At 71.7% G+C, this 55,508-nt stretch carries 52 protein-coding genes and 6 pseudogenes (1 of these 58 only partly in view); 29 read left to right on the top strand and 29 right to left on the bottom strand.

Annotation, left to right across the window (positions count from 1 at the left end; translation table 11 throughout):
• A protein-coding gene (locus tag IE263_RS40830; RefSeq protein ID WP_189943159.1) for an ROK family protein crosses the window boundary here: on the top strand, positions 1–1,088 show its 3' portion. It extends 157 nt beyond the left edge of the window; 1,088 of the gene's 1,245 nt are visible here — the last part of the coding sequence; its start codon lies off the left edge, out of view; its stop codon occupies positions 1,086–1,088.
• 38 nt (positions 1,089–1,126) lie between these two features.
• Here the strand turns inward: IE263_RS40830 and IE263_RS40825 are convergent, their stop codons facing one another.
• The 3 genes from IE263_RS40825 to IE263_RS40815 form a co-directional block, all read right to left on the bottom strand.
• Entirely contained in the window at positions 1,127–1,891 is a 765-nt protein-coding gene (locus IE263_RS40825; RefSeq protein ID WP_189943158.1) for an SDR family NAD(P)-dependent oxidoreductase, read from the bottom strand.
• A 73-nt stretch (positions 1,892–1,964) separates the two neighbouring features.
• Complete coding sequence (locus tag IE263_RS40820; protein WP_189943157.1) at positions 1,965–2,549, bottom strand: TetR/AcrR family transcriptional regulator; 585 nt, start codon at positions 2,547–2,549, stop codon at positions 1,965–1,967.
• 112 nt (positions 2,550–2,661) lie between these two features.
• Positions 2,662–3,618 carry a LysR family transcriptional regulator gene (locus IE263_RS40815; protein WP_189943156.1) on the bottom strand — a complete coding sequence of 319 codons (957 nt, stop codon included), beginning with the start codon at positions 3,616–3,618 and terminating at the stop codon, positions 2,662–2,664.
• 146 nt (positions 3,619–3,764) lie between these two features.
• Here IE263_RS40815 and IE263_RS40810 point away from each other — a divergent pair, with 146 nt between their 5' ends.
• The 3 genes and pseudogenes from IE263_RS40810 to IE263_RS40800 all read left to right on the top strand — a co-directional run bounded on the left by IE263_RS40810 (position 3,765) and on the right by IE263_RS40800 (position 5,665).
• Positions 3,765–4,295, top strand: coding sequence for an SRPBCC family protein (locus IE263_RS40810; RefSeq protein ID WP_189943155.1), 531 nt, complete (start codon positions 3,765–3,767; stop codon positions 4,293–4,295).
• A gap of 9 nt (positions 4,296–4,304) precedes the next feature.
• A complete protein-coding gene (locus IE263_RS40805; protein ID WP_189943154.1) occupies positions 4,305–5,189 on the top strand; it encodes an NAD(P)-dependent oxidoreductase in 885 nt (294 codons plus the stop codon).
• Between the two features lie 18 nt (positions 5,190–5,207).
• A pseudogene (locus IE263_RS40800) lies at positions 5,208–5,665 on the top strand (pyridoxamine 5'-phosphate oxidase family protein).
• 40 nt (positions 5,666–5,705) lie between these two features.
• Here the strand turns inward: IE263_RS40800 and IE263_RS40795 are convergent.
• The 4 genes from IE263_RS40795 to IE263_RS40780 all read right to left on the bottom strand — a co-directional run bounded on the left by IE263_RS40795 (position 5,706) and on the right by IE263_RS40780 (position 8,127).
• Positions 5,706–5,891 carry a DUF1272 domain-containing protein gene (locus IE263_RS40795; protein ID WP_189943153.1) on the bottom strand — a complete coding sequence of 62 codons (186 nt, stop codon included), beginning with the start codon at positions 5,889–5,891 and terminating at the stop codon, positions 5,706–5,708.
• 117 nt (positions 5,892–6,008) lie between these two features.
• Entirely contained in the window at positions 6,009–6,917 is a 909-nt protein-coding gene (locus IE263_RS40790) for a phosphotriesterase family protein (RefSeq protein WP_189943174.1), read from the bottom strand.
• Positions 6,914–7,507: a DUF4865 family protein gene (locus IE263_RS40785; protein ID WP_189943152.1), complete on the bottom strand. Its 594-nt coding sequence runs from the start codon at positions 7,505–7,507 to the stop codon at positions 6,914–6,916. Before IE263_RS40785 ends, IE263_RS40790 begins: the two co-directional genes overlap by 4 nt.
• Positions 7,483–8,127, bottom strand: a complete 645-nt coding sequence (locus tag IE263_RS40780; protein WP_189943151.1) for a TetR/AcrR family transcriptional regulator — start codon at positions 8,125–8,127, stop codon at positions 7,483–7,485. The genes IE263_RS40785 and IE263_RS40780 overlap by 25 nt, the downstream gene beginning before the upstream one ends.
• 173 nt (positions 8,128–8,300) lie before the next feature.
• On the opposite strand from IE263_RS40780, the gene IE263_RS40775 reads away from it, so the two are divergent.
• Positions 8,301–8,582 carry an SHOCT domain-containing protein gene (locus IE263_RS40775; protein WP_189943150.1) on the top strand — a complete coding sequence of 94 codons (282 nt, stop codon included), beginning with the start codon at positions 8,301–8,303 and terminating at the stop codon, positions 8,580–8,582.
• A 93-nt stretch (positions 8,583–8,675) separates the two neighbouring features.
• On the opposite strand, the gene IE263_RS40770 is transcribed toward IE263_RS40775, so the two are convergent.
• Positions 8,676–9,221: an ATP-binding protein gene (locus IE263_RS40770; protein ID WP_189943149.1), complete on the bottom strand. Its 546-nt coding sequence runs from the start codon at positions 9,219–9,221 to the stop codon at positions 8,676–8,678.
• A gap of 212 nt (positions 9,222–9,433) precedes the next feature.
• On the bottom strand, positions 9,434–9,757 hold the full coding sequence (locus IE263_RS40765) for a hypothetical protein (RefSeq protein WP_189943148.1): 324 nt from the start codon (positions 9,755–9,757) through the stop codon (positions 9,434–9,436).
• 342 nt (positions 9,758–10,099) lie between these two features.
• On the opposite strand from IE263_RS40765, the gene cds1 reads away from it, so the two are divergent.
• Entirely contained in the window at positions 10,100–11,224 is a 1,125-nt protein-coding gene (gene cds1, locus IE263_RS40760; protein WP_189943147.1) for an L-cysteine desulfhydrase Cds1, read from the top strand.
• Positions 11,225–11,504: 280 nt separating this feature from the next.
• On the opposite strand, the gene IE263_RS40755 is transcribed toward cds1, so the two are convergent.
• Both IE263_RS40755 and IE263_RS40750 read right to left on the bottom strand, forming a co-directional pair.
• The gene (locus tag IE263_RS40755) at positions 11,505–11,981 is read right to left on the bottom strand and encodes an SRPBCC family protein (RefSeq protein ID WP_189943146.1); all 477 of its coding nucleotides are present in this window, start codon (positions 11,979–11,981) and stop codon (positions 11,505–11,507) included.
• A 56-nt stretch (positions 11,982–12,037) separates the two neighbouring features.
• On the bottom strand, positions 12,038–12,868 hold the full coding sequence (locus IE263_RS40750; RefSeq protein WP_189943145.1) for a DeoR/GlpR family DNA-binding transcription regulator: 831 nt from the start codon (positions 12,866–12,868) through the stop codon (positions 12,038–12,040).
• Positions 12,869–13,171: 303 nt separating this feature from the next.
• On the opposite strand from IE263_RS40750, the gene IE263_RS40745 reads away from it, so the two are divergent.
• Entirely contained in the window at positions 13,172–15,574 is a 2,403-nt protein-coding gene (locus tag IE263_RS40745; RefSeq protein ID WP_373312263.1) for an alpha/beta hydrolase family protein, read from the top strand.
• Between the two features lie 50 nt (positions 15,575–15,624).
• Here the strand turns inward: IE263_RS40745 and IE263_RS40740 are convergent, their stop codons facing one another.
• The 4 genes from IE263_RS40740 to IE263_RS40725 form a co-directional block, all read right to left on the bottom strand.
• Positions 15,625–18,069: a right-handed parallel beta-helix repeat-containing protein gene (locus IE263_RS40740; RefSeq protein ID WP_189943144.1), complete on the bottom strand. Its 2,445-nt coding sequence runs from the start codon at positions 18,067–18,069 to the stop codon at positions 15,625–15,627.
• 108 nt (positions 18,070–18,177) lie between these two features.
• The gene (locus IE263_RS40735; RefSeq protein ID WP_189943143.1) at positions 18,178–18,783 is read right to left on the bottom strand and encodes an Rv1733c family protein; all 606 of its coding nucleotides are present in this window, start codon (positions 18,781–18,783) and stop codon (positions 18,178–18,180) included.
• 183 nt (positions 18,784–18,966) lie between these two features.
• Positions 18,967–19,791: an MOSC domain-containing protein gene (locus tag IE263_RS40730; RefSeq protein WP_189943142.1), complete on the bottom strand. Its 825-nt coding sequence runs from the start codon at positions 19,789–19,791 to the stop codon at positions 18,967–18,969.
• Between the two features lie 42 nt (positions 19,792–19,833).
• Positions 19,834–20,271, bottom strand: a complete 438-nt coding sequence (locus tag IE263_RS40725) for a DUF6643 family protein (protein ID WP_189943141.1) — start codon at positions 20,269–20,271, stop codon at positions 19,834–19,836.
• Between the two features lie 300 nt (positions 20,272–20,571).
• On the opposite strand from IE263_RS40725, the gene IE263_RS40720 reads away from it, so the two are divergent.
• Complete coding sequence (locus IE263_RS40720) at positions 20,572–21,855, top strand: TerD family protein (RefSeq protein WP_189943173.1); 1,284 nt, start codon at positions 20,572–20,574, stop codon at positions 21,853–21,855.
• Between the two features lie 16 nt (positions 21,856–21,871).
• Here IE263_RS40720 and IE263_RS40715 read toward each other — a convergent pair whose 3' ends face one another.
• Positions 21,872–23,065 carry a glycosyltransferase gene (locus IE263_RS40715; protein ID WP_189943140.1) on the bottom strand — a complete coding sequence of 398 codons (1,194 nt, stop codon included), beginning with the start codon at positions 23,063–23,065 and terminating at the stop codon, positions 21,872–21,874.
• Positions 23,066–23,104: 39 nt separating this feature from the next.
• Between IE263_RS40715 and IE263_RS40710 the strand changes: the two genes are divergently transcribed.
• Both IE263_RS40710 and IE263_RS40705 read left to right on the top strand, forming a co-directional pair.
• Positions 23,105–23,890 (top strand): glutamate racemase, encoded by a 786-nt coding sequence (locus IE263_RS40710; protein ID WP_189943139.1) that lies wholly within the window; start codon positions 23,105–23,107, stop codon positions 23,888–23,890.
• Positions 23,891–23,995: 105 nt separating this feature from the next.
• Positions 23,996–24,544 (top strand): hypothetical protein, encoded by a 549-nt coding sequence (locus IE263_RS40705; protein ID WP_189943138.1) that lies wholly within the window; start codon positions 23,996–23,998, stop codon positions 24,542–24,544.
• A 21-nt stretch (positions 24,545–24,565) separates the two neighbouring features.
• Here the strand turns inward: IE263_RS40705 and IE263_RS40700 are convergent, their stop codons facing one another.
• A complete protein-coding gene (locus IE263_RS40700) occupies positions 24,566–25,633 on the bottom strand; it encodes an O-antigen ligase family protein (RefSeq protein WP_189943137.1) in 1,068 nt (355 codons plus the stop codon).
• A 209-nt stretch (positions 25,634–25,842) separates the two neighbouring features.
• Here IE263_RS40700 and lnt point away from each other — a divergent pair, with 209 nt between their 5' ends.
• The 4 genes from lnt (at position 25,843) to IE263_RS40680 (ending at position 30,878) form a co-directional block, all read left to right on the top strand.
• Positions 25,843–27,450, top strand: a complete 1,608-nt coding sequence (gene lnt / locus IE263_RS40695) for an apolipoprotein N-acyltransferase (RefSeq protein WP_189943136.1) — start codon at positions 25,843–25,845, stop codon at positions 27,448–27,450.
• A 67-nt stretch (positions 27,451–27,517) separates the two neighbouring features.
• On the top strand, positions 27,518–27,997 hold the full coding sequence (locus tag IE263_RS40690; protein ID WP_189943135.1) for an NUDIX hydrolase: 480 nt from the start codon (positions 27,518–27,520) through the stop codon (positions 27,995–27,997).
• A gap of 54 nt (positions 27,998–28,051) precedes the next feature.
• The gene (locus IE263_RS40685) at positions 28,052–28,852 is read left to right on the top strand and encodes a 3-hydroxybutyrate dehydrogenase (protein ID WP_189943134.1); all 801 of its coding nucleotides are present in this window, start codon (positions 28,052–28,054) and stop codon (positions 28,850–28,852) included.
• Between the two features lie 76 nt (positions 28,853–28,928).
• A complete protein-coding gene (locus tag IE263_RS40680) occupies positions 28,929–30,878 on the top strand; it encodes a helix-turn-helix domain-containing protein (protein WP_189943133.1) in 1,950 nt (649 codons plus the stop codon).
• Between the two features lie 55 nt (positions 30,879–30,933).
• On the opposite strand, the gene IE263_RS40675 is transcribed toward IE263_RS40680, so the two are convergent.
• From IE263_RS40675 to IE263_RS40660, 4 genes are all read right to left on the bottom strand, one after another.
• Positions 30,934–32,328 carry an MFS transporter gene (locus IE263_RS40675; protein WP_189943132.1) on the bottom strand — a complete coding sequence of 465 codons (1,395 nt, stop codon included), beginning with the start codon at positions 32,326–32,328 and terminating at the stop codon, positions 30,934–30,936.
• Positions 32,329–32,822: 494 nt separating this feature from the next.
• A complete protein-coding gene (locus tag IE263_RS40670) occupies positions 32,823–33,443 on the bottom strand; it encodes a beta-galactosidase (protein ID WP_373312264.1) in 621 nt (206 codons plus the stop codon).
• A 257-nt stretch (positions 33,444–33,700) separates the two neighbouring features.
• A complete protein-coding gene (locus tag IE263_RS40665) occupies positions 33,701–34,519 on the bottom strand; it encodes an SCO6745 family protein (RefSeq protein ID WP_189943131.1) in 819 nt (272 codons plus the stop codon).
• A gap of 46 nt (positions 34,520–34,565) precedes the next feature.
• Complete coding sequence (locus IE263_RS40660; protein ID WP_308430813.1) at positions 34,566–35,405, bottom strand: alpha/beta fold hydrolase; 840 nt, start codon at positions 35,403–35,405, stop codon at positions 34,566–34,568.
• A 296-nt stretch (positions 35,406–35,701) separates the two neighbouring features.
• Here IE263_RS40660 and IE263_RS40655 point away from each other — a divergent pair, with 296 nt between their 5' ends.
• The 9 genes and pseudogenes from IE263_RS40655 to IE263_RS49105 all read left to right on the top strand — a co-directional run.
• Positions 35,702–36,901 (top strand): acetyl-CoA C-acyltransferase, encoded by a 1,200-nt coding sequence (locus IE263_RS40655; RefSeq protein ID WP_189943130.1) that lies wholly within the window; start codon positions 35,702–35,704, stop codon positions 36,899–36,901.
• Positions 36,902–36,924: 23 nt separating this feature from the next.
• On the top strand, positions 36,925–37,383 hold the full coding sequence (locus IE263_RS40650) for an HAD family hydrolase (RefSeq protein ID WP_229911440.1): 459 nt from the start codon (positions 36,925–36,927) through the stop codon (positions 37,381–37,383).
• 45 nt (positions 37,384–37,428) lie between these two features.
• Positions 37,429–37,551, top strand: coding sequence for a hypothetical protein (locus tag IE263_RS49640; RefSeq protein ID WP_268256121.1), 123 nt, complete (start codon positions 37,429–37,431; stop codon positions 37,549–37,551).
• 58 nt (positions 37,552–37,609) lie between these two features.
• A pseudogene (locus tag IE263_RS50215) lies at positions 37,610–37,723 on the top strand (hypothetical protein); the annotation flags it as partial.
• Between the two features lie 38 nt (positions 37,724–37,761).
• On the top strand, positions 37,762–38,289 hold the full coding sequence (locus IE263_RS50210) for an AMP-binding protein (protein WP_373312262.1): 528 nt from the start codon (positions 37,762–37,764) through the stop codon (positions 38,287–38,289).
• On the top strand, positions 38,286–38,672 hold the full coding sequence (locus IE263_RS49110) for an AMP-binding enzyme (RefSeq protein ID WP_229911438.1): 387 nt from the start codon (positions 38,286–38,288) through the stop codon (positions 38,670–38,672). The genes IE263_RS50210 and IE263_RS49110 overlap by 4 nt, the downstream gene beginning before the upstream one ends.
• On the top strand, positions 38,599–39,291 hold the full coding sequence (locus IE263_RS40640; protein ID WP_189943129.1) for a TetR/AcrR family transcriptional regulator: 693 nt from the start codon (positions 38,599–38,601) through the stop codon (positions 39,289–39,291). Before IE263_RS49110 ends, IE263_RS40640 begins: the two co-directional genes overlap by 74 nt.
• 58 nt (positions 39,292–39,349) lie before the next feature.
• Positions 39,350–39,640, top strand: a pseudogene (locus IE263_RS40635) (acyl-CoA dehydrogenase family protein); the annotation flags it as partial.
• Positions 39,641–39,749: 109 nt separating this feature from the next.
• Positions 39,750–39,959, top strand: a pseudogene (locus IE263_RS49105) (SDR family oxidoreductase); the annotation flags it as partial.
• Between the two features lie 297 nt (positions 39,960–40,256).
• On the opposite strand, the gene IE263_RS40625 reads toward IE263_RS49105, so the two are convergent.
• Together IE263_RS40625 and IE263_RS40620 are read right to left on the bottom strand one after the other, a co-directional pair.
• The gene (locus tag IE263_RS40625) at positions 40,257–40,922 is read right to left on the bottom strand and encodes a TetR/AcrR family transcriptional regulator (RefSeq protein WP_229911437.1); all 666 of its coding nucleotides are present in this window, start codon (positions 40,920–40,922) and stop codon (positions 40,257–40,259) included.
• Positions 40,919–42,214 carry a PucR family transcriptional regulator gene (locus IE263_RS40620; protein ID WP_189943128.1) on the bottom strand — a complete coding sequence of 432 codons (1,296 nt, stop codon included), beginning with the start codon at positions 42,212–42,214 and terminating at the stop codon, positions 40,919–40,921. Before IE263_RS40620 ends, IE263_RS40625 begins: the two co-directional genes overlap by 4 nt.
• 187 nt (positions 42,215–42,401) lie before the next feature.
• On the opposite strand from IE263_RS40620, the gene IE263_RS40615 reads away from it, so the two are divergent.
• The 6 genes from IE263_RS40615 (at position 42,402) to IE263_RS40590 (ending at position 50,063) form a co-directional block, all read left to right on the top strand.
• On the top strand, positions 42,402–43,160 hold the full coding sequence (locus IE263_RS40615; protein ID WP_189943127.1) for an ABC transporter ATP-binding protein: 759 nt from the start codon (positions 42,402–42,404) through the stop codon (positions 43,158–43,160).
• A complete protein-coding gene (locus IE263_RS40610) occupies positions 43,157–43,972 on the top strand; it encodes an ABC transporter ATP-binding protein (protein WP_189943126.1) in 816 nt (271 codons plus the stop codon). The genes IE263_RS40615 and IE263_RS40610 overlap by 4 nt, the downstream gene beginning before the upstream one ends.
• Entirely contained in the window at positions 43,969–44,859 is an 891-nt protein-coding gene (locus IE263_RS40605; protein WP_229911436.1) for a branched-chain amino acid ABC transporter permease, read from the top strand. Before IE263_RS40610 ends, IE263_RS40605 begins: the two co-directional genes overlap by 4 nt.
• Positions 44,856–45,965 (top strand): branched-chain amino acid ABC transporter permease, encoded by a 1,110-nt coding sequence (locus IE263_RS40600; protein WP_189943125.1) that lies wholly within the window; start codon positions 44,856–44,858, stop codon positions 45,963–45,965. The genes IE263_RS40605 and IE263_RS40600 overlap by 4 nt, the downstream gene beginning before the upstream one ends.
• 5 nt (positions 45,966–45,970) lie before the next feature.
• Positions 45,971–47,248 carry an ABC transporter substrate-binding protein gene (locus tag IE263_RS40595; protein ID WP_189943124.1) on the top strand — a complete coding sequence of 426 codons (1,278 nt, stop codon included), beginning with the start codon at positions 45,971–45,973 and terminating at the stop codon, positions 47,246–47,248.
• A gap of 394 nt (positions 47,249–47,642) precedes the next feature.
• Positions 47,643–50,063: a SpoIIE family protein phosphatase gene (locus tag IE263_RS40590; RefSeq protein ID WP_189943123.1), complete on the top strand. Its 2,421-nt coding sequence runs from the start codon at positions 47,643–47,645 to the stop codon at positions 50,061–50,063.
• Positions 50,064–50,125: 62 nt separating this feature from the next.
• On the opposite strand, the pseudogene IE263_RS40585 reads toward IE263_RS40590, so the two are convergent.
• The 6 genes and pseudogenes from IE263_RS40585 to IE263_RS40565 all read right to left on the bottom strand — a co-directional run bounded on the left by IE263_RS40585 (position 50,126) and on the right by IE263_RS40565 (position 55,302).
• Positions 50,126–51,741, bottom strand: a pseudogene (locus IE263_RS40585) (sodium/solute symporter).
• A complete protein-coding gene (locus IE263_RS40580) occupies positions 51,738–52,247 on the bottom strand; it encodes a DUF485 domain-containing protein (protein WP_189943122.1) in 510 nt (169 codons plus the stop codon). Before IE263_RS40580 ends, IE263_RS40585 begins: the two are co-directional and overlap by 4 nt.
• Before the next feature lie 346 nt (positions 52,248–52,593).
• A complete protein-coding gene (locus IE263_RS40575; RefSeq protein ID WP_189943121.1) occupies positions 52,594–52,926 on the bottom strand; it encodes a putative quinol monooxygenase in 333 nt (110 codons plus the stop codon).
• A gap of 288 nt (positions 52,927–53,214) precedes the next feature.
• Positions 53,215–53,574 carry a zinc-binding dehydrogenase gene (locus IE263_RS49100; RefSeq protein WP_229911435.1) on the bottom strand — a complete coding sequence of 120 codons (360 nt, stop codon included), beginning with the start codon at positions 53,572–53,574 and terminating at the stop codon, positions 53,215–53,217.
• 331 nt (positions 53,575–53,905) lie between these two features.
• A pseudogene (locus IE263_RS49095) lies at positions 53,906–54,268 on the bottom strand (alcohol dehydrogenase catalytic domain-containing protein); the annotation flags it as partial.
• Positions 54,269–54,294: 26 nt separating this feature from the next.
• Complete coding sequence (locus IE263_RS40565; protein WP_189943120.1) at positions 54,295–55,302, bottom strand: NADP-dependent oxidoreductase; 1,008 nt, start codon at positions 55,300–55,302, stop codon at positions 54,295–54,297.
• Positions 55,303–55,508 lie beyond the last annotated feature (206 nt).

Here is a 55,508-nt window from a genome sequence, read left to right as displayed (position 1 = left end):
GTGCCACGGCCGGCGCGGTCGCGGCCGAGCTGGAGGCACTCGGTCTGATCCGGGTCGACGCGCGCCCCGGCGCCGCCGCCGGCTCCCAGGGCCGCCCCTCCCACCGGCTCGAACTCGCCGAGGAAGGGCCCGTCGCCCTGGCCGCCCAGGTACACGCCGACGGGTTCCGGGCCGCCCTGGTCGGCCTGGGAGGGCGGATCGTCGCCACCACGCCCGGCTGCGAGACCGTGGACGCCGACCCGGCCAAGGTGCTCGCCACCGTCGTCGACGCCGGCGCCGAACTCCTGCGCGCCACCGGCCGTCGCTGCGTGGGCGCCGGACTCGCCGTGCCGTCCGCGGTCACGGAACCCGAGGGCCTGGCACTGAACCCCCTGCACATCGCCTGGCCGGTCGGGGCACCCGTCCAGAAGGTCTTCGCCGAGCGGGTCCGCGCCGCCGGCATCACCGGCCCCGCCTTCGCCGCCAACGACGTCAACCTCGCCGCCCTCGCCGAACACCGGCACGGCGCCGGGCGCGGCGCCCGCGACCTGCTGTGCGTGGCCACCGGGCACCGTGGGGTCGGCGGCGCGCTGGTGCTCGACGGGCGTCTGCACACCGGCAGTTCCGGCCTCGCCCTCGAAGTCGGCCACCTCACCGTCAACCCCGAGGGCCGCCCCTGCCACTGCGGCAGCCACGGCTGCCTCGACGTCGAGGCCGATCCGCTGGCCCTGCTCACCACCGCCGGCCGTGAGCCCGGTCCCGAGGGCTCCCTGCTCCAGCAGGCCAACGAGCTCGTCCGCGAGGAGTACGCCGACCCGGTCGTCCGCGCGGCCACCGAGGCCCTGATCGACCGGCTCGGCCTGGGCCTGGCCGGCCTGGTGAACATCCTCAACCCCGACCGCATCATCCTCGGCGGCCTGCACCGCACCCTCCTGGACACCGACCCCGACCGCCTCCGCGCGGTCGTCGCCGACCGCAGCCTCTGGGGCCGCAGCGGCGGCGTCCCCATCCTCGCCTGCACCCTCGACCACAACAGCCTGGTCGGCGCGGCCGAGCTGGCCTGGCAGCCGGTGCTCGACGATCCGCTGGGGGCGCTCAGCAGGGTCTGAGGACACCAGGGTCGTGCGCTGCAGGGCGGGTGCGGGTGCTACAGGGCGGACCCGCCGTCGACGACCAGATCCGCGCCGACCACGGACGCCGCGTCGTCCGACGCCAGGTACAGCACCGCCCGGGCCACCTCCTCCGTCGACGCCACCCGCCCGAGCGGCGACTCCTCCTTCATCCGTACGGCGCGCTCCGCCTCGCTCTCCCCGGGCCGCAGCGACATGGGCGTGTCGGACGCGCCGGGGCTGACCGCGTTGATCCGGACGCCGTCGCCGATGTGGTCGAGCGCGGCCCCGCGGGTGAGGGCGGTGACGGCGGCCTTGCTCGCTGCGTACGCGGTCGCGCCCGGTACCTGCTTGTGCGCACCGAGGTTGGACGACACGTTGACGATCGCGCCGCCGCCCGGCTGGGTGCGCATCTGCCGGACCTCGGCCCGCAGGGCGAGGAAGACACCGGTGACGTTGGTGTCGAGCAGTGTCCGCCAGTCCTCCTCGCCGAGGTCGGCGACCGGACCGCCCCGGAAGACGCCCGCGTTGTTGACGGCGACGTCGAGCGAGCCGAAGCGTTCCACGGTCGCCCGTACGAGCCCGTCCACGTCGGCGGGACGCGACACGTCGGCCACCTGCGCCACCGCGGTCCCGCCGGCCCGCCCGACAAGGGCGACCGTCTCGTCGAGCGGGGCCCGGCTGCGCCCGGCCACGACGACCCGGGCGCCTTCGGCGGCGAACGCGAGGGCGAGGGTCCGTCCGATGCCGGAGCCGCCGCCCGTGACGAGGGCGGTGCGACCGGAGAAACGGTTCCGAGACATGCCAGTCCTTTCCAGACCGATCATTCCAGTATGAGGGTGGAGAAAGAGCGGCCCGAAGGCCGCCCGGTGTCAACTAGTCCAACAGCGCCAGCGCCTGCTCCGCCGCGTCCCGCACCCGTGCCGGATCCGAGGACGCCTTGCCGACCACCCGCAGTCCCTGGAGCAGTACGAGGAGCAGGCGGGCCAGCGCCAACGGGTCGCGCCCCGCAGGCAGTTCACCCTGCGCCTGTGCGCGCACGAGCGCCGAGTGCAGCAGCGTTTCCAGGTGTTCCCAGCCCATCTCGACACGGAGGGTCGCGGCCGGGTCGTGCGGGGCCAGTTCCGCGGCCGTGTTCGTGACGAAGCACCCGCGTGCCCGGCGTGTCTCGTCCATGGCCTCCGCCGCGAACCGCCGCACCACCGCGCGCACCGCTGGCAGCGCCGGCCCCGGCGGGGACAACTCGCGCACGAGCTGCGGCTGCTGCGCCTCCCCGTACCGGTCCAGCGCCTTGAGGTACAGGTCCCGCTTGTTGCCGAAGGTCGCGTAGAGGCTGGCGCGCCCGATGCCGAGGTGCTCGACGAGGTCCGCCATCGACGTGGCCTCGTAGCCGCGCCGCCAGAACAGCTCCAGCGCCGACTGCAGGACCGCGTCCGGATCGAACTCCTTGCTTCTGGCCATGAGTTGACGCTAGATCAATCAGGAACGATCGGTCAAGAAAGGGTGTCGATGGGGCTGCACGGCGCCACCATCACTGTTCCGGCCCTCGGTGGACATGTCCGTGGCCGGCCCCTCACCACGCGGACGCGGCGAGCCTCAGCCGGTCGCGGACCCGCAGGACGTCCGGATTGGCGTCGGCGCCCGGCCGCTGGACGAGGAAGAGCGTGTTGAGCGGGGGCTCCTCGGGGGTGTGGAGCTGGGCCAGGCGGCCCGCGTCCAGGTACTCCTGGCACAGGGAGTGCGGCAGGACGCTGTAGCCGGCGCCCGCGTTGACCGCCGACAGCACCGCATACAGGTTCGGCACCGTGACCGCGGCCCGGGCGGTGAGCTGCTTGCCGAAGACGGTCCGCCAGTAGCGGCGGGCGATGGGCAGATCCTCGGCGTAGGTGACCAGCGGGACGTCCCGCAGTGCGGCGCACAGGTCACCGGCCTCCGGGTGCGCGGCGACCTGGCGTGCCCAGACGGGGGAGGCGACCAGCACGTACTCCTCGTCGGCGAGCGGTACCGAGTCCAGGGCCCGCCCGCGCGGTCGACGTGTGGCGATCACCAGGTCGTGCCGGCCGGCCCGCATCTCCTCCAGGAGCGGCTCCGTCAGCCCCTGGGTGACCCGCAGCTGCAGCCCGTCGGCGACGAGCGGCGCCAGCGCGGGCAGCACCCGCACGCACAGCAGCTCCGACGGCCCCGCCAGACGCACGGGCGCCGTCTGCCCGGCCAGTGGACCACCGCCCTCCAGCGCGGCGAGCGCGTCGAGCGGAGCCGCGACCTGGCGCGCCAGCTCGTGCGCCGGCGGCGTCGGCTCCACCCCGCGCGGCAGCCGCGTGAACAGCTCCCGGCCCGTCTGGTGCTCCAGCGTGCGGATCTGAGCGGTCACGGTGGGCTGCGAGAGCCCCAGCAGCGGGGCGGCCGCCGTGAACGAGCCGGAGCGGTACACCGCGAGGAAGGTCCGCAGCAGGTTCAGATCGGCATGCGACGGGAGCTGCCGGGCGCTCGATCCCGTGGCCTCGCCGATGTCGAGGGTCCGGTTCTTCATGCAGGCCAGCCTAATGCGCGTACGCATCGGGAAGCCGATGGTAGGTGTCGGGGCCTCTATTGGTTTCCCGATGGGTGGCGAACCTATCGTCGAGAACGTCCGAGCCCGTCACCACGTGGCGGCACCCGATCGCCAGGAGGACCCCCATGACCACGCAGCAGACGACCACGCAGAACGCGATCAACTGGCCCGAGAAGTACCTGCCCGGCACCGGCGACAACTTCGTCTCCAACGAGGTGATCGTCCAGGGCCTGACGGCGGCCGCGGTGTGGCACTACCTGATCGACACCTCCGAGTGGGAGGGCTACTACGACAACGTCGCCGACATCTCCTTCCCGCAGGGCGGCGGCCCCGAGCTCACGGACGACCTGGTCTTCAGCTTCGGCACCTTCGGCTTCCCGCCCCTGGACGCGCACGTCCTTGAGTTCCAGGCCCCGTCCGCGGGCGTTCCCGGCCGGCTGTCGTGGACGGCGAAGCAGGACGGCAAGCCGGAGGAGCAGCTGGACGTGCTGCACGCCTGGCTGGTGGAGGACCTGCCCGGCGGCCGGGTCCGCATCCTCACCCAGGAGACCCAGATCGGGCAGCCCGCCGCCGCGCTCGCCCAGGAGCGGCCGAACCCGATGCTCAACGGTCACCAGGCCTGGCTCGACGGTCTCGTCCGCGCCGCCTCGAAGTAGGTTGTCGTCATGACCGACAAGCCCACAGTGAGTGTCCTGGGCACCGGCATCATGGGTGCCGCGATGGCCCGCAACCTCGCCCGCGCCGGACACGCCGTCCGCGCCTGGAACCGTACCCGCGCCAAGGCCGAACCGCTGACCGCCGACGGGATCACGGTCACCGACACCCCCGCCGAGGCCGTACGGGACGCCGACGTCGTCCTGACCATGCTCTACGACGGACCCGCCGCCCTGGCGGTCATGCGAGAGGCCGCTCCGGCCCTGCGCGCGGGTGCCTCCTGGGTGCAGTCGACCACCGCCGGGATCGAGGCGATCGGAGACCTGGCGGCCTTCGCCCGCGAGCACGACCTCGTGTTCTTCGACGCGCCGGTGCTGGGCACGCGTCAGCCCGCCGAGGCCGGACAGCTGACGGTGCTGGCGGCGGGGCCGGCGGCCGGCCGGGACGCGGTGACACCCGTCTTCGAAGCGGTCGGCGCCCGCACGGTGTGGACCGGCGAGGACGGCGGCGCGGGCAGCGCCACCCGGCTCAAGCTGGTGGCCAACAGCTGGGTGATCGCGGCCACCGCCGCCGCCGGTGAGGTGCTGGCCCTGTCGCAGTCCCTGGACGTCGACCCGAACGCCTTCTTCGCGCTGATCGAGGGCGGCCCGCTGGACATGGGCTACCTGCGAGCGAAGGCCGGCCTGGTGATCAACGACCAGCTGCTGCCCGCGCAGTTCGCGGTGGCGACCGCGGCGAAGGACGCCCGTCTGATCGTCGAGGCGGGGCAGAAGCACGGCGTCCGGCTGGATGTGGCGGCCGCGAGCGCCGACCGCCTGGAGCGGGCCGCCGCGCAGGGCCACGCCGACGAGGACATGGCCGCCGCCTACTTCGCCAGCTTCGACAAGAACGCCTGATCCCCGAGGAGGATCCCCGTGTCCAAGCCGCCGCTGCCGCCCGAGGCCGTCGAGTTGCTGCGCCGCCCGAACCCCTGCGTGATGGCGGCCCTGCGCTCCGACGGAATCCCCGTCTCCACCCCCACCCGGTACCTGTGGGACAACGGCCGGGCCCTGATCAGCCTGGACGAGGGCCGGATCCGGCTGCGGCACCTGCGCCGCGACCCGAGGGTCACCCTCACCGTCCTGGACGGCGAGGACTGGTACACGCATGTGACCCTCATCGGCCGCGTGGTCGAGACGTACGAGGACGAGGGCCTCGCCGACATCGACCGCATCGCCACGCTCCCCCAGCCTCGGCTTCGCTCGGCCGGTGGGATGCCACCACCGGCAAGCCCTACCCGGACCGGGTCCGCGCCCGCGTCAGCGCGTGGATCGAGGCCGAGCGCTGGCACGGCTGGGGCTCGATGAAGGACAGCGACCAGGCCTCCACCTGAGATCGGCCAGGCCTCCACCCGAGGCTGCGCCGCCAGGCCGTCACGCCGGGACGGCGCGGCGCGGCCGGGGCACCAACTCGCCCCCGCAGTTGGGGCAGACGTCCCGCATGGCCTCGCTGCACGGCACGCAGAAGGTGCACTCGTAGGAGCAGATCCGGGCCGGCGCGTCGTGCGGCAGGGCGGCTGTCGTACAGCGCTCGCAGTGGTCGCGCATCTCCAGGGCCATGGTGCTCCTCGTCGGCGGGGGTGACGTGTCGTGGCCCCATCCTCGGCGCGTCCGTCACCGGCGGCAGCGGCGCGGCGGGTCAGAGATCAACACGATCGGGCCACTCCTCGCCCGGCCTCACCGCCACTCCACACCGAAGGCCCGCCCGGGATTCTCCGTCAGGATCCGCGTCACGAGTGCCTCGCCCACGGCGAGCGCCAGCCGCGGCCGCACCCGGCGCAGCAGATACGGCATCCCGGGCCCGCCGTCGACCGAGCGGGCCGCGGCGGTCGTGGTGTCGCCGCCCAGCAGCAGCCGGTCGCCGAACCCGGCCTCGGCGAGGGCGCGTACGGCGTCCGGCATCCGCCAATCGGTGGCGTGGTTCGCCCGCGACGGACCGTCGAACGCCAGATAGCACCCCGACTCGGCCGCCTGCCGGTGCACCACGCCGTCGGGGGAGCGGTTGAGATGCCCGAGGATCACCCGGTGCGGCGGCACGCCCAACTCCCCGCACAGCAGGTCGAGCACGTCCAGCGCGCCGGTTCCGAGCTCCAGGTGGACGGCGATGGGCGCACCCGTCGCACGGTGGGCCTCGGCCGCGGCGGTCATCGTCCGGCGGGCGTGTGCGTCGAGGGCGTGGAACCCGCCCGCGACCTTGACGAACCCGGCCCGCACGCCCGACGTGCCGATGCCCTCGGTCAGTTCGGTCACGAACACCTCGGCCAGCCGCCCGCGCAGCCCGTCGAGCGTCGCGTCGTCGTAGTGCACGTCCTGGTGCAGTCCCGTCGCTGCCACGATGTGCACCCCGGCCTCCCGGGACAGCGGTGGCAGATCGGCCGCCCGCCGCCCGAGCCCGTACGGCGTCCACTGGACCACCGCACCCCCGCCCTGCGCCCGGAACGCGGCCAGTTCGGCCCGCGCCGCCGACGCGCTCCGCAACTCCTGGCCGGGCAGGCGCGGGCTGCCGAAGAAGAGGTGGTCATGCGCGTCGCAGACGCCGAGTTGCTCCGGCGGTACGTCCCCGAGCACCGTCCGGACGGCGTTCACCACTGGCGGCCCCCCGGCAGGGCGGACCGCCCCGGCGCCGACACATGCAGCACCTGGAACAGTTCGCCGCCGTCCTTCGCCGCGTCGGGATCCCCGTGCTCCCACAGCGAGAAGTGCACGGTCTCCCACCGGCTCGTGTCCACAGCCGCCGCCGCGAGCACCGCCCCCTCCTCCCGCGCGAGTCTCCGGGCCTCGTCCACCGCCTCCTGTGCGGCCTCGGCGTGCACCACCCCGTCCGGCACCGGCCGCCGCTGCCGTAGGGCGAACCGGGCGGGGGAGTCGGCGGCCACGCCCTGCTCGTACGACAGGCCCGTCCACTGCCGCACCGCCGGGCGCCCGAAATCGTCGCTCAGCCCCTGGAAGGCTCCTCCCCAGAGGAAGGCGTTCATGCCCTCCACGGTGTTCCACAGGTAGAACGGCGCGTACAGGTTGACCGGCGAACCGTGCACCCCGCGCTCGCGCAGCAGGTACGTCTTCAGGCCGAGGCCGGGCCAGTCGTCGAGCTTGTGCCCGACGCGGGACACCCGCGCGCGGATGATGCCGGTGTCGTAATCGGCGGGCAGCGTCAGTTCGTACTGCATGGCGTGCATCGGGACTCCTCCTCAGGCGGCGGGGTGGACGTGCGGGAACTCCTGTCGCGGCCGGGGGACAGCAGGGCGAGCAGCCCCTGGACGCCGGCGTCGAAGGCGGCCGGGGAGCCGGAGGCGCGGGCGAGCACGTAACCGCCCTGCACAGTGGCGAGTACGGCCGAAGCGATCTCCTCGCCGTCCAGCTCGTCCCCGAACTCGCCCTGTGTCCTGCCCTCTTCGACGATCCCCGCGAGCCGCCCGCGCAGCCAGCCGATCGTCTCGTCGACCGGGGCGCGCAACTCCTCGCTCGCGATGACGTCCGGGTCCATCGTCAGCCGCCCGATCGGACACCCGCGCAGCACGTCACGCTCGCGCAGCAGATAGGCCTTGATCCGCTCGTACGGTGTACCCGGCCCGCCCAGTACCCCCTCCGCGACGGCCCGCATCTCCTCGGCCGTCCGCCGGATCGCCGCCAGGGCGAGGTCGGGCTTGCCGCGGAAGTGGTGGTACATGCTGCCCTGCCCGGCATCGGCCCGTTCCAGGATCGCCTTGGGACTGGTGCCCACGTAACCGCGCTCCCAGAGCAGCTCCCGGGTGGACTCGATCAGTCGCTCCGAAGTGCTCACGCACTCACTGTACATACTAGTAGTTACAGAGGTCGACCGCCCGGCCGTGCACCCAGCCGAGCACTCGAGGCCACCCGTGTACTCCCCGGGAGGTACCCGCACCGCCGCTCCCCGTACGACGACCCGACCCCCTCCCCGGAGCCAGTCTCGAGGCATCACCGGAAGACCGATCTGGGAGATGAACCGAGATGCAGACCCTGGCGAACTGGGACGGCGGACCCGGCCCGTGGATCCTTTTCTTCCCGCTGATCTGGGCGGCCGTGGTGATCGGCGTCGTGACCTTTCTGCGCCGCACGATGTGGCGCGGCCGCGGCCGGCCCTGGCGGGCGACGTACGACCGCCCCGCCGGCGACTCGCCCCTCGCCGTCCTCGGCCGCCGCTTCGCCTCCGGCGAGATCGACGAGGACGAGTACTGGCGCCGGCTGTCCGTCCTGGACGAGCAGTTCGGCCGCAAGGGCGGTGCGGTATGAGCACGACCGCTCCCCGGCCCCCACTGCGGGCCACGGCCCGCCGGGAGTCGGGGAAACGTGACCCCTGCGCAGGGGGAAGGGGTCACCGCCCGGTCAGCCCATGACGGCCGACCGGGCGGGAGCGTGTGCCGGGCTGCGGTCGTCGACCGCCGCGACCTCCGGGAACAGGCGGGCGGCCTGGTCTCCCGCCACACGGCGAGGCGGTCGCGCCGCCCGCTCGCGCACCGAGCCGATCGCCGGAAGCGTGAACCACACGACCTTGCCGGAGTCGCCGTCGGGCCGCGCCCCCCAGCTCTCGCTGACCGCGGCCACCATCGCGAGCCCGCGCCCGCACGTGGCGAGGCCGTCGGCGTCGGCATCGGCGATGTCTCCCACCACCGGAAGCCGCGGGTCGTGGTCGCGCACCGAGACGGTGAGCCGGCCGAGCAGCAACTCCATCTCCACGGTGCACGTCTTGTCGGGCTGGGCATGCCGGTGGACGTTGGTCAACAGCTCGGTCACACCGAGCGCGGCCCGGTCGATCAGGGCATCCAGATGCCAGTAGCGCAACTGCGCCGATACGATTCTGCGGACCTGGCCGATCCGCGACGGCAGGGCTTGAAGCTCCACCGTGCAGTGCCTGCTTGGGTTGCTGATCACGGCTGCGACTCCCCGACGTGAGGTCCGGAAGAACACGGAGTTCGGATCGATCGGAGCAGTGCGTCTGCGCGAGGCGGCCGCCTGCTGTCGTGGCCGGCGGGCTGGTTCGCAGCGTTGTCGCCGGTACACCCAGAGTGACGTGAGACCAGCGTGACGCAAGGGGTGGGGGACCGCAACTCGCCGTCAGGGTCCGCCACCCTCCGTGGCGGCACTCAGCCCTCGCGCCCCGCCGCCCTGCGTACGGCCTCGATGAACCGGCGTGCCGCGGGCGGCCCCGGCTCGCCCGGCGCGGGGTCGTGGTCACCGAGGGTCAGCAGGTACCGGTTGCCGTTGAGGTCGGCCAGCGCCCGGTCCTCCGGGGCGAACCAGGGCCGGGAGGCACGGACCGCCTGCACCGGCGCACTGTCTATCTCGCTGCCGTAGCTGGTGAGCAACTCCAGCCTGCCGTCGCTGATCCGGACCTGCCCGGCCCGGGTGAGCGAGCGCAGCCGCTTCCCGATCCGCACGCCCGTCGCCGTGAACTCCGGCTCCGCCATGCCCGCCCCCTTGCCCGTGGCTGTGCCGGCCCCCGGCTTCCGTACGGGCCGGAACCAGCTCGTGTCGTGATCCAGTGTGCGCCCCCGTCCGGGACCTCGGCCCCGCCGGGTGCAGTCTGCCCGCGCACGGCGTCGAGCACCAGTACGCACGATGCGCGGTCCGGGAGCTCCCGGAGCACTCACGCGAATGCGCCCCCACCCGGTGCGCCCTGTGCCCCCAGGACTGCCTTTGAGCCCCCCAAAGATGCGTTTATGCAGGTGAGAAGCGGTGCGGCAGATGCATATGATCGAGGCGTCGGCCGCGTGAGGCGCCGTCGGCGTGAAGCACGAAGGAGCCCCGCCGTGACCACCCCCCAGCAGACCCTGACCGGCGCCACCCTCGACGTCGACCGCAGCGACACCGCCTACCGCACCTGGCTGAAAGAAGCCGTCCGCAAGGTCCAGGCCGACGCCAACCGCTCGGCCGACACGCACCTGCTGCGCTTCCCGCTGCCCGAGCGGTGGGGCATCGACCTGTACCTCAAGGACGAGTCGACCCACCCCACCGGCAGCCTCAAGCACCGCCTCGCCCGCTCCCTCTTCCTCTACGGCCTGTGCAACGGCTGGATCCGGCCGGGCCGCCCGGTGATCGAGGCGTCCAGTGGCTCGACGGCCGTCTCCGAGGCGTACTTCGCCAAGCTGATCGGCGTGCCCTTCATCGCCGTCATGCCGCGCACGACGAGCGCCGAGAAGATCCGCCTGATCGAGTTCCACGGCGGCCGGTGCCACTTCGTGGACGACTCACGGAAGATGTACGAGGAGTCCGCCCGCCTCGCGGTGGAGACCGGCGGTCACTACATGGACCAGTTCACCTACGCCGAACGGGCCACGGACTGGCGCGGCAACAACAACATCGCCGAATCCATCTTCCGCCAGTTGGAGTTGGAGCGGTTCCCGGAGCCCACGTGGATCGTCGCCACGGCCGGCACCGGCGGCACCTCCGCGACCATCGCGCGCTACGTCCACTACATGCAGTACGACACGCGCGTGTGCGTCGCCGATCCGGAGAACTCCTGTTTCTTCGAGGGCTGGACCACCGGCGATCCGGACGTCACCTGCGACCGCGGCTCCCGCATCGAGGGCATCGGCCGGCCCCGTGTCGAACCGAGCTTCGTGCCTGGCGCCGTCGACCGGATGATGAAGGTCCCCGACGCCGCCAGCGTCGCCGCCGTCCGCGCCCTGGAGCGGGCCATCGGCCGCAAGGCGGGCGGCTCGACCGGCACCGGCCTGTGGAGCGCGCTGAAGATCGCCGCCGAGATGGTGGCCGAGGGACGCCAGGGCAGCGTGGTCACCCTGCTCTGCGACCCGGGCGACCGCTACCTCGACAAGTACTACTCCGACACCTGGCTCACCGAACAGGGCCTGGACATCGCCCCGTACACGGCGGCGATCGACACACTGCTGACGACGGGCGTCTGGCCGGACTGACGGAGCCGGCGGGGGCGGGCGTGCGGCGGGCTTGATGTGTCCGGTGTGGCGGCGCGCGACTGGACTGATGGAGCCGACGGGGGCGGGGGTGCGGCCGGACTGACGGAGCGGCGGGGCGGGCGTGCTGCTGGGCGGACGGAATCGGTGCGGCGGGCGTGTGGCCGGACCGTCGAAGCCGGTGGGTAGCGGGCGCGGCCGCACTGACGCAGCCGGCGGGGGCGGGCTGCGGCCGGAACGGCCGAGCGCCCGGCCACGGCCGTGTCGCGCCGGGCCCCGGGAGTCACGACGGTGTCGTGAGCCTCCGCTCCAGCAGTGTCATCGCGTCCCGGAAGGACCGCCCCATCCCCGTCCGGGCCAGCCGCAGGAACCCCCGGAACGCCGCGGTCCCGTCCGCCGCGAACGTCCACTGCAGCCGCGTCCCCGCCCCGGCCGGCGCGAGCCGCCACTCCTCGACCAGCGCCCGCACGCCGGGCGCGTTGGTGACGTCGACGCGGTAGGCGTACATCTCCGGTTCCTTCGCCGCCAGGACCGTCTCCCGCATGCGGAGGCCGCCCTTGAGGCGGACGTCGCGGCCGGCGCCGCCGTCGACCGGCCGCGCGGACGTCACCGCGGGGAACCACACGGCCCAGCCGGGCACGTCCTCGGCGAGCATGCGGAAGACCTGTTCCGGGGGAGCGGAGACCTCCCGCGCGAAGACCAGCCGTACGGGCGCGGTCGCGACGAAGTCGAGCCCTTCGGGCCGCAGCCGGTGAGCCATGCGCGCAACCTCCTCAGCACCGAGGAAACGGGTGCGTCACCCTAGCTGAGGTCCCGTCAGCTGTCTGCACCCTCGTCGGGCTCGCCCGCGACCACCAGCCGCCGCAGATGCTCGGAGATCTCCGCGCGCGCCGCGGCCGGCAGACCGGAGTCCGTCACCAGCGTGTCGACCTGCTCCAGCGCCGCGAAGGAACTGAGCCCCACCACGCCCCATTTGGTGTGGTCGGCGACCACCACGACCCGGCGCGCCGACTGCACCAGACGCCGGTTCGTCTCGGCCTCCGCCAGGTTCGGCGTCGACAGCCCGGCCTCGGCCGATATCCCGTGCACGCCGAGGAACAGCACATCGAAGTGGAGCGCGGCGATGGCCTGGTCGGCCACCGGACCCACCAGCGAGTCGGATGGTGTGCGCACCCCACCGGTCAGCACCACCGTGGCCGCGCCCTGCCGGGGGCCCGTGGCGCGCTGCGCCACATGGAAGACGTCGGCCACCCGCACCGAGTTGGTCACCACCGTCAGATCCGGCACGTCGACCAGCTGATGCGCCAGCGCGTACGTCGTCGTACCGCCCGACAGCGCGATCGCGCTGCCCGGAGCGACCAGCTCCGCCGCGGCCCGCGCGATGTCCTCCTTGGCGGTCAGCTCCAGGCCCGACTTGGCCTCGAAGCCCGGCTCGTGCGTGCTCGCCTCCACGATCGGCACCGCGCCGCCGTGCACCTTCTCCAGAACGCCTTGGCGGGCCAGCGCGTCGAGGTCGCGGCGCACCGTCATGTCCGACACGCCGAGCTTGCGGGTCAGCTCGTTGACGCGGACGCCGCCGCGGCGCCGGACCTCGTCCAGGATCAGGGCGCGGCGCTGCTCCGCGAGGAGGTTCTGATTCTCACTCACGTACGCTCCGGTCCTCTCGCCTCAAGCCGATCCACTCCGTCCGACACGCCCGCACACCTGCCACGACGAGGTCATTCTGCCCGGTCGGCGGGGGTGCGGCGTCCCATCCTCGCATGGGCCCCCGCCCGTCGCGCCACCCCCACCCGACGCGCGCATGCCACGCTCACGACACCCGTCGGTCCCGTTCGTCACACGGATCGGGGGAGATTCGGTGACAAGGGGTGCACAGGGGCCGCTCAGCGGACATCCTGGTTCCCGCACGCACACATGTCGACAGCGCGTCACGGGGGAAGTGCGAGAACAGTGGAACGTGCGCAGGAACATGCCGTCACCGGCCCGGCGGCCGGAGCCGCCCTGGAACTCCTGGTCCACGGCGTGGGCGGGGCCAGGCCCGAGAAGATGCTCAACGATCCGCGCACGGTGCGGATCACCGGCGACGACACGGCCGCCGTGTTCCGGCGCGCCGACGACGCGGACGCCGATCGTCCCGACCAAGTGGCCACCGCGACCGGCGGTCCCCGGGACCGGCCGGTTCCCGAGGCCTACGTCTGGTGCAACCTGACCTCCGGCAACGGCACGCGCGCCCTGTGGCTCCTGCTGCTGCCGTTCATGGTCGTCAACCTCGCGCACTGGATGCGCCCGGCGGCACGGGAACGCACCCGCGCGGTCCGCCTCTACGGGCTGCTGGTGCGGCTCGCGGGCCTGACCCTGACGGTGCTGCTCGTCGCCGCGGCCTGCGAGGTCGCCCTCGACCTCACGGCCTGGCAGTGCGCGGGCACGCGCGCGTGCGCCGAGCGGCACTCCTGGCTGGGGTTCCTGTCGCCCGCGGTCTCGGTCGGCGGTTGGTGGACCCTGCCCGGCCGCCGCCTCGCCCTGGCGGCCCTCGTCCCGACCGCCCTCACCGGCCTCCTGTGGTACCTCTCCCACCGCACCTGGCGGGCCTACGAGTCCCAGGAGCCCCCGAACGGCAAGCCCGAGCCCGAGGACGCGCTCGGCCACACCGCCCTGGGCCGGCCCGGCTTCTGGTACGGGCGCCGCCTGGTGGCCCGGCTGCGCGCCGCCCACACTGCGGCGGGCCTGCTCACGGTGGCCGCCGCGGTCGGCACGGCCGCCGCCCGCCAGGACCGCAGGCCGGGCGGCCCCGCCCTCCTCGACATCCTCGGCTGGCTTGTGGAGGGGGCCCTGGCCGCCGGCGGGCTCGCCACGGTCTGGGTGGTCTGCCGCCGGGGCCGCAGCGAACACCGCCTCGACCGCGCACTCGACGCCCACCTCGTACGACGCCTGCCCCTGGCCACCCTCGTCCTGCTCGCCCTCACCCTCGTGTACGCCGGCTGGGAACGCCCCGGGTGGCAGTCGGCCGGACGCCTCCCGGGCGACGTGACCTTCGGCGGGATCGCCCTGATCCAGGGCGCCCTGGTGATCGCCCTGGCCGTCGTCGCCTCCGTCCTGTACCGCCGTTCCGGCCGTGACCCGGAAGGGCGTGCCGCGCTGCGGGGCCTGGAGGGGCCCGCCGTCGCGATGCTGGCCTGTGCGCTGGGCGGCGTGATGTCCGGCGGTGTGTCCCAGCGGGTCTCCGACTGGCTGGACGGCACCGGCACCTTCCTCGCCGGACCGCCGGTCCTGCTGACCTGGCAGGCGTCGGTGATCCCCGTCCTGCTGATCGTGCTGCTCGCCCTGTGCGTGCTGCTCGGCCGCGGCGCCCTGCGACAGGCCCGGGCCGAGCGCGCGGCGGTGAGCCGCGACTACGACGTCGATCCCGGTGATCCGGCCCGCACCCGGCGCATCGCCCGCGCCCGCGCCATGGCCACCCTCACCGACCGCGCCCCGCTCCTCGTCGCCGTCACCTCAACCACGACCCTGCTCATGGGCGCGGGGGCCCTGGTCGGCGCCTTCGCCACGGGAAAGACCCCCGACCGGGCCACCGAGGGCACCCACCCCTTCCTCCACGGAGCCGCCCAGACCGGGCAGGCGCTCGGCTCCTGGCTGATCGGGCTCGGCTTCATACTCTTCGTCACCTGGGGCAGGCGCGCCTACAAGGACGCCTCCGCGCGGCGCACCATCGGCATCCTCTGGGACGTCGGCACCTTCTGGCCGCGCGCCGCCCACCCCTTCTCCCCGCCCTGCTACGCCGAGCGCGCGGTGCCCGACCTGACCTGGCGCATGGCCACCTGGACCCGCGCCACCGGAGGCCGCCTCGTGATCTCCGGCCACTCCCAGGGCAGCGTGCTCGCCGCCGCCGCGGCCTGGCAGCTGAGCCCCGCCGACCGCAAACGGGTCGCACTGCTCACCTACGGCTCCCCGATCGAGCGCCTCTACGGCCGCTGGTTCCCGGCCCACTTCGGCCCGGCCGCGCTGAACGCCCTCCACGACGACGTCGACTGCTGGCGCAACCTCTACCGCCTCACCGACCCCATCGGCGGCCCGGTCCGCCTCTCCGGCGACGACTGCGGCCCCGAGGTGGACCGCGCCCCCCTCGCGGACCCGCTCGCGTACGGCCGCACCGAGGACCACCCCCTGCCCTCGCCCATCCTGGGGCACTCCGACTACCAGGCGGACCCGGCGTTCGCGGAGGAACGCGAACGGCTCCTGGCCCGGCTGCGCCCGGAAGTGCCGGAGCAGCGCGGGCGGCAGGCGCAGCCGACGGACACGGACAGCCCACAGGAAGGCGGCGCCGAGGCCCGGCCCGACAAGAGCGGGGTGGGCTAGGAGGTTTCGTTCGGATCAGCCCGGGACTGAGGCTGATCCGAACCAAACCCCTAGGGAAGCTCCGGCAGGTCCTCCGCGAACAGCAGCGTCAGATCGTCCGTGCTCGGCTCCGCCACCTGAGCGACCCGGCTCGCGTGCCGCTCCACCATCGCCTCGAACGTCTGCCGCGCGGTGCGGCCGTTGCCGAAGGCGGGGCCCTTCGGGATCTCCGTGAAGTACTTCAGCAGCGCCTCCGAGGCGCCCGGCCCGAGCCGGTACTCGTGCTCCTCGGCCTGCTGCTCCACGATCCGCAGCAGTTCCTCGGGGCCGTAGTCGCCGAAGGTGATCGTCCGCGAGAAACGGGACGCCACGCCCGGGTTGACCGAGAGGAACCGCTCCATCTCGGCGGTGTACCCCGCGACGATCACCACCACGGCGTCGCGGTGGTCCTCCATCAGCTTCACGAGCGTGTCGATGGCCTCCTTGCCGAAGTCACGCCCCGCGTCCTCCGGTGACAGGGCGTACGCCTCGTCGATGAAGAGCACGCCGCCGCGGGCCCGTTCGAAAGCCTCCTGGGTGCGGATCGCGGTGGAGCCGATGTGCTCGCCTACCAGGTCGACGCGGGACACCTCGACGAGATGGCCCTTCTCCAGGACGTTCAGCGCGGCGAGGATCTCGCCGTAGAGGCGCGCGACCGTCGTCTTGCCGGTGCCGGGGGAGCCGGTGAAGACCAGGTGGCGTTTGACGGAGGCCGCCTTCAGGCCCGCCTGCTGCCGGCGCCGGCCCACCTCGATCATGTCGGTCAGCGCCCGCACCTCGCGCTTGACGCTCTCCAGGCCGACCAGCGCATCGAGTTCGCCGAGCACGTCCTTGGAGGTCCGCACCGGCTTCTGCGGCTCGGCGGCGGCCGGCTGCGCTTCCGGCGCGGTGAGCCGTTGCTCGGGGAGCGCGCCGAGAAGTCCCGGCGACTGGGGCGTCGGCTGCACGGCCGTCTCCCGTGCCGTACCCGTCGGCGTGCGCAGGCCCGCGCTTTCGTCGCTGGTGCAGTCCTCCACCACGGGACCCGCACCGGGCATCGCGTCCGCGCCACCATCCGCGAACTCGTAACCACCGCGCGCACAGCGCTCGGTCCGGCACTTGCGCAGTGTCGTACGGCAACCGTCTATCACGTGGAAGCCGTAGCCGCCGCTGTTCGTCACGCGGCAGTTGAGGAAGCTGCCGCGGCCGCCCGCCGACACATAGAAGCCGGCCTCGGCGGGGGAGTCGACCGTGCAGCGCTCGACGACGGGATCGGCGCCCTTGGTGACGATCACGCCGGTCTGGGTGGCGTCCACGGTGCAGTTGTTGAGGGTGCCGCCGCTGCCGTGGTCGCGGAACCAGGCGCCGGTGGCGGCGTCCCGGATCCGGCAGTCGTCGAGCTGGGCGGTCGCGCCGTCGCTCACCGACACAGCCGTGTTGCGCACCTGCGACAGGTCGCTGTCGACGACGTCCGCGCGTGAACCGCGGTCGAGGACGAACAGCGCGTCCGGCACGTCGTGCACCCGGCAGGAGTCGAGCACCACGGTGGCGCCGTCACTGACCCAGACGGCCGGGTAGTCGCCCGTGCTGTCGAAGATCTCGCACTGGTTGGCGTCCACCCGTGTGCCCGGATCCCACACCGACAGCCCGTTGCGCCCGAACTGACGCACCGTCGTCCGTGTGAGCGTCAGAACGGAGCGCGACCGCAGGTCGACCGCGTTCTCCGGGATGTCGTGGATACGGCAGTCGGCCAGGGTGAGCACGGCGTCGGTGTCGAGCGTGACGCCGTCGGCGGTGGTGCGGTGCACATCGCAGTCGGTGAGGTGGGCGGTGGCCCGGCTGGTGATCTGGACGCCGCTGCCCCGGACCTCGTAGACCTCGCAACCCACCGCCTCCAGCGCGGAGTTCTCGCCCGTCGCGCTCAGGCCGATGCCCGAGGTGTGGTGCACCCGGCAGCGCTCCAGGCGCGGATGGGCGCCGCCGCGCACCGCGACGCCCGCCTGCCCGGCCGCGACCACCTCGCACTCCTCGAAGACACCGCCGCCGCCGTCGACCACGGCGATGCCGATGCCGGCCGGGTTGTCGACGGTGCACCGCCGGACGGTCGGCCGCCCACCGCCGCGCACCTCGATGCCGGCCGCGGACCGCGTGACGATCCGTACGTCCAGCAGGTCCGGCGCGCCGTCCTCGACGAGTACCGCGGGCGCCGCCGCGTCCTGGCCCTCCACATGCAGGTCCTGCACCACGGCCGAGGCGCGCACGGTGAGCGGCACCCCGTCCACGGGCGCGATCCGCACGGAGCCGGGCGAACCCTCCGGCCCGCGCAGGGTCACGGCCCGCTGCACGACGAGGTTCTCCCGGTAGGTACCGGGAGCGATGGTGAGGACGTCACCGTCGGCCGCGGCCTCCAGGGCGGCGGCGAGCGATGTGTACTCACCCGTGCGGCGCCGCCACCGCGATGTGCCGGTGTGCGTCACCTGGACCGTGCCCTGTGCCATGGCGTTGCTGTGCCCCCACCTCGTGATACGCGGGTTTGATGCCGAATGCTTCGGCCGGTCCACCGTAGCGTGCGCGCGGGCGGTGGGTTGACCAGAGACGAAACGCCGTCAGCTGCCGGTGCCCGTGCGGCCCCAGTCCGGGCCCGCGCGGTCCCAGGCCTGGTCCCAACGGGCGTACCGGCGGCGGACCATGCGCCAGAGGATCACTCGTCGGCTGCCCTCGACGAGGCCGGCGGTGAGCAGGGCCGCCCCGAATCCGGCGAGGACGGCGTGTGTCGTCGCCGTGGCGGGGTCCAGCGGGCGGGCCACCGGACGGCCGTGCGTGTCCGTCCATATCGCGAAGTGGTCGCCCCGCTGCGGGGTGTCGAGGTCGGCCACCACCGCGCCGTGGTGCGCGGTGCCGTCCGGGGCGGTCCAGTCGGCCGTCACCCGGATGCGGGCGTCCCGCCCGGAAGCGCTCTCGGGGTCCGCCTCCAGCAGTGAACCCTCCAGCTTCCGCACCACGGTGGCCGTGACCTGGTGGCGGGACGCGCGCTGGTCGCGGACCGACTGCTGCAACGCGTCCTGGGCGACGGCGCCGACGAGAGCGCCCACGACGGGCGCGACGAGGAGGATCAGGAGCAGCGCCGACAGGGCGACCCAGGCCTCGATCAGATCCGTCGTACGGCGCAGCGGGTTGTGCCGCCAGCGCCAGAGTCCACCGATCGCTCGCACCGTCCCGCACCCCCTTCCCGCTCCGTGATAACCCCCCGTGGAGCCGTTCATGTGCGGGCCCGGTCGAAGAGAGAGCGAAATCACCTGCGACCGGGACCTCTCATGAACTTCTCACCCAAGCACAACGGTCCAGGGGCGGGCGGAGGTTCCCACAGCCGTGGGATCAGGGGATCGCGGCCGGACTCACTCGACGATGTCGACCGGATCGCCGACCCGGATCGTGCCGCGGGACAGCGGCACCAGGTTCTGTCCGAAGACCAGCTTGCCGCCGAGGCGGCGATGCCGGCCCAGGGTGTACAGGGGTTCCTTGCCGCGGCCCGCGGTGGCCTGGTCGGTCGTCGTCACGACGCACCGCCCGCAGTTCTTGGCGACACGGAAGGCGACCTCGCCGATGGTGAGGCGCGACCAGCCGTCCTCGGCCCACGGCTCGGTACCTGTCACGACCACGTTGGGCCGGAAGCGGTTCATCGGCAGCGGACCCTCGGCGGCGTGCTCACCTTGCGCGATGAGGGAGTTCAGGGCGTCGAGGGACGCGGTGGTGGTGAGCAGCAGCGGATAGCCGTCCGCGAACGAGACGGTTTCCCCGGGCAGCGCGTACTCGGGGTCGACGGGTCGGCGTGTCGCGGGATCGTCCATGTGCACCAGGCGCACATCGGCGCCGAGATACGCGCTGCACCAGGCGTGCGCGGCCTCGTCCGCGAGAATCCCCTCCACCTTGTCGCGGAACATCTCCAGCGAGACCGTCCCCACCGGCTCCGGCACGGAGACGACCAGCGGCTCCAGGCCGGGAGCGGACAGGCGAAGGCCGCCGCCGGGCAGGAGTTCGGCAGCGGCCAGCGCGAGGCGCGGTTGCTGGCGTTGCGTGACGACCTTTCCCCCGTCGTCGATCAGCGCCCAGCGTCGGTCTCCGGCCGGCCCCCAGGGCTCCACGACGGCCTCCCTGGGCGACTGGCCCCGGAACGCCTTGACCGGATGAAGGTGAATCGACAGCAGTTCCGCATTCCCCATGGAGTCATCCTGCCAGGTGGCACGGACAACTCCCGGGTCGGCTCAGTAGCCGCGGTACTGCTGGTTGTTGTACGGGTCCTGGTACTGCTGAGAGGCGGGCCGGGGAGCCGCAGGGCGCATGGCCTCGTAGCCCATGCCGGGCGCGGCGGGGCGTTGCGGCTGCTGCTGGGCCTGCGGGCCGGGGTAGCCGCGCGGCGCGGTGGCCTGCGGCGGGATGTAGGCCGCCGGCGCCTGCTGCAGCGGAGCGGGCTGCTGCGCCTGCGGATAGCCGTAGGCGGGCTGGGAGGGGGCCGCCGGGAGGGCGGGCAGCGCCGACGGCAACGCGGGCAGGCTGCTGCCGCCCGTGTCGTAGGCGGCGGGGACCCGGATCGGGGCGATCTGCGGGGTACCCCGCTCGGCCACGAGCGAGTCGTAGATCGGAGTGTCCGGGAAGGAGGCGGAGTAGTAGCCGCCACCATAGGTGGAGCGGGGGGAGGTCATGGCACATAAGTTAAGCCCACGATGTGCTGGTTGGGGAGACCGATAAGAGGGTTGTTTTCCGTGTCGGCGGTGACGCTGGCTCCCCAATGCGAGCGAACTCGGGAAAAAGGGGCGGCAATCTCGGTGCGCATCATGTAAAGGCCGAGTTCCGGGCGGGTTACCCGCCAGTCGGCGATTCGTGTTCCTGTGCTGCGGATGGGAGTTCGTTGTCCGGACGAATAGGTTGAAGGGGTAGACAATCCGAGGGGTGCCGGGGCGCGGGGCCTGGCCCGCAGACAGGTGATGGGGGCGGACATGTCAATGTCGAAGGGGTCCAACGCTCCGGTGCCGACGACGGCGCTCAGGGTCGAGGTGGGCTGGCGTTCCGGGCCGGGTGTGCCCGACGCGGACGCCTCCGCGCTGCTCCTGGTCGGCGGAAAGGTCCGTTCCGACGCCGACTTCGTCTTCTACAACCAGGCGGAGCACGCCTCCGGAGCGGTCCGCCACGAGGGCAAGCGGGACGCGGGTGGCCGGGTCACCGACACCCTCCTCGTCGACCTCGCGCGCGTGGAGCCCGCGATCGAGACCGTCGTCCTGGCCGCCTCGGCCGACGGTGGCGCGTTCGGGCAGGTGCCGGACCTCTGCGTGGAGGTGCGGGACGTGGCGCAGAACACCGTGGTGGCCCGGTTCGACAGCACCGGTGCGACCGTCGAGACGGCGTTCGTGCTGGGGGAGTTCTACCGCCGCCAGGGTGCCTGGAAGTTCCGCGCCGTCGGCCAGGGCTACGACAGCGGTCTGGAGGGCCTGGCCACGGACTTCGGCATCACCGTGGACGAACCACAGCACACGGCGCCCCCGGTGACCGCCGCCACCGCATCACCGCCGCCCCCTCCGACGAGGCCCGCCACCGTGCCCCCGCCCGTCCACCACACCCCGCCCCCGCCGTCGGCCCCGCCCGCCGCACCCGTCCGCCTGACCAAGGTGACGCTCACCAAGGCCGCCCCGTCGGTGTCGCTGACCAAGCAGGGCGGCACCGCGGGCACGATGCGAGTGAACCTCAACTGGGAGGTGCGCAAGCAGTTCTCGGGCTGGGGCAGCAAGCGCGGACGCGCGGTGGCACTGCACAACGACCTCGACCTCGACCTGTGCGCCCTGTTCGAACTGGCCGACGGCCGCAAGGGAGTCGTCCAGTCCCTCGGCAACGCCTACGGCGCCCTGCACCAGCCGCCGTACATCCACCTCGACGGCGACGACCGCACCGGCGCTGCGGCCAGTGGTGAGAACCTCACCATCAACCTCGACCACAAGGACGACTTCCGGCGCATCCTCGTCTTCGTGACCATCTACGAAGGCGCCCGCTCCTTCGCCGACCTGCACGCCACGGTCACGCTGCAGCCCCAGCACGGTGCCCCCGTCGACTTCTCCCTGGACGAGTGCACGGTCCCCTCGACCGTGTGCGCGCTGGCGCTGATCACCAACACCGGCGGCGACCTCGTCGTCCAGCGCGAGGCCCGCTACCTCGTGCCCGAACGCGGCGTCAGCCCCCAGCGCACCGTCGACCACGCCTACGGCTGGGGCATGAACTGGACGCCCGGCCGCAAATAGGTCTTCTGGGCAGGGCTCAGCCCTCGTCGGCCACCGCGTCCGGACGTGCGTAGGTGCGGCCCTTCCAGGCCGCGCCACGCCCCCGGTAGTGCTGCACCGCCGAATCCACCGTCATCAGCAGATAGAGGAACGCGGTGAACGGCAGCAGCGGAGCGAGCCACGGCGGCCGTCGGTAGTAACGGAGCATGGGGACGTACGTTCCCGTCATCACCAGCCACGCGAGGCCGCCGAGCGCCGCCGCGGTCACATCGCCCAGGAGGAGCCCGGCGAGGAGGGCGAAGGGCGGCACCAGGTACACCAGGGCGAGGCCCAGCACCGTGCCGACCAGCACCAGCGGACTGTGCCGCAGCTGGGCGTAGGCGCTGCGCGAGACCATCCGCCACAGGTCGTGCAGCCTGGGGTACGGGCGCACACTGTCCACCCGGTCGGCCAGCCCGAGCCAGATGCGCCCGCCGCTTTTCTTCACCGCGCGCGCGAGTGCCACGTCGTCGATGACGGCGTGCCGGACGGCGTCCGGGATCCGGGCCCGCTCGGCCGCATCCGTGCGCAGCAGCACACAGCCTCCCGCCGCAGCCGCCGTCCGCGCCCCCGGTCGGCCGATCCGGCGGAACGGGTACAGCTGCGCGAAGAAATAGACGAAGGCCGGCACGATCAGCCGCTCCCACAGGCTCTCCGCCCGCAGCCGCGCCATCTGGGAGACCACGTCGAAGCCGCCGGTGCGCGCAGCCGCCACCAGCTGCCGCAGGCTGTCCGGGGCGTGCGCGATGTCGGCGTCCGTCAGGAGGAGGTACTCGGGGGCGCGCGCGCGTGCCAGGCCGATGCCGTGCCGCACCGCCCACAGCTTCCCCGTCCAGCCCGCCGGCGGCTCGCCCGGCGAGCCCACGGTCAACGGCAGTCCGCCGTGCCGCCGCGCCAGCTCACGGGCCAGCTCCCCGGTGCCGTCGGAGCTGCCGTCGTCGACGAGGAACACCTCCGCCCGCCCCGGATAGTCCTGCGCGAGCAGCGACGGCAGGCTCGCGGGCAGCACCGAGGCCTCGTCGCGCGCGGGGACGACGACACAGACCGACGGCCACTCCCCGGGTTCGCGGCGCGGCGGCAGCCGGACGTCCGTGCGCCAGAAGAAGCCCTGACAGAGCAACAGCCACAGCCAGGCGGCGAGGGATACGGCGGCGGTCCACACGATGGCGCTCACGCGCGCAGTCTGCCCCACCCGGCCGGGCCGCAAGAGCGCATCGTCTATCGTGGCCGGGTGAAGATCGCGCTCATGGACTCCGGAATCGGGCTGCTGGCGGCCACCGCCGCGGTACGGCGCCTGCGCCCCGACGCCGATCTCGTGCTGTCCCTGGACCCCGACGGCATGCCCTGGGGACCGCGCACTCCGGAGGACCTCACCACGCGTGCGGTGGCCGTCGCGGAGGCCGCCGCCGCCCACCGCCCGGACGCTCTCATCGTCGGCTGCAACACGGCCACCGTGCACGCTTTGTCGACCCTGCGCGCCCGCCTCGAACCGGACATCCCGGTGATCGGCACCGTCCCCGCTATCAAGCCGGCCGCGGCCGGCGGCGGCCCCGTCGCGATCTGGGCCACGCCCGCCACCACCGGCAGCCCCTACCAGCGGGGACTCATCGAGGACTTCGCCGACGGCGTCACCGTTGCCGAGGTGCCCTGCTGGGGCCTGGCCGAGGCCGTGGAGCATGCCGACGAGGCGGCGATCGACGCCGCCGTCGCCGCGGCCGCCGCGTTGACCCCCGAGGATGTGACGACCGTCGTCCTGGGCTGCACTCACTACGAGCTCGTCGCCGAACGCATCCGCGCCGCCGTGCAGCGCCCCGGTCGCCCGCCGCTCGTCCTGCACGGCTCGGCCGGTGCGGTGGCCGCGCAGGCCCTGCGCCGCATCGGAGCCCGGCCCGAGCCCGAGGCCTCGGACCCCGGCACAGTGACAGTTCTGCTCAGCGGCCGGGAGGGCGTGCTTCCGGCGCCCGCCCTCGCCTACGCGGAAGGCCGGCTCCTCCAGGCGGTCAGCCCCGCCCCGTGACCGCCGGCCGACGACCGGGCACCCCCGTGCGCCTGTCGGCCGGCCGGCGCAGTCACCCTCCGCGACCCGGTACCGGCGGAGCGAAACCTGAGTAACCTCATCAATATGAGGGACCACCACCCCCGCGACGAGAACGCCCCGTATCCCGACGTCTGGCACGGACGCGCCACCAACCGCTTCCAGTGGCTGCTCGCGCTCATCGGTGCCGCCTGCATGGCGCTCGGCATCGAACTGGCGGTCGACTCCGCGTGGACGTCCGGTGTCGCGCCGCTGGTCATGTCCGTCGTCGGCTGCATCGCCGCCGGACTGCTGGTCCTCTTCGGCACCCTGGCCTTCGTCCACGTCGACCTGAAGCTCGACAAGGAGTGCGTGGAAATCCGCTGCGGCCACATCGGCCTGCCGCGCCGTCGTATCCCGCTGTCCCATGTCGCCGGTGCCGACTTCGAGCCGCATGTCACCCCGCGCCACTGGGGCGGCTGGGGCTACCGCTGGCGACCCGAGAAGGGCACCGCCGTCGTGGTACGGCGCGGCGAGGGCCTGGTGCTGCGGCTCTGGGACGGACACACGTTCACGATCACCGTGGACGACGCCGAGGCCGCCGTACGGGTCATCAGGGACCGGCTGCGGCAGGGCACGCCCGGCGCGGCGCACTGACCTCGGGCGGCCGGGCGGCCGTCAGGCGGGCGCACGTCCCCCCTCGAACCTCGTCGGCGTCTCGGCCGCCACCGGCTCCAGGGCAAGCGGGCGGGCCGTGGCCAGACCTGCCAGCAGGCCCGTGCCGACCGACACCGTGGTGAAGCTCAGCGCGTTGCCGACCGCGGCGACGGCGGCCAGCCCGGTGAGCGCGGCACCCGCCGTGAGCACGACCGGCGTCGGCCGCGGGGCACACCACAGGGCGAACAGCACCCAGCAGAAGGCCGCGGTGAGGAGCAGCACACCGACGACGCCCTGTTCCGCCGCCATCTGCAGCGGGGCGGAGTGCGGCTTGCCGTCGGACAGGGTGGACTGCGCGGCCGTGGCGCTGAGCTCTCCGAAACGCCCCGGGCCCACGCCCAGGCCGGGGGCGTCGTGCGCCAGGTTCAGAGCGTCGCGCCACAGACCGACCCGGCGGGGTGTCAGCTGGTCCTCCAGCGACGCGGCAAGTCCGCCGGGCAGCGCGTTTCCGGCGACCGCCCAGGTCAGGCCCGTCGTGACGGCCGCCGCCAGGCCCAGTCCCACGAGGCCCGGCCCCCGGTGGCGCACACGGCCGGCGGCCAGGGAGCACAGCAGTACGGCGCAGCAGGTGACCACGGCCGTGGTCGAGCCCACGGCGGCCCCGGCCACCGCTGTGCCACCGGCCAGCCCGTGCAGCGCGAGCCGCAGGACGGGCACCGGAGTGGCCCAGGCGGCGCAGCACGCGGCACCGGCCGACAGGGTCAGCACGGCGGCGGTGGCACCCGCGTGGCCGAGAGGTGCGGCGATCTCGGGCCCCGGACCGAAACGGGGCAGGGCGACCGTCAGGGTGAGCCCGGCCAGCGCCGCCGCACAGGGCGCGGCGACGGGCAGCAGCACTCCGCAGATCCGTCCGGCCGCGTATCCGGCGGCCACGGCCAGCACCGCGAGCAGGACGCCCTCGGGGCGTCCGCCGTGCGCGGTCGCGGTGATCAGGGACCAGGTGGCGCAGGCCCCGAGCACGACCACGCCGGTCGCGTCAGAAACGATTCGTCTTTCCCCGTCCGCGTCCTGACCGGCCGCGGACGTCATCCCCGTGGAGCCCACCCCGTCCCCCCGAATCCGGTCGCCCCCCGACCGTGACATGCTCCGGCCACCCCACGCGACAGGAGCTCTGGCACACCGTAACGGCTGATGGGCGGTTTGTGGATGAGTCGTACCGGGTTGCGCAGGCCACAGGCAGCGGACCGCCCTGCGGACCGTGCTGTCGGCCAAAAGGACACCCGCCGTACACTCCCGGAGTGACCGTCACCGCAACTTCCGTGGACCGGCAGGACCAGCAGCAGCCCTCGACCGCGCCGCCGCGCGGCGCGCGCCTCCTGCGTCTCGTCCCGGCCGCCGCAGCGGCACTCTCCGGAGTCCTGCTCTACGTCAGCTTCCCGCCGCGCACCCTGTGGTGGCTGGCCCTGCCGGCCTTCGCCGTCTTCGGCTGGGTGCTGCGCGGTCGCGGCTGGAAGGCGGCCCTCGGTCTCGGCTACCTCTTCGGCCTGGGTTTCCTGCTGCCGCTGCTGGTGTGGACGGGTGTCGAGGTGGGCCCTGGTCCCTGGCTCGCCCTGGTGGTCATCGAGGCGGTCTTCGTCGCGCTGGTCGGCGTCGGCGTCGCCGCGGTGTCGAAGCTGCCGGCCTGGCCGGTGTGGGCGGCAGCGGTCTGGATCGCCGGAGAGGCGGCACGCGCGCGTGTGCCCTTCCGTGGGTTCCCCTGGGGCAAGATCGCCTTCGGCCAGGCGGACGGCGTCTTCCTGCCCCTCGCCGCGGTGGGCGGCACCCCCGTCCTCGGCTTCGCGGTCGTCCTTTGCGGTTTCGGCCTGTACGAGGTCGTCCGTGTGGGTCTGGACTGGCGGCGCACGCGTGAGGTGCGGCGGTCGGCCGCCGCCGTGGCCCTGCTCAGCCTGGCCGTCCCGGTCGTGGCGGCCGTGGCCGCACGCCCGCTGGTGAGCGACAAGGCGGAGAACGGCACCGCGACGGTCGCCGTCATCCAGGGCAACGTCCCCCGCCTCGGCCTGGACTTCAACTCCCAGCGCCGGGCCGTCCTCGACTACCACGCGCGCGAGACGCAGCGACTGGCCGCCGAGATCAAGGCGGGCAAGGTGCCCCGGCCCGACTTCGTGCTGTGGCCCGAGAACTCCTCCGACATCGACCCCTTCGCCAACCCGGACGCGGCCGCCGTCATCGAGCAGGCGGCCGAGGCGGTCGGCGCGCCCATCTCCGTCGGCGGGGTCGTCGAGCGCGACGGCAAGCTCTACAACGAGCAGATCCTGTGGGACCCGGACAAGGGCGCCACCCAGACGTACGACAAGCGTCAGGTCCAGCCGTTCGGCGAGTACCTCCCGTTGCGCTCGCTCATCGGCGCCATCAACGAGAACTGGACCTCGATGGTCCGCCAGGACTTCAGCCGGGGCAGCAAGCCGGGCGTGTTCGACATCGACGGCACCGAGGTCGGCCTCGCCACCTGCTACGAGGCGGCCTTCGACTGGGCCGTGCGCGACACCGTCACCCACGGCGCCCAGCTGATCTCCGTGCCCAGCAACAACGCCACCTTCGACCGCAGCGAGATGACCTACCAGCAGCTCGCCATGTCGCGCGTCCGCGCCGTCGAGCACAGCCGGACCGTCACGGTGCCCGTGACCAGCGGGGTCAGCGCGATCATCATGCCGGACGGGAAGATCACCCAGAAGACCGGCATGTTCGTGGCGGACTCCCTGGTCCAGAAGGTGCCGCTGCGCTCCTCGGAGACGCCCGCCACGCGGCTGGGAATCCTCCCCGAGATCGCCCTGCTGCTCGTCGCCGCGGGCGGTGTGGGCTGGGCGATCGGCGTGGGGGTGCGCGGGCGGCGCGCCGGTGGCGTGTAGCGGTACGCCCGTCGGCCGCCCCCTGAACTCGCCCGGCGTCACAGGACCGGCCCGTTAGGGTCGGTCCATGGCTACTCCTGACTTCATCCGTACGCTCCGGGCATCTGCCGGCAACCAACTCCTGTGGCTGCCCGGTGTCACCGCCGTCGTGTTCGACGACGACGGCCGCCTGCTGCTGGGCCGCCGCACCGACACCCGCAAGTGGGCGGTGATCGGAGGCATCCCCGACCCGGGGGAGCAGCCGGCGGTCTGTGCCGTGCGGGAGGTCTACGAGGAGACCGCGGTCCGCTGCGTGGTCGAGCGGGTCGTCCTCGTCCAGGCATTGGACCCGGTCACGTACGGCAACGGTGACGTCTGCCAGTACATGGATGTCACCTTCCGCTGCCGGGCCGTGGGCGGTGAGGCGCGCGTCAACGACGACGAGTCGCTGGACGTGGGGTGGTTCGAGGTCGACGCCCTGCCGGAGCTGAACGAGTTCGCGCTCTTCCGGATCAAGCAGGCACTGTCGGACCAGCCCACATGGTTCGACACCACGAGTACCGGCTGAAGTATGGGGTGGGACCATATGGGGCGGGGATTGGACGCTGCCTAGGGTCGGAACATGACCACGCCCCCCGCCGCCCCTGGTCCCCACGCCCCCTCGCTCGACCTCGGCGGTCGCACCGCCCTCGTCACCGGCGCCGCCGGCGGCATCGGCCGCGCCTGCGCGCTGCGGCTGGCGGTCGCCGGGGCCAAGGTCCGGGCGGTCGACCGGGACGCCACGGGCCTGGAGGCGCTCGCCGAGAGCGCCGCCGGCCTGCCGGGTGCCGTCGAGCCGCACGTCCTGGACCTCACGGACCTGGACGCCGCCGAACTCGCCGCCGCCGGAACCGACGTCCTCGTCAACAACGCCGGACTGCAACTCGTACGGCCCCTGGAGGAGTTCCCGCCCGACGTCTTCCACACGGTGCTCACCGTGATGCTGGAGGCGCCGTTCCGGCTCATCCGAGGCGCCCTGCCGCACATGTACGGGCAGGGGTGGGGCCGTATCGTCAACGTCTCCTCGGTCCACGGCCTGCGCGCCTCGCCCTACAAGTCGGCGTACGTGGCCGCCAAGCACGGCCTGGAGGGCCTGTCCAAGACCGCCGCCCTCGAAGGCGCGTCCCACGGCGTCACGTCGAACTGCGTGAACCCCGCCTACGTGCGCACCCCCTTGGTGGAGAAACAGCTCACCGACCAGGCACGGGCGCACGGCCTGCCCGAGGAGCGTGTGCTGGCCGAGGTGCTCCTGCGGGACAGCGCCGTCAAGCGGCTCATCGAACCGGAGGAGGTCGCCGAAGCCGTCGCGTACCTGTGCGGCCCGCAGGCGTCCTTCGTCACCGGCACCTCGCTCGTCCTCGACGGCGGCTGGACGGCGCACTGAGCGGCCCGGCGGCCGGCGGATCCGGAGTTTTCCACAGGCCTGACGGGCCGGCCCGGGCATGAGGAATCCTGTGAGCATGTCCCGCGATCACGTGGAGCCGATCGAGCGCTCCGTCAGCGATGTCGAGACGCCCGCGGGCGCTCCGGAGAGCGCCGAGGCGCCGTTCCTCGACCTGCTCGCCCGTGGCGCCGCGGCCGAGGCGTACGAGCGGCCGGTGCTGCTCGCGCGCGCCGAGGGACGGCCCGCCGAGCGGATCGCGGCGCTCGAACACGCCAAGCTGCTCGCGCTCAGGGTGCGCGCGGAGCTGGAGGGCCGCCGTCGGCGGGAGGCCGAGCTGTCGGCGCTGTTCGAGACCGCCCACGACCTGGCGGGCCTGCGCGACGTGGACGCCGTCCTGCAGGCGATCGTGCAGCGGGCCCGCTCGCTGCTCTCCACGGACGTCGCCTACCTCAGCCTCAACGACCCGGTCAGGGGCGACACCTACATGCGGGTCACCGAGGGCTCGGTCGCCGCCCGCTTCCAGCAACTGCGCCTCGGGATGGGGGAGGGGCTCGGCGGCCTGGTCGCGCAGACGGCCCGCCCGTACGTCACCGACGACTACTTCCGCGACGACCGCTTCCGGCACACGGCGGCCATCGACGCGGGCGTGCGCGACGAGGGCCTGGTGGCAATCCTCGGGGTGCCCCTGACGCTGGGGGCGAACGTCATCGGGGTGCTGTTCGCCGCCGACCGCCGCGCGCGGGTCTTCGAGCGGGAGCAGATCGCGCTGCTCGGCTCCTTCGCCGCGCTGGCCGCGGCCGCCATCGACACCGCCAACCTGCTCACCGAGACCCGCTCGGCCCTGGCCGGCCTGGAACGCGCCAACGAGATCATCCGGGACCGCAGCGCGGTCATCGAACGGGCCTCCGACGTCCACGACCGGCTCGCCGAGCTGGTCCTGCGTGGCGGCGGGGTGCAGGACGTGGCCGCCGCCGTGTCCCAAGTCCTCGACGGCACCGTGGAGTTCACCGAGGCCGCACCCGGCAGCGCCCTGGAGGCCTCCCGCGCCGAAGGACACGCCGTACAGCACGAGGACGAGTGGATCGCCGCCGTCGCCGCCGGCGGTGAACTGCTCGGTGCACTCGTCCTGCGCGGCCACCCCGGCCTCGACCCCGTCGACCAACGCACCCTGGAACGCGCCGCGATGGTCACCTCGCTGCTGCTCCTCGCCCGGCGCTCCGCCGCCGAGGCCGAACAGCGCGTCCGCGGCGAGCTGTTGGACGACCTCCTCGACGCCCGTGACCGCGACCCGCGCCTGCTGCGCGAGCGCGCCTCCCGGCTGCACGCCGACCTCGACGCCACCCATGTCGTCCTCGCCGCGCGCCTGGACGCCGCCGCTGCCGACGCCGACCAGGAAGCGGCGGCCCGCCGGCGCCTGTGGTCCGCCGCCTCCCACCTCGCCGCCACCCGGCACGGCCTGGCCGCCGCCCGCGACGGCGGCACCGTCCTGCTGCTGCCCCTCGCACCCGGCGACACCGCGACCGAGCTGGCCCGCCGCACCGCCCGCCACCTCGGCACCGCCGTCCACGAGGCGGTCACCGTCGGCGCCTCCGCACCGGTCCGCGACCTCACCGCCCGACCGGACGCGGTCGTCGCCGGATACGAGGAGGGCCGCCGCTGCCTGGACGCCCTCAGACTGCTGGGCCGCTCCGGCGACGGAGCCGCCGCCGAGGACTTCGGCTTCCTGGGACTGCTGCTCGCCGGCGACCGGGACGTCGCGGGGTTCGTGGACCGCACCATCGGTCAGGTCGTCGCCTACGACGAACGGCGCGGCACCGATCTGGTACGCACCCTCGACGCGTACTTCGCCTGCGGTATGAGCCCGGCCCGCACCAAGGACGAACTCCACGTCCACGTCAACACGGTGGCCCAGCGCCTCGAGCGCGTCGGCCGCCTCCTGGGCGAGGACTGGCACAGCCCCGCTCGTGCCCTCGAAATCCAACTGGCCCTGAGACTGCACAAGTTGTCGGCGCCCCTGGCGCACTGACCCCGCGTACGCCGGGAGGGCGTACGCGGGGTCGACGCGCTCCGGCAGGAGCGGATCAGACGACGCGCGCGTCCGCAGCCGCGGCCTTCGTGGGCTCCGCGTCGGCCGTGGCGTCGATCCCGGCCAGGTCGCGGTGGCGGGTCTCCTTGGCCACGCCCACGGCGACGACCGTCAGCAGGGCCGCGGCGATCACGTACAGGGCGATCGGGGTGGAACTGTCGTAGTCGGCCAGCAGCGCGGTGGCGATGAGCGGCGCCGGTGCGCCCGCTGCGACCGAGGCGAACTGAGCGCCGATGGAGGCCCCGGAGTAGCGCATCCGGGTCGCGAACATCTCGGAGAAGAAGGCCGCCTGGGGCGCGTACATCGCCCCGTGCAGCACCAGGCCGACGGTCACGGCGAGGACCAGGCTGCCGAAGCCGCCCGTGTCGACGAGCGAGAAGAAGGGGAACATCCACAGGCCGACGCCCACCGCGCCCAACAGGTACACGGGACGCCGTCCGATCCGGTCGGACAGCGCGCCCCAGGCCGGGATCACCGCGAAGTGCACGGCCGAGGCGATGAGGACGGCGTTGAGGGCGGTCTGCTTGGAGACACCGGCCGAGGTCGTCGCGTACACGAGGATGAACGCGGTGATGACGTAGTAGGAGATGTTCTCCGCCATGCGCGCCCCCATCGCGACCAGCACGTCCCGCCAGTGGTGGCGCAGCACGGCCACGAGCGGCAGCTTCTCGGCGTCGGCCGCCTGCGTCGCCCTGCGGGCCGCGGCCTGTGCCAACGCCTGCCGGAACACGGGTGATTCATCGACAGACAGACGAATCCACAAACCGACGATCACCAGCACACCGGAGAGCAGGAACGGGATCCGCCAGCCCCAGCTGCCGAAAGCGGCGTCCGACAGCACGGCGGTGAGCAGCGACAGCACACCGGTCGCGAGCAACTGCCCCGCCGGCGCCCCGGTCTGCGGCCACGAGGCCCAGAACCCACGCCGCCGGGCATCCCCGTGCTCGGACACCAGCAGCACGGCCCCGCCCCACTCACCACCGAGCGCGAAACCCTGCACCAGACGCAGCAGCGTCAACAGCACCGGCGCGGCGGTCCCGATGGTCGCGTGCGTGGGCAGCAACCCGATCGCGAAGGTCGCCCCACCCATCAGCAGCAGACTCAGCACCAGCAGCTTCTTGCGCCCGAGCCGGTCCCCGTAGTGCCCGAAGACCAACGCCCCGAGCGGCCGCGCGGCGAACCCGACGGCGTACGTCAGAAAGGACAGCAGCGTGCCGACGAGCGGGTCGGAATCCGGAAAGAACAGCTTGTTGAAGATGAGGGCGGCGGCGGAGCCGTAGAGGAAGAAGTCGTACCACTCGATGGTGGTGCCGATGAGGCTGGCGGTGACGATGCGCTTGAGGCTGGCGGGAGTTGCCGGCGTCGGGGGAGCGGATGCTGCGGAGGCCATGTGCGCCACTTCCTCGTGTGCGGTGGGGACGGGTAGGTGTCGGAACACCGTAGGAATCCCCAGGTCAGGCGCACATGTGGTGGGACAACATAGTTCAGGGCCGGAGTGTAAGCGTGGCCTCCACGTCTGCTTCCTGAAACCCGTACCAGGCCGCGCCTACTCCTACCGCGCCGACGGTCGCCTGATCTCGGTCGCGGACCGGCTGTCGGGCCGCGTGCCGGGTGTCCACACCCACCGCTCGGCAGTGGCAGGCCTGCTCTCACCGCCGCCGGTTGGGCGAAATCGGAGCGGAAGACGATCCTGAGGGCCGGCTGGACGGCGGTCTTGTCATGAACGCGCGGCCCCTTGGCGCCGTCGCCCAAGGACTACTTGTTTGCGGCACATACTCTGACCGCGACGCCCTTGGCCACCGCCCAAGTCAGAGCGCGGACCTGGGCGGTTCCGGTGCCGTGCCAGCGGCGGCCCCGGTCTTGTACCGCCCGGGGCGACCACATTCAGCGCGTCTCCCGCACCACGGCAACGCCCCTGGCGGGCACGGTGACCGATCCGTGGACGGACTTGCCGGTGAGGAGTTCCACGCCGTGGGCCGGGAGCTCGCCGCCGGCTCCGGAGTGGTCGATCAGGAACAGGTAGTCCGCGTCGGTCCCGCTGCGGCGAACGGCCTCGATGCCGTCCGGTGCGGTGGCGAGAACGGGACGGACTCCGGCCTCGTCGCGGATACGGGCCAACAGCACTCCCAGCGTGGCCGGATCGGGGCGGGTGGCCAGGTACCAGGCGGTGCCGGTGCCGTGGGCGTTCCTCGTCACGGCCGGCACGCCGGCCAGTGGTCCGTCGGCGTAGGACGCGATGGCCTCGGCGCTCGTGAGCCGGATGCGTTCGGACCACAGGGTGGCGGTGGCGTCCTGGGGGACCTGGCCCGTGAGCTGCCGGGTCTCGCCGGGGAGCAGGGGGAACAGCTCGTCCGTCCGCACACCGAGGGTCTCCCGGAAGCCCCCGGGGTAACCGCCGAGCCGGACGTGGCAGTTGTCGTCCACCGCGCCGCTGTGGAAGCCGACCGCCAGCGTGCCGCCGCACTCGGCGAAGGACGTGAGGTTCGCGGCGCCCGCGTCGTCGATCAGATAGAGGCTGGGGGCGAGGACCAGGCGGTAGGGGGACAGTCACCTGGATGTTGGACGGCAAGGTGGCCGAGATCGCGGTGGCGCTCTGCTGGAACTGGTGGCCATGCCCTGCGGGATGGCCGTGTCCGCGACAGCGGACCTACCATGACAAGGACGGACCCGGCACGCCCGCCGGGATCGTGTACCGCACGGCCGTACCGCTCATCCACGCCAGGGGCTCGAAGCGGCCTCGGTCAGCTCGTGGGGGAGCATCTTCATGTAGTTGGCCAGCACGAAGGCGCTGCCCGCGTGCGGCAGCATCGCCGAGTGCCACTGCTCGGCACCTGCCTTCGCGGCCCTCCACTGCGGAAGGCGTACTCCTGCGCCGGCACATCGAGGACCGCACCGACCGTCTGGCCCTTCTCGCCTACGCCACCCTGGGTGACGCAGATCCTGCCGCCCCGCGCCACGGGCGCCGCCCCCAACCCGCCGCGCCGGGCATTCCGGCCACCACCAACTTCATGGTGAACTTCAGCATCGACCTCACCGGTCGCGGCGTGCAGAACCAGGGCCTCCAAGCCCCCGACGCCCTCGCTCAGCAGGCACGCGACATGGCCGTCTCCACGGAACTCCCGGAGCAGTGTCTGGGCATGCCACAGCTGCAGTACCGGCTCCTCCGGCCAAGGCAGTGCGGCATGAGCGGCGAACAGCGGGCGGCCCTGCGCATGTTCGCAAGCCGCCTCGGCGGCCCGGCGGGTCAGCGCCAGGACTTCGTGCAAGGTGGGCAACTCGTGGATTCCCGCCCGCCGCAGGGCTTCGCACGCCGCGGCGTACCGCGCGTCCAACACCTGCTGCGGCGTCGTTGCGTCCCAGGCTCCGTCGACCGCCTGTCGTACGACATCGGGGTTGAAGTTGTAGAAGGTCGAGATGACCAGCTCGGCGGATGCTCGGCCGAACGCGGCGCTCCGGGACGTGAAGTACCCGGCGCGTCCGCTCAGGCCGAGGTCTGCGTACCGTCGCCTTGCCTCGGGGACGAAGTAGATCATGCCGTGTACGGGCTCGAGACGGCGCCAGGCCGCGCGCGCTGCCTTCATGGGGTCACCTCTTCGGAAGTCGACGAACGGAGTATTCGCTGCCGGTTCAGTACTCGCCGTGCGCTCGCAGGTGTTCCAGCAGCAGGCGGCTCAGCGTTTCGGGCGCCTCCTCGGGGATCCAGTGGCTGACGCCCTGGAGGGTCTCGAACCGGTACGGCCCGTTGACCCACCGCCCGGTCTCCTGTGCGGCTGTCGGGCCGAACGCGCTGTCCCCCGTGCTCCAGACGTACAGCGTGGGCACGTCGATGACGCCGATCGCACCGTCGGGGCGGCCGGCCCGGTACCAGTTCAGCGCCGCGGTGAGAGCGCCCGGCTGGGACAGGTGCCGTACGTAGGCCTCGGCACTGTCCTGCGGGACCTTTCCGGCGAAGAAGCCGCGAACCTCTTGGGCGTCGTCGGCGAGCATGCGCTCCTCGGTCGCGGGTGTTTCGCGCCAGTCGAGCATGTAGTGAGAGCGTTTGCGCTGGTCCTGGTCGGTGCGCAGGGTAGTGGCCAGAGCGCCGGGGTGCGGGGTCGAGACAACCGTCAGGGTGCGTACGCGGCCGGGGTGGGCGTGCGCGGTCCACCAGGCCACCGCGCCTCCCCAGTCATGGCCGACCAGATCGAACGCCGCCCAGCCCAGTTCCTCGCTGATCGCGACCACGTCGTCGACGAGAAGGCCGATGCGATAGTCCTCGGGTCGCTGGGGGCGGGCGCCGCGGGAGTACCCACGCTGGTCGGGTGCCACCACCCGGTAGCCGTACGCCGCCAACGCCTCGATCTGCCGTTGCCACACCAGCCCCGTCTGCGGGAAGCCGTGCAGCAACAGCACCGGGCGGCCCTCGGGCGGACCCGCCGCGATCGCGTCGAACACGCCCGCATCCGTGGGGATGCTCAGTTGGATCACGATCCACCTCCCCATACCAACTGGTCGGTAGCCTTCACCTGGGGGAGTGGACTGTCAAGGCCCCTGGTTGAACCTGACGCCGAATTCAACTATAACCGGTCGGGAGGCCGACTCCCGTCACCGCTGCGGCCATGGCTCGTTGTCATCGGTCACCCGAGGAGGCGGTCAACGAGCCCTCATCGCACCCCAGTTGGCGTCAGGCACCGCCCACCGACATCGACCCCGGCCCACGGAGCCCGGATTTCCGGGCCCGAAGCTCACGGACGAACCGAACCAAAAGGAAGCAGTGAGGCGACATGAGGGAAGCAGTCATCGTTTCGACGGCACGGACGCCGATCGGAAAGGCTTACCGCGGCGCGTTCAATGACACCCAGGCGCAGGAACTTGCCGCCCATGCCCTTTCGCACGCGGTACAGCGCGCCGGGCTCGAGGGAGGTGAGGTCGAGGATGTGATCTTCGGCTGCGCTGTGCAGCAGGGGTCCTCAGGTGTCAATGTCGCGCGTCAGGCCGTTCTTCGTGCCGGACTTCCGGACGCCGTGTCGGGGATGTCGATCGACCGGCAGTGCTCCTCGGGCCTGATGGCCATTGCGACGGCCGCCAAGCAGATAGTCGCCGACGGCATGCAGGTCGCTGTCGGCGGCGGCGTCGAGTCGATCTCCCTGGTGCAGAACGACCACATGAACACCCACCGCATGACGGATCCCTGGCTGGTAGAGCACAGGCCGAGCATCTACATGCCGATGCTGCACACGGCGGAGATCGTCGCCGAACGCTACGGCGTGAGCCGGGAACGCCAGGACGAGTTCGCGCTGGTGTCACAGCAGCGCACCGCGGCGGCACAGGAGGCCGGCCGGTTCGACCAGGAGATCGTCGCGCTCGACAGCGTCAGGAAGGTCCTGGACAAGCAGTCCGGGGCTGTGCGGGACGAGGCCGTGACCCTGACCCGGGACGAGGGCAACCGGGCGTCGACGACGCTCGAGGGCCTGGCCGGGTTGGCGCCGGTGCTGCCGGACGGTCAGGTGAGCGCGCGTTCCAGCGTCACGGCAGGCAACTCCTCGCAGTTGTCGGACGGGGCTTCGGCGTCCGTGTTGATGGAGTCGAGGGAGGCCGAGCGCCGCGGACTGCAACCGCTGGGTGTCTACCGGGGTATGACCGTCGCCGGTTGCGGGCCTGACGAGATGGGCATCGGTCCGGTGTTCGCCGTGCCGAAACTGCTGAAGCAGCACAACCTCACCATCGACGACATCGGCCTGTGGGAACTCAACGAGGCGTTCGCTTCCCAGGCGCTGTACTGCCGGGACGAACTGCACATCGACCCGGAGCGGTTCAACGTCAATGGCGGCGCCATCTCGGTCGGTCATCCGTACGGAATGACGGGTGCCCGGCTGGTGGGGCACGCCCTCATCGAGGGCAAGCGCCGGGGTGTCCGGTATGTAGTGATCTCCATGTGTGTCGGAGGCGGAATGGGCGCAGCCGGACTGTTCGAGGTCGCCTGAGCGTGGATACCTTGTCGAACGCGGTGGGAAAGACCCGAACCGCGGTTCTGGTGGACTTCGGCGGTGTCATCACCTCCAGTGTGTTGCGGGCTTTCACCGACTTCGGCGCCTCGCTCGGCGGCGACCCGCGCCTGCCGCTGGACCTCCTCGCCCGGGACCAGCCATCACGCACCCTCCTGGCCGACCACGAGTGCGGCCGCATCGACGCCGAAGCCTTCGAGCGAGGATTCGCCGAACGTCTCCGCGTCCACGGCGCGGAGGTATCGGCCGAGGGGCTCACGGCCCGGATGCAGGCAGGAATGTCGATCGACCAGGACATGCTCGCGCTGCTCGGTGATCTCCGAGCAGCCGGCCGTCCCGTTGCACTCGTGTCCAATTCGTTCGGTACCGGAACCTACGACGGCGTCGACCTCGCCGCTGTCGCGGATGTGGTCGTCATCTCCGCCGAGGTCGGGATCCGCAAGCCCTCCCGGCGGATCTAGGCGATCGCATGTGAACGCCTCGGCATCGACCCCGAGGAGGCAGTCATGATCGACGATCTGCAGCAGAACCTCGACGGAGCGGCGCGGATCGGAATCGGGGGCGTACTGCACACCAGCGCCGCCGACACCCGCCGCCAACTCGCCGAACACTTCGGGATCACCGCCTGACGATCGACCGACCGGGCGCAGTGAGGTCGGTCATCCGGCCACACCGCCCGAGGACTTGATGCCGTTCCACGTGTTCGGCCAGGCATCCGTCATGATGGCGACCTTGGCCGTCGGTGGCTCGATGTCGTTGCCGGCCCGATTCGACCCGGCGTCGATGCTGGACATGCTGCGCCGTGACCGGCTCACCATCATGGCCGGCGTGCCGACCATGTGGAACGCGGTGCTCACGCGGCGGGTGATGCGAACCCGGCGGACTTCGCCGGGCTCCGTGTCGCCGTCTCCGGCGGCGCGTCGCTTTCCGGGGAGATCGCCCGGGCTTTCGAGGCCCGCTTCGGCTGCACCATCCTCGAAGGGCAAGGGCTCACCGAGACCACCGCGTTCGGCACCTTCGACGACATCGACCGCGGCGGCAAGACCGGGTACAGCGGCAGGGCAGTCCTTCGGCTGCAGGTTCGGGTGCGTGACGACGGACGGCAAGAAGTGCCCGCCGGGTACCGTCGGCGAGGTCCACATCAAGGGACCCACAGTGATGCGCGGCTACTGGAACCGCCCCGCGGACACCGCCGCGGCCATCTCGACGGCCGGTTCCGGACCGGCGACCTCGGTGAAACCGACACGGACGGTGACCTTCGCATCGTCGACCGCATCAAGGACCTGATCATCCGCGTTACAACGTCTACCTCGGCGAGGTCGGGGAAGTTCTGTACGAGCAGCCGGACATCGTCGCGGCAGCCGTGATCGGCGTTCCCGACGAGCACTACGGCGAGGAGGTCGCCGCGCTCATCGCCGCCCGGCCCGGTTCGGAGCCCGGTGCCGCCGAGGTGTCGAGCTGGGTACGGGAGCGGCTGTCCGCCTACAAGATCCCGCGCATCGTCCGGTTCGTCGACGCGCTGCCCAAGGGCCCGACCGGGAAGATCCTCAAGCGGTCATCGACCGTACCGCTCTCACCCGCGACACGGCGCCCAGCGACGGTGCCGCCCGCCGCCACTGAGCGTCCCGCCTTGCGGGTTCGTGATGGTGATGTCGGATTCAAGTACAGTTCCCTGGATGGACACTACTGCGCCCGAGGAGATCGACGGCGAGAAGGCACCGCCCATGGCGCCCCTCTCGCACCTTCGTGAGCCACCTCCGACGAAGCGCGGAGCGCGGACACGGGCCGCTTTGGTGAAAGCCGCGCGGAAGGTGTTCGAACGGGACGGCTACCTCGACACCCGCCTGACCGACATCACCAAAGAGGCCCAATGCGCGGCGGGATCCTTTTACACCTACTTCGCCAACAAGGAAGAGGTGCTTGCCGCCGTCCTCCTGGAGGCGCAGGAGGACATGATGCACCCCGGAATGGGCCGGGTGCAGGGTTCCGACGACCCCTATGCGGTACTCGAGGCGAGCAATCGCGCCTATCTCGAGGCATACAAACGGAACGCGAAGCTGATGGGCCTGCTCGAGCAGGTCGCACAAGTGGAACCGGAGTTCCGCGAGTTCCGAAGCCGGCGCGCCGACGCGTTCATCCGCCGCAATGCCCGCGGCATCGCCGACCTGCAGGCGCGAGGTGTCGCCGACCGTGAGGTCGATCCGATGATGGCCTCCCGCGCGCTGTCGGGCATGGTCAGCGTCATGGCCTACAACGCCTTCGTGCTCGGCGAACGGCAAGAAGAAGGCGCGCCTGTGGACTTCGAGGAGCTCGTGTCCACGGTCACCCGGCTCTGGGCCAACGCCCTTCGGTTCCCCGGTCACCGCTGATCCGGCGGCTGGACCGCCTGCCTCACAGCACCCGGTACCGCCGGGCCCGCACTTCCACCCGCCGATCATCGAGGAACTCAAGGCGGAGGCCCGGAGGCGCGGACTGTGGAATCTGTTCCACCCGCACCCGGAGTGGGGCCCCGGTCTGACGAACCTCGAGTACGCGCCGCTGGCGGAGATCATGGGGCGCAGTCACATCGCCCCGGAAGCGTGCAACTGCAACGCTCCCGACACCGGCAACATGGAGGTGCTCACGCTGTTCGGCAGCGACGAGCACAAGGAGAAGTACCTCAAGCCCCTGCTCGACGGGACGATGGCCTCGGCCTTCGCCATGACCGAGCCCCGGCTCGGGCCCGGTCGTATCCACCACTGCATGCGGGCCATCGGCGCGGCCGAGCGGGCGCTGGAGCTGATGCCGGCGCGTCGGTCGGAGGCATGGCCTTCGAGGCGAACATCGGTTGTACAACGCGTCGAAGGCCGCACTGATCCACCTCACGAAGCAACCGGCCCTGGGACTCTCGCCCAAGATGCGTGTCAATGCGGTGGCACCGGGTGTGGTGCGCACAAAGCTGGCCGAGGCTCTGTGCAGGGACCACGAGCAGGCCGTATCCGCCGCGACGGCACTCGGGCGCATCGGGGAGCCTGCCGACATCGCCTCGGCGGTCGCCTTTCTCGTCTCGGACGCCGCGAGCTGGATCACCGGCGAGACGATGGTGATCGACGGCGGCCGGCTCCTCGGTGACGCGCTCCCGTTCAGGCGAGGAGCCGGCATCGGTGTCCAGTGCGGACATCGTCGGATTCGACGCCGGGGCGGTGAGCCGCCGGCTCGAAACCTCGGCGTCGACGTCGGCGGGCCGCATGTCTTCGATCGGATCGGGCTCGAGCCAGTCGAAACCGGCCTACCTGGTACGGGTACCTGGCGGCTCGTACACCTTGTTGCTCTGGCCCGCCATGCGCCGGGCGTTTCAGCTGGGCGGTGCCGACAGATGGATCAGGATGCCGCACACCTCGTCCACGATCTCCCGGGCCTCCGTCTCGTCCCCGCAGTCGCCCAGCTCGCGTGCCGCCCCGCCGATCACGGTGGTGATCACTCTCACCCGGACCCGGCCGGCACGTCTCTTCTCATCCACCTCCAGGAGCCGGGCGTTGCGCCGTACCCATGCACGGTCCCACTGGCGGCGCAGCGCGTCGAAGCCGGCCGGGGCGTCGTCCTCCACGAGGAGCATGCCGAGCCGTCGGTTGTCCCAGACCCCCTCCAGGTAGGCCCTGGCTCCCGCCACGAAGAGGGCGATGGGGTCGTCCACGCCACGGTTGCGTTCGGCGGTCAGCGTGGCCGCGGTCCGGCGCTCCTGTTCCTCCCGGAACTCCTCCCAAAGGGCGAGGTAAAGCCCTCGCTTTCCGCCGTAGTGCTGGAAGAGGCTGCCCACCGGGATGCCGGAGCGCGTCGCGATCTCGGTGAGCCCGGCGTCGGTGTACCCGCGCTCGGTGAACACCTCCAGCGCGGCGTCCAGAAGCGCACTCCGGACCGTTCGGTTCTGCCCGGTGGGTGTCTCCGGCAGGCCCATGCCCTCCCGCTCGTCCGGCAGCTGACGTGCCACCTCGGTCCCGGCGGACTCCACGATGCCGCTCACTGGTGAATCCCACCTTCCCCGGCCCCGTCGCGGATGGCGAGGGCGACCAGCAGTTCCAGGAGGTCGGCGATACGGCGCGGATTGCGCCCGGTGCGTTCCTCGATCCGGCGCAACCGGTAGTGCGCCGTGTTGTGGTGCACCCGCAGCCGGTCGGCGGCCAGCCGCAGGTTGAGGTCGGCCTCCGCGAAGGCCTGTATGGTCACCGCCAGCGTGTCGCCACGTCTGCGGTCCTCCTCCAGCAGTGCACGCACGCGGGGATCGACCAGCTGGCGGGCGAGGTCGTCGGCGCGCAGTGCCAGATACTCGAAGGGAGACAGGCGCGGGAGCGCCGCCACCCCGCCCCCGCTCGGCACCAGGTCGAGGGCGGCCCGTGCCTCCTCGTAGGCGCGCGGCAGTTCGCCGGCGCCCTCGGCGACCGTGCTGATGCCCATGGAGAGCATGGTTCCCTCCCGCGTGAGCCGCCGCTGCACCGCCTCGAAGTGGGCACAGATGTCCTCCGCGTCCATGCCGGTGCGGACCACGGGCACGGCCACCACCTCGCCGTGGCGTACGACGACCAGGGTTCGGCCGGCCCAGGGCCCGGCGACGCCGATGGACGCGCTGGTCGCGTAGCCGTGCTCGGCCGAGGTGAGGTCGCCGGTGCGGGTGTCGCCGACGCACACCGCCACGACCGCCATCATCGGCGAGTGCGGCCCGATGCCGTACGCCTGCGCCGCGGCGAGCAGCGGACCGCGCGTCGGTGCCGCGCCGGCCAGGAGCTGGTCCAGGAGATCCCGGCGCTCCCGGTCCGCGTCGGCGACCACGTGCTGCTGGTACTCGACATAGGCCTGCGCGGCATGGGTGCTGGCGTAGTCGACGTACCGCATCAGCGGTGTGACGAGGGACAGCGCGGCCTGCTGTGCCTCGGCGGACGTGCCCGCGCAGTCCAACAGCGCGTCCCACAACACCTGCCGGCCGACCCGGAAGGCACTGATCCAGTCCTCGAGGGCGAACCCCGCGCGTGCTCTGCGCATGGCTGCCGCGCGGCTGAAGACCAGGTCTTCGGGGGCGATGTCCCGGTCGCCGGCCAGCGCCGCCAGCTGCATCCGGTAGTGCGTGAGGACCTGGTCCCGTACGTCGTCGAAGAACCGCTCGTCCTGCAGCGCGTACGACGGGATCTCCGTGCGCATCACCGCGAGGGCGGTCTTCGCCACGTCCTCGAGCCGGTCATGGACGGTGTGCAGGATCCGGTGCCGCTCCCGGCTGAGGGGTTCGGAGAGTGCGGGGGCGCCCAGGGCGGGTCCGCGAGGCATGGCGCCGATCGTCGCTGCCCTCCTCGTGTCCCGTCAACAGGCTCGGTGGGCAACATGCCGGGAGAGCTGGGCGCGGCGCACAAGTCGGTGGCCGCGAAGTTGGGTGCTCGCACCCAATGTGCGCTCGGAAGGCCCCCACCTACTGTGACGCTCGCCCACCCCCCAGACCTCGGAAGGGGCGTCACTCATGCTCGCGGTCGACGGTATCAGCGTGCGCTTCGGCGGGATCACGGCACTGGACGGTGTCGCGTTCACCGTCGAGCAGGGCACCGCCGTGGGGCTCATCGGACCGAACGGAGCCGGCAAGACCACCTTGTTCAACTGCCTCACCAGGCGCTGCACCCCTGATGCGGGGACCGTGCGGTTCGAGGACGAGGACCTGCTCGCCCTCCCGCCGCACTCCGTGGCCGGGCGCGGCATCGCCCGCACCTTCCAGAACCTGGGTCTGTTCCCACGGCTCACGGTCCGGGAGAACGTCATGGTCGGCGCCCACAGCCGGGGGCGCACAGGACACCTCGCCGCGGCGCTCCGGCTGCCCCGCGTCCGGCGGGAGGAGAGGGAACTATGTGACCAGGCGGACGACTTGCTACGACGTCTCGGCCTGGCGGATGTCGCCGACCACCCCGCCTCCGGGCTGCCGTTCGGCACGCTCAAACGCGTCGAACTCGCCCGGGCGCTCGCGGTCAGGCCCCGGCTGCTGTTGCTCGACGAACCCGTCAACGGGCTCAGCCATGGCGAGGTCGACCAATTCGCGGATCTGGTCCGGTCGGTGCGCCAGGAGTTCGACCTGACGCTCGTGGTGGTCGAACACCACATGGGATTCGTGATGGGCCTGTGCGACAAGGTGGTGTGCCTCGACTTCGGGCGCAAGATCGCCGAGGGCTCGCCGGAGGAGATCCAGCGCGACCCGGCGGTCATCGAGGCGTACCTGGGGGTGGCGGCATGACGGAACCCGTCACCGACAGCACCGAGACCACCGGGCGGGCGAACGCGGAGCCGCACTTCCTGAAGGTCGCCGGCCTGCATGCCGGATACGGCCAGGCCCGCGTGCTCCAGGGGCTCGACTTCTCCGTCGCACGCGGCGAGGTGTGCGCGATCCTCGGGCCCAACGGCGCGGGCAAGACAACAACGCTGCGGGCCCTGTGCGGCATGGTCCGCGGACGCGGCTCGGTGACGCTGAACGGTACGGAGCTGCTGGGCCGCTCGCCCGAGCAGACCGCCCGTCTCGGCGTGGCGCACGTACCCGAGGGCCGAGGCACCTTCAACGACCTGACGGTCGAGGAGAACCTGCGCATCGGCGCCCACCTGCGCACCGGCCGGTGGCGGCGGGACGGCCGCGCCGAGCGCGCGGCCGTCGCGGCCGACCTGGAGCGCATCTACGGGTACTTCCCCAAGCTCCGCCAGCGGTCCCGCCAGGACGCCGGCAGCCTCAGCGGCGGCGAACAGCAGATGCTCGCCATCGGCAGGGCGCTGATGCTGCGGCCCTCGCTGCTGCTCCTGGACGAGCCGTCGCTGGGCCTCGCGCCGCTGGTCACTCGCGAGCTGTTCGAGATCGTCCGTGCCGTCAACGAGGAGGAACGCACCACCGTGGTCGTCGTCGAGCAGAACGCCCAACTCGCGCTGGATGTGGCCCACCGGGCGCACGTACTGGAGGCCGGCCGCCTGGTGCTGTCCGGGCCGTCCCAGGAGATCCGCGAGGACGGGCAGGTCGCCGAGGTGTACCTCGGTGTCTCCGTCCGCTCCGGAAAGGGCGGGTGAGCGCCGTGACCGAACTGCTCCAGCAAGTGGTGGAAGGGGTCGGCTCCGGCGCGGTCTATGCCAGCCTGGCGCTGGCCCTGGTGCTGATCCACCGGTTCACCGGGATCGTCAACTTCGCGCAGGGTGAGCTCGCCATGATCTCCACGTACGTGGCGTGGCAACTCGTGGCGTCCGGGATGTCGTTCTGGCTGGCGCTGCCGGTGACCCTGGCGGTGTCGTTCGCCGGCGGCATGCTGATCGAACGGATCGTCATCCGCCCCGTGCAGAACGCGCCCGAACTGACGATGGTCATCGTCACGGTCGGCCTGTTCATCTTCGTCAACGCGATGGCCGGTCTGATCTGGTCGTTCACCGTGAAGGACTTCCCGCAGCCGTTCCCCGACGGCGGGATCGACCTGGCCGGGGTGCGTGTGGACTGGTCGACCTTCGGGATCATCGCGGTGGTGGCCGTCGTGATGGGCCTGCTGTACGTGCTGTTCCAGCACACGTCCATCGGCCTGGTGATGCGGGCGGTCGCCTGCAACCCCGCCTCCGCCCGGCTGTCGGGCATCAGAGTGGGCCGCGTGCTGATGCTCGGCTGGGGGCTGGCCGCGACAGTCGGCGCGGTGTCGGGCGTGCTCGTCGCCCCGGTGCTGTTCCTCGAGCCCAACATGATGGGCGGGGTGCTGATCTACGCGTTCGCCGCGGCCACCCTCGGTGGCTTCGACAGCCCGGTCGGTGCGGTCGTCGGCGGCCTGTGCGTGGGCGTGGCCGAGACGCTGGCGGGGGCGTACGTGGACGTGATCGGTGCCGATCTGAAGGTGGGCGTACCCCTGGTGATCATCCTGGCGGTGTTGCTGGTGCGGCCCCAGGGCCTGTTCGGACGGGCGGCGGTGGAGCGCGCATGAGCACAATCACCGCAACACTCGACACTGACCGTGCCCGGCGCCTGCGCTTGGCGCTCACCGCGCTGCTCGCGGCAGTCGTCACTGTCGGCGCACCGTTCTACTTCGCCCCCTTCCAGGTCTTCCAGCTGACCATGGTGCTGCTGTACGCCGTGGCGCTGGCCGGCCTGAACCTGCTGGTCGGATTCGGCGGGCAGATCTCCCTCGGGCACGGCGCGTTCTTCGCGGCCGGGGCCTACACGGCGGCGGTCATGCTCGACCGGTACGACACCGGCCACCTGGCCACGCTGCCGGTCGCGGCCGTCGGATGCTTCCTGCTGGGCCTCGGTTTCGGCGTGCCGGCCCTGCGGCTGCGCGGACTGTACCTGGCCCTGGTCACCCTCTCGTTCGCGGTGTTCCTGCCGCCGCTGCTCAAGCGGCTCGAACCGGTGACGGGCGGCTCCATGGGTCTGACCGTGGACAAGCTGCAACCGCCCGCGTGGAGCGGGCTGGCCGAGGACCAGTGGACGTACTTCGTGGTCCTCGCCGTCACCGCGGTGGCTCTGCTGCTCGCCCGCAACCTGCTGCGGTCCCGGGTCGGCCGGGCACTGCTGGCCGTGCGGGACAACGAGAGCGCCGCGGAGGTCATGGGCGTACGGCTGTCGCTGCACAAGACCCTCGCCTTCGCATGGAGCGCGCTGTTCGCGGGTGTCTCCGGGTGTGTCTACACCTGGGTGATCGGCTTCGTCTCACCCGACTCGTTCAGCTTCGTCCTGTCCATCACACTGCTGGCCGGCCTGGTGGTCGGAGGGCTCGCCTCGCTGTACGGACCGCTGCTGGGGGCGGCCTTCGTGATGTACGTGCCGAGCGTGGCCCAGGACATCAGCGAGGCGGCGCCCGGTGTGGTGTTCGGCCTGCTGATCATCGCGGTGATGTTCGTGGCGCCGACGGGACTGGCCGGTCTGGCGGGCCGTGTCCGGGGTGCCGCCGTCAGTCGCCTCACCCGCACCACCTCCGCCGCCGGCGACCGGACGCCCGGCTCCGAACCCTCCGCGCCCCCCACCCCGGCGGATCCCGCACCTGTCGATGCCGAACCCGTGGGCGCACCGCCCCGCACGGAAAAGGAATGAATCACATGCGCAAGACGACCACTCTGCGGGCGGCCGCGGCCGCGTCCGCCGCCCTCCTCCTCGCCACCGCCTGCAACAGCCAGCGCGGGCAGGACGACAAGGACGCCGCCGCCGACGGCGCGTGCCAGGGTCAGCAGACCACCGGCATCACCGACAGGACCATCAAGCTGGGCGGCATCTACCCACTGTCGGGACCGGCCTCCGCGTACGGCACGATCAGCAAAGGCGTGAGCGCCTACTTCAAGCACGTCAACGACAAGGGCGGCATTGACGGCCGCACAGTGGTGTTCACCGTCCGCGACGACGGCTACCAGCCGCCCAAGGCGGTCGAGGAGGCCCGCAGACTCGTCGAGCAGGAGAAGGTCTTCGCCGTCTTCCAGACCCTGGGCACCCCGTCCACGGCCGCCGTGTGGGACTACCTCGACAAGCGGAAGGTGCCGCAGCCTTTCGTCGCCACCGGCGCCTCCGTCTGGGGGACCGACGACAACCACCCGTGGACCACCGGCTGGCAGCCGAACTACATCGCCGAGGCACGGGTGTACGCCAAATACCTCAAGGAGGAGAAGCCGAAGGCCAAGGTCGCCGTCCTCCACCAGAACGACGACTTCGGCAAGGATCTGCTCGGCGGGTTCAAGGCGGCCGTCGCCGGCAGCGGCATCAAGGTGGTCGCCGAGGAGAGCTACGAGGTCACCGACCCCTCCGTCTCCGCACAGATGACAAGCCTCGCCCGGTCCAGGGCGGATGTGCTGCTCAACATCACCACGCCGAAGTTCGGCAGCCAGGCCCTCGCCGCCGATGCCAAGAACACCAGGTGGAACCCGCTGCACATCGTGAACAACGTGTCCTCCTCCGCCACCGTGCTCAAGCCTGTCGGGTTCAAGAACGTCCAGGGCGTGGTGTCGGCGACCTACTTCAAGGACCCCGCCGACCCGCAGTGGGCCGATGACGCGGAGATGAAGACGTACCGGGACGCCCTGCGCAAGTACGCGCCCGACTCCGACCCGGCCAACCAGTTCAACGCCTACGGCTGGGCCGCCGCCTCCAGCTTGCACAAGGCCCTGGACGCGATGAAGTGCCCGACCAGGGAGGGGCTGCGGGACGCGGTGCGCAACCTCAAGGACGTCGAGGTGGACATGCTGCTGCCCGGTGTCACCCTCTCCACCGGGCCCGCTGACGCCTTTCCGATCGAGACGATGCAGCTGATGCGGTTCGAGGGCGAGCGGTGGCAGTTGTTCGGCAAGCCGGTGGACACCCGCAAGGAGTTCGGCCCGCTGGCGAAGTGAGCCCGCGGGGGCGGTCCCGGTCGGCCCTGACCTTCCGGGACCGCCCCTGCCCGTCACTGGAGGCCGCAGGAAATCCTGACGGCTTCGGCAACCTCCCGAACGGTGCCTCGGCGGCCGAGCGGTATGCGAGGGAGGTGGAACGCGACGCCCGCCGGGGCGAGGCCTCGCGGCGCAGCGGCATGTCGTCATCCCTCTTGCCCGCCACGCCACGCAGCGCGCGAGGCCGCGGCCTCCGCGGAATTTCAATAGGCTTACATGGTCAGCAGGTCGCGTGCCTTCGGGAATGCCGAGCCACCGCCACGAACGCCGTCATGCCGGTCACCGGCCACGGTCAGGACCCGCGGCAGGACATCGGCGACCGAGTACACGGTGGTGTCCAGTGGTGGAAAAGCGGATGACGGAGCTCAGCGACAGCCACGACGATCCGTTCGCCCTGCACCTCGCCGCCTCGGCGGTGCTCGACGACCGGGGAGTCGTGGTCGGATGGAACCGGCGGGCTCAGGAACTGCTCGGCTATCCGGACACAGCCGTGATCGGTCGTCCGGCGTTCGAGGTCCTTGTCGATCCTCGTGATCTGCCGGCTGTCACTGAGGCCGCGGCGAACTGCAGGAGAGCCGGCGGCTGGTTCGGCGTGCTCACATTGCGGCACCGCGACGGGCGGCTCGTGGAGATGGGGCTCAGGGCCCATGAGCTGTCACGCGGTGGCCGGGTCCGTGAGTGGTTTCTCGCGGGGGCACTCGCGGTTGATGTCCTTGAGTGGCAAAGGGACCGCGCGGTTCTCGACGGGTTGTACCGCCAATGCCCGATCGGCCTGGTCATCCACGGCCCCGACCTGAGGATTCTCCGGGTCAACCGGGCCATCGAACGCTTCAGCGGCGTCCCGGCAGCCGACTTTCGGGGGCTGCCCACCGGCGGAATGCTCCTCCCCGACGACGCACGCAAGGCTGTGGACCGTGTGCGCCAGGTGATGCAGACCGGAAGACCCCTGGTCTACTCCGAGCAGTTCGCTCGCCTGGAGCGGGATCCGGCACGAGAGCGGGTCGCGTTGGTCTCGTCCTTCCGGATGGAGGACCCCTCCGGCCGCATCCTGGGTGTGGCCGAGATGATCGAGGACATCACCGAACGCCATCGGGCCCAGCGTCGGCTCGCGCTCCTCGACCAGGTCGGCAGCCGTATCGGAACCACCCTCGACGTGGCCGAGACCGCCCGGGAACTCGCCGAGGTGATGGTGCCTCACCTCGCCGACCATGCGTCGGTGGACCTGCTTCAGCCGGTGACGCTCGGTGAGGAACCGACGCGCGCCCTGGCAGGGCCCGTGGTCCGACTGGGGACCTGCAGCGTCGGTGCCCAGCAACCCGGCCCGCCCCACCCCCATGGGGAGCCCGTGGAGTTCGGGCCCGACACACCGCAGGCCGGATGCCTGGCCGAGGGACGGCCCGTCCTGGAGCCGGTTCTCCCGCCCGACTGGTTCTCGGCGGAAGGCCGTCAGGGGGCCCACGCTCCGGACCTGGGAGCCCACTCCCTGATCGTGGTACCCCTTGCCGCGCGTGGCCTGGTGCTCGGCGTCATGACCCTGTGGCGCTCGCGCCACCCCGATGCCTTCGAGGCGGACGATCTCACCCTCGCTCAGGAACTCGCCTCGCGCGCCGCCGTCGCCATCGACAACGCCCGGCGCTTCACCCAGCAGCAGCAGACCGCGTTCACCTTGCAGAGCAGCCTTCTGCCCCGGGCGGTTCCGGATCAGTCGGCCGTCGAGGTGGCCCTGCGGTACCTGCCGGCCGGCGCGGCCCCGGGCCTGGGCGGCGACTGGTTCGACGTCATTCCCCTGTCCGGGGCCCGGGTCGCCCTCGTCGTCGGCGACGTGGTGGGTCGCGGCATCCATGCTGCCGCCACCATGGGCCGGCTGCGCACCGCCGTCCATACGCTCGCCAGCCTCGACCTGGAACCGGACGAGGTCCTCTCCCGCCTGGACGACCTGGTCAACCTGCTGGCGGCCGAACAGGAAGCAGCCGGCGAACGGCCCGTGGACGAACAGGTCGTCGGCGCCACCTGCCTGTACGCCGTGTACGACCCGGTCTCCGGGCGCTGCTCCGTGGCCCGCGCCGGTCACCCACCGCCGGTGGTGACCGCTCCGGATGGACAGGTGGCTCTGCTCGACCTGCCCGCCGGCCCACCGCTCGGCCTGGGCGGCCTGCCGTTCGAGGCACGGGACATCGAACTGGCCGAGGGAAGCCTGCTGTGCCTGTACACCAACGGACTCATCGGCGAACGCCACATTGATGCCGACATCGGCCTGACGAAGCTGTGTGCGGCGCTCACCCGCCCCGCGGACGCGCTGGAATGGACATGCCAAGCGGTCGTCGACTCGCTCGTGCCCTCGCGCCCCGGCGACGACGTCGCCTTGCTGATCGCCCGCACCCGCATGCTGCCACCGGACAATGTCGCCTCCTGGCGTCTGCCGCCGGAGCCCGCCAGCGCCGCCCGGGCCAGGGCATTGACCTCGGCCAAACTGACCGAGTGGGGTCTGGAGCACTTGGCGTTCACCACCGAGTTGGTCGCCAGCGAACTGGTCACCAACGTCTACCGCTACGCCGGCGGTCCTGCGACCCTACGGCTCATCCGTGAACGGTGTCTGGTGTGCGAGGTCGGCGACACCAGCCACACCTCACCACACATGCGCCGCGCCCGTACGACCGACGAGGGCGGGCGCGGCCTGTTCCTGGTGGCCCAGATGACCGAACGCTGGGGTACCCGCTACACCCGCGAGGGCAAGACCGTGTGGACCGAACAGCAACTGACCGGCACTCCCGTCTGACCGTCTCAGGGCGCGGCCGGCGCGGGAGGCTGCCTGGAGCAGGCCCGCCCGCGCCGCCGTGCTCATTCGGCTGCGGCGAGCAGCCGTGCCTCGTTCTCCTCGTACAGCCGCCGGTGCTCACGGCTGTCGGCGGCACGGCGCCGGTGGTCCAGACGGCTGCCCAGCCAGCCCGCCAGGTAGCCGAACGGGATGGAGACCAGTCCGGTGGACTGCATGGGGAAGAGGTCGAAGTCGGCGTCCGGGAAGACGGCGGACGGCGTGCCCGACACGGCCTTGGAGAAGACCATGAGCAGCATTGCGCAGGCCGCGCCGCCGTAGAGGGTGGCGAGCAGGCCGGTGCGCGTGAACCCTCGCCAGAACAGGGAGTAGGTGAGCGCGGGTGCCACCGCCGATGCCCCTATGCAGATGGCCAGAGTGGTCAACACGCCGACGTCCCAGTTCTGCACCATGGTGGCGAGCCCGATGGCAACGATCCCCACGGCCACGCTCGTCCACGCCGCTACCGTCATCTCGGTACGCGGCTCGGCCTGTCCCCGCCGCACCGTATGGGCGAACAGGTCGTGGGCGAGTGACGAGGCGGCGGCCAGGGTCATCCCTGCGACCGACGACAGCAGGGTGATGAACACCATGCCCGCCACGGCCGAGTAGAGGATCGTCACGCCCGCGGAGGCGGGGGCCCGCCGAGCACCTGCGACAGCATGAGCACCGACGTTCTGCCGTGCGGGTCGGCCGCGGTGATGTACCGCGATCCCACCAGGGCCGCCGCACCCGTACCCATGATGATCACGAGCAGGCAGAACGTGGTGACCGTGCCGACCGCCCACGACATGGAGCGGCGCACGGCCGGCACGTCCTGCGCGGAGTACAGACGCATCGTGATGTGGGGCAGGCAGGCCACACCGAGGACCACGGTGAACTGGAGGCTGACGAAGTCCAGCCGGTCAACGGGCGAGGTGCCCAACTGAAGGCCCTGCTGGAGGAAGGCGGGGCCCGCGCCGCTGCCGTGCTGGGCGGCCCTGAGGATGTCGCCGGGGCTCCAGTCGAAGCGGTTGAGTACGAGAGCGGCGACGACGACGCTGGTGCCGAGCAGGAGCACGATCTTGATCATCTGGATGAGCGCGGTGCCCCTCATACCGCCGATCGCCGCATAAATGATCATCAGACTGCCGATGATGACGATGCACGCCGTCCTGGCGCCCGCCGCGTGCGGGATGTTAAGGATGAAGGTGAGCAGCGACCCGGCTCCGGAAAGCTGGACGACCAGGAAGGGCAGGGTCGCCGAAAGCGTCACCACGCAGGCCGCGATACGTACGGCCCGTCCGGGCATGTTGCGGGCCAGGACGTCGCCCATGGTGAACCTGCCGGCGTTGCGCAGGGGTTCGGCCAGCAGGAACATCAGCAGCACCAGGGACAGGGCGGTGCTGACCGCGAGGACATAGCCGTCGTAGCCGGCGAGCGCGATGATGCCGGTGGTGCTCAGCACCGTGGCCGCGGAGATGTAGTCGCCCGCAATCGCCAGGCCGTTCTTGAGCGGGGTGAGCGACAGGTAGCCGGTGTAGAAGTTCGTCAGGTCGTCGCGGTCCGGGCCCGCCATGATGCACATCATCAGCGTGACGGTGACCAGCGTGGTGAACATGACCAGGACGATGGCCTGCGTCCCGGAGCTGAAGTCGTTCATCTCGCCACCCCGGCGTTCCGGCCGGCGGGGACCGCCCGCTCCCTGACGGCGCGGGCCAACGGATCCACCGAGCGTTGTGCGCTGCGTCCGTACCAGAAGACCGCCGCGAAGGTGACGACGAGTTGGAGGACGCCCAGGGTCATGCCCAGACTCAGCTCTCCGGCGATCTTGGATCCCATCAGGCCGGGCGCATAGCAGGACAGCACGACATACACCACGAAGGAGCCGAGCGCGGTGAGCGTGGAGACCCGGCGGAGCAGGCGGTAGGCCGAGCGGAGGGCGGCGAGGTCGCGGTCGTGCCGATGAGCCTCGTGCCCGTAGGGGGAGTCCCAAGGGGCTTGCTGCCCGTACGAGTCGTATCGCGGGGCGTCGTGCCCGTACGACTCCGGCCACGGGTTCTGCCCGTACGTCTCGTGTCGAGGGGTGATCCCGTGGGGCTCGGAGTGCGGCAGCGGCCATCCCGTAGGTGCTGACGGTGGGTACCGGTTCTCGTCGGCGTATGTCATCGCCTGGCCTTCCACTACGGCTCGGGGCCGTGAGGTGAACGGGGAAGAGTGGTTCAGGCGGCGCACCATACCGACTGGTTGGCATGTCTGTAAGTCTGTCGTGGGTCACGTTTCGGGGTTGATGTGGTCCCGGGAAGGGTCAGCTCGGGCGGCGCCTGGCCGGCCGCCACCACGCAGCGGCCATGCTCGAGTGGCGCTGTGGATGTCAAGAGGGCCGTGTCTCACCGGGATGCGCGTGGCCCCATGTATGCGGAGCGGCGGTGGACAGTGGTTGCTTGGCCCAGACTCCGTCACACCGCCGTGCACCCGCAGGATCTGATCACCAGTCGATCCGGGGGAGCCTGTCCTACCCCTGCTCGGGAACGGCCATCTCGCCCAGCAGCGACCAGTCGTCCTGCGGAACGTTCGCGTTCACGATGCGGGGAGTCTCGATCAGATGGGGCGGCAACGTCTGCTGCGCGGCCCTGAAGTGCGCCGACTGCACGTGAGCAGCGCCTGCTTCGTCATCGCGGAAGGCCTCGACCAGGACGTACTCCGTGGGGTCCGTCACGCTGCGCGACCAGTCGAACCAGAGGCAGCCGGGCTCCCGGCGCGTGGCTTCGGTGAAGTCGGCGGTGATGTCCGGCCACCGGTCGGCATGCTCGGGACGGACTCGGAACTTGGCGGTGATGAAGATCATCAGCCTTCCTGTCTCCTTGGACGTACGTCGTCTCGGTTGCGGTCCGGCAGCAGATGGCGGAGGTACGACATGTGCGGTCCGTCCGGTATGCCCGGCGGTGCGGTTCGAGCGGGGCGGCAATGGAGTACCAGCGACGCCGGTCCGCCGAACGAGCAGTCGCCGGCTCATGACCAGCGACCAGTGATCCGTGGCGACACGATCGTACGGCGTCAGCCGCGCATGGGCAGTTCACCCGCGCCAGGAAGTGCCCTTTGTGGGATGAAACCTTGTCTTCCCTTATGAACAGGGTCAGCGGGCGGGGTCGAGGAGGATCTTGCGGACGCCGTCGGAGCGGTCTGCGAACAGGTCGTACGCCGCCGGGCCTCCGGAGAGGGCGAAGCGGTGGGAGACGACCACCTCCGGCTTGATCCGGCCGGCACGGGTGAGGGCGATCAGGGGAGGGAGCTCGTAGTGCACCGAGCAGAGCCCGATGGCGAACTCCAGTTCCTTGACCTGAGCCAGCCCCATGTGGAAAGGGAACGCCTTGCTCTGGCTGACCCCGATGACGCTGACCCGGCCGGCTTGCCGGACGGCCTTGAGGGCGAGCTCGATGGTGGCGTCCGAGCCCACGGCCTCCACCACGGCGTCCGGTCCGCGTCCGCCGGTCATTTTCCCGGATGGCGGTCCGTGTGTCGTCGCCCTCGACCGGCTCCACACCCAGGGTGGCGGCGAAGGCGCGGCGCTCCGCGACCAGGTCCGCGCCCAGCACCCGCGCGGCGCCCATCGCGAAGGCGGACTGGGCGGCCATGAGGCCGACCGGGCCGAGGCCGATGACCAGGACGGTCTCACCGGGCTGGATGCGGGCACGGCGGCAGCCGTACCAGGCCGTGGGGGCGTTGTCCGTCAGGACGACGGCGGCCTCGTCGGAGATGTCCTCGGGCAGGTGCACCAGATTGACGTCGGCGTACGGCACCGCGAGGGCCTGAGCCTGGCTCCCCTGAAGCTGCGGGCTTACTCCGTAGCAGAGGTCCGTGCTGGACTTGGCGCGCTCGCACCGGGCGGTGAACCCGGCCACGCACGACCGGCACAGGGCACAGCCGACCGAGGCAGGCACCAGAACCCGGTCGCCGGGCTTGAAGCGGGCGACCTGGTCGCCGGTGTCGACCACCACTCCGACGCACTCGTGCCCCGGTGTGTAGCCCAGTTCCGGGCTGAACGGGTTTCCGCGGTAGATGTGCAGGTCGCTGCCGCAGATGCCGGCCGTGGTGACCTGGATGACCGCATCGGTGGGGTTGGTGACGGCCGGGTCGGGGACATCCCCGTAGCGGATGTCGTGACGGCCGTGGTAGCTCAGTGCTTTCACCGGACTTCTCCCTCCCCTCTGCCCGGTCAGTCCGCGATCTTCAGTACCAGCTTGCCGTGGTTCTCACCGCGGAAGAGCCGCATCAGGGTTTCGGGGAACGCCGCCACTCCGCCCGACACCACGTCCTCCAGGGACTTCAGCCGGCCCTCCGCCCGCCACGTGGCCAGTTGTGCGATGCCCTCGGCGTACCGGTCGGCGTAGTCGAACACCACCATGCCCGTCATGGAGGCGCGGTTCACCAGCAGCGACAGGTAGTTGGCGGGGCCTTGCGGCTTGGTGCTGTTGTACTGGGAGATCGCGCCGCAGACGACGATGCGGGCACCGTGCGCCAGCCGCAGCAGCACCGCGTCCAGGACGTCACCGCCGACGTTGTCGAAGTACACGTCGACGCCGTCGGGGGCGTGCTCGCGCAGCGCCTTGCGGACGTCCTCCTTCTGGTAGTCGATCGCGGCGTCGAACCCGAACTCGTCGACCACCAACCGGCACTTGGACTCGCCGCCGGCGATGCCGATGACCCGGCAGCCCAGGATCTTGGCGATCTGGCCGACGACACTCCCGACCGCCCCCGCCGCTCCGGAGACGACGACGGTCTGACCGGGCTCGGGACGCCCGATGTCGATCAGGCCGAAGTAGGCCGTCAGGCCCGACATACCGAGAGCGCCGAGATACGTCGGCAAAGGCGCCGCCGTCGGGTCGACCTTGGTGACGCCGCGCCCGTCCGACACGCAGTACTCCTGCACGCCGAACGAGCCCGACACATGGTCGCCGACCGCGAACCCGGAGTGCCGGGAGGCGACCACCCTTCCCACCGCGCCGGCGCGCATCACCTCGCCGATCTCCACCGGGCGGATGTAGGACCTGCCCGCGTTCATCCAGCCGCGCATCGCCGGGTCGATCGACAGACAGAGCACCTGCACCAGGAATTCCCCGTCGCCCGGCTGTCCGGTCCGCTCCTCGACGTGCTCCCAGTCGGTGGGTCGCGGCTCTCCCACGGGACGTGCGGCCAGGCGCACCTGGTGGTTGATTCTGCTCATCTCCGGCGGCTCCTTCGACGGTCGCGTGGGATCGACGGTCAGCGCAGCCGTGCGCCGCCGTCGTCGCGTACCGAAGCATGTGCCGAACATACCGGCCAGTCGGTACGGACGGTGAGCGTACGATGCCGCCCCGGCGAAGGCAAGGGGGGACGGCGAACCTGCCGCCCTGGCCCGGCTCCGGGCGGCCGATGAAGCCCTGCGCGGCC

Origin of the sequence: Streptomyces aurantiogriseus (assembly GCF_014649375.1) — a bacterium.
Taxonomy (GTDB): domain Bacteria; phylum Actinomycetota; class Actinomycetes; order Streptomycetales; family Streptomycetaceae; genus Streptomyces; species Streptomyces aurantiogriseus.
This window is presented reverse-complemented; position numbering and strand designations above follow the sequence as displayed.

What these genes read in the sequence shown, in the direction of transcription:
- IE263_RS40755 (WP_189943146.1), bottom strand. Translation starts at nt 11,981, where the DNA reads ATGGCTCACCGGCTGCGGCCCGAAGGGCTCGACTTCGTCGCGACCGCG.
- IE263_RS49100 (WP_229911435.1), bottom strand. Translation starts at nt 53,574, where the DNA reads ATGACCGGCGGACGCGGACCGGACGCCGTGGTGGAGGCCGTGGGCTCG.
- IE263_RS40730 (WP_189943142.1), bottom strand. Translation starts at nt 19,791, where the DNA reads ATGGGGAATGCGGAACTGCTGTCGATTCACCTTCATCCGGTCAAGGCG.
- IE263_RS40615 (WP_189943127.1), top strand. Translation starts at nt 42,402, where the DNA reads ATGCTCGCGGTCGACGGTATCAGCGTGCGCTTCGGCGGGATCACGGCA.
- IE263_RS40595 (WP_189943124.1), top strand. Translation starts at nt 45,971, where the DNA reads ATGCGCAAGACGACCACTCTGCGGGCGGCCGCGGCCGCGTCCGCCGCC.
- IE263_RS40795 (WP_189943153.1), bottom strand. Translation starts at nt 5,891, where the DNA reads ATGGCCCTGGAGATGCGCGACCACTGCGAGCGCTGTACGACAGCCGCC.
- IE263_RS40775 (WP_189943150.1), top strand. Translation starts at nt 8,301, where the DNA reads ATGCAGACCCTGGCGAACTGGGACGGCGGACCCGGCCCGTGGATCCTT.
- IE263_RS40665 (WP_189943131.1), bottom strand. Translation starts at nt 34,519, where the DNA reads ATGAAGGCAGCGCGCGCGGCCTGGCGCCGTCTCGAGCCCGTACACGGC.
- IE263_RS40705 (WP_189943138.1), top strand. Translation starts at nt 23,996, where the DNA reads ATGAGGGACCACCACCCCCGCGACGAGAACGCCCCGTATCCCGACGTC.
- IE263_RS40725 (WP_189943141.1), bottom strand. Translation starts at nt 20,271, where the DNA reads ATGACCTCCCCCCGCTCCACCTATGGTGGCGGCTACTACTCCGCCTCC.
- IE263_RS40675 (WP_189943132.1), bottom strand. Translation starts at nt 32,328, where the DNA reads ATGGCCTCCGCAGCATCCGCTCCCCCGACGCCGGCAACTCCCGCCAGC.
- IE263_RS40810 (WP_189943155.1), top strand. Translation starts at nt 3,765, where the DNA reads ATGACCACGCAGCAGACGACCACGCAGAACGCGATCAACTGGCCCGAG.
- IE263_RS40610 (WP_189943126.1), top strand. Translation starts at nt 43,157, where the DNA reads ATGACGGAACCCGTCACCGACAGCACCGAGACCACCGGGCGGGCGAAC.
- IE263_RS40820 (WP_189943157.1), bottom strand. Translation starts at nt 2,549, where the DNA reads ATGGCCAGAAGCAAGGAGTTCGATCCGGACGCGGTCCTGCAGTCGGCG.
- IE263_RS40785 (WP_189943152.1), bottom strand. Translation starts at nt 7,507, where the DNA reads ATGCACGCCATGCAGTACGAACTGACGCTGCCCGCCGATTACGACACC.
- IE263_RS40685 (WP_189943134.1), top strand. Translation starts at nt 28,052, where the DNA reads ATGACCACGCCCCCCGCCGCCCCTGGTCCCCACGCCCCCTCGCTCGAC.
- IE263_RS40580 (WP_189943122.1), bottom strand. Translation starts at nt 52,247, where the DNA reads ATGACATACGCCGACGAGAACCGGTACCCACCGTCAGCACCTACGGGA.
- IE263_RS49640 (WP_268256121.1), top strand. Translation starts at nt 37,429, where the DNA reads ATGATCGACGATCTGCAGCAGAACCTCGACGGAGCGGCGCGGATCGGA.
- IE263_RS40590 (WP_189943123.1), top strand. Translation starts at nt 47,643, where the DNA reads ATGACGGAGCTCAGCGACAGCCACGACGATCCGTTCGCCCTGCACCTC.
- IE263_RS40690 (WP_189943135.1), top strand. Translation starts at nt 27,518, where the DNA reads ATGGCTACTCCTGACTTCATCCGTACGCTCCGGGCATCTGCCGGCAAC.
- IE263_RS40620 (WP_189943128.1), bottom strand. Translation starts at nt 42,214, where the DNA reads ATGCCTCGCGGACCCGCCCTGGGCGCCCCCGCACTCTCCGAACCCCTC.
- IE263_RS40640 (WP_189943129.1), top strand. Translation starts at nt 38,599, where the DNA reads ATGGACACTACTGCGCCCGAGGAGATCGACGGCGAGAAGGCACCGCCC.
- IE263_RS40680 (WP_189943133.1), top strand. Translation starts at nt 28,929, where the DNA reads ATGTCCCGCGATCACGTGGAGCCGATCGAGCGCTCCGTCAGCGATGTC.
- IE263_RS40575 (WP_189943121.1), bottom strand. Translation starts at nt 52,926, where the DNA reads ATGATCTTCATCACCGCCAAGTTCCGAGTCCGTCCCGAGCATGCCGAC.
- IE263_RS40805 (WP_189943154.1), top strand. Translation starts at nt 4,305, where the DNA reads ATGACCGACAAGCCCACAGTGAGTGTCCTGGGCACCGGCATCATGGGT.
- IE263_RS40815 (WP_189943156.1), bottom strand. Translation starts at nt 3,618, where the DNA reads ATGAAGAACCGGACCCTCGACATCGGCGAGGCCACGGGATCGAGCGCC.
- IE263_RS40600 (WP_189943125.1), top strand. Translation starts at nt 44,856, where the DNA reads ATGAGCACAATCACCGCAACACTCGACACTGACCGTGCCCGGCGCCTG.
- IE263_RS40825 (WP_189943158.1), bottom strand. Translation starts at nt 1,891, where the DNA reads ATGTCTCGGAACCGTTTCTCCGGTCGCACCGCCCTCGTCACGGGCGGC.
- IE263_RS40765 (WP_189943148.1), bottom strand. Translation starts at nt 9,757, where the DNA reads ATGGCGGAGCCGGAGTTCACGGCGACGGGCGTGCGGATCGGGAAGCGG.
- IE263_RS40720 (WP_189943173.1), top strand. Translation starts at nt 20,572, where the DNA reads ATGTCGAAGGGGTCCAACGCTCCGGTGCCGACGACGGCGCTCAGGGTC.
- IE263_RS40655 (WP_189943130.1), top strand. Translation starts at nt 35,702, where the DNA reads ATGAGGGAAGCAGTCATCGTTTCGACGGCACGGACGCCGATCGGAAAG.
- IE263_RS40780 (WP_189943151.1), bottom strand. Translation starts at nt 8,127, where the DNA reads ATGTACAGTGAGTGCGTGAGCACTTCGGAGCGACTGATCGAGTCCACC.
- IE263_RS40700 (WP_189943137.1), bottom strand. Translation starts at nt 25,633, where the DNA reads ATGACGTCCGCGGCCGGTCAGGACGCGGACGGGGAAAGACGAATCGTT.
- IE263_RS40565 (WP_189943120.1), bottom strand. Translation starts at nt 55,302, where the DNA reads ATGAGCAGAATCAACCACCAGGTGCGCCTGGCCGCACGTCCCGTGGGA.
- IE263_RS40740 (WP_189943144.1), bottom strand. Translation starts at nt 18,069, where the DNA reads ATGGCACAGGGCACGGTCCAGGTGACGCACACCGGCACATCGCGGTGG.